This window comes from Ferroplasma acidiphilum, assembly GCF_002078355.1.
In the GTDB taxonomy this organism is placed as follows: Archaea; Thermoplasmatota; Thermoplasmata; order Thermoplasmatales; family Thermoplasmataceae; genus Ferroplasma; species Ferroplasma acidiphilum.
Genome location: NZ_CP015363.1, coordinates 345,667 through 402,664 on the forward strand (window position 1 = coordinate 345,667; position 56,998 = coordinate 402,664).

65 protein-coding genes and 6 tRNA genes (2 of these 71 running past the window's edge) are annotated in these 56,998 nt (G+C 37.3%); 38 read left to right on the forward strand and 33 right to left on the reverse strand.

Going from position 1 to position 56,998, the window contains the following annotated elements; all coding sequences use genetic code 11:
- A protein-coding gene (locus fad_RS01865) for a homoserine dehydrogenase (protein WP_009887399.1) crosses the window boundary here: on the forward strand, positions 1-684 show its 3' portion. 300 nt of this gene lie to the left of the window's left edge; only the last 684 of its 984 coding nucleotides appear in the window; its start codon lies beyond the left edge, outside the window; its stop codon occupies positions 682-684.
- A 109-nt stretch (positions 685-793) separates the two neighbouring features.
- Here fad_RS01865 and fad_RS01870 read toward each other — a convergent pair whose 3' ends face one another.
- Complete coding sequence (locus fad_RS01870; protein WP_081141554.1) at positions 794-1,165, reverse strand: hypothetical protein; 372 nt, start codon at positions 1,163-1,165, stop codon at positions 794-796.
- A 79-nt stretch (positions 1,166-1,244) separates the two neighbouring features.
- On the opposite strand from fad_RS01870, the gene proC reads away from it, so the two are divergent.
- Both proC and fad_RS01880 read left to right on the forward strand, forming a co-directional pair.
- Positions 1,245-2,030, forward strand: a complete 786-nt coding sequence (gene proC / locus fad_RS01875; protein WP_081141556.1) for a pyrroline-5-carboxylate reductase — start codon at positions 1,245-1,247, stop codon at positions 2,028-2,030.
- 44 nt (positions 2,031-2,074) lie between these two features.
- The gene (locus fad_RS01880) at positions 2,075-3,016 is read left to right on the forward strand and encodes a CoA transferase (protein ID WP_081141557.1); all 942 of its coding nucleotides are present in this window, start codon (positions 2,075-2,077) and stop codon (positions 3,014-3,016) included.
- On the opposite strand, the gene fad_RS01885 is transcribed toward fad_RS01880, so the two are convergent.
- The 5 genes from fad_RS01885 to fad_RS01900 are packed head-to-tail and all read right to left on the reverse strand — an operon-like array spanning position 3,017 to position 6,038.
- Positions 3,017-3,241, reverse strand: coding sequence for a hypothetical protein (locus fad_RS01885; protein WP_009887403.1), 225 nt, complete (start codon positions 3,239-3,241; stop codon positions 3,017-3,019).
- Positions 3,238-3,576, reverse strand: coding sequence for a hypothetical protein (locus fad_RS01890; protein WP_009887404.1), 339 nt, complete (start codon positions 3,574-3,576; stop codon positions 3,238-3,240). The genes fad_RS01885 and fad_RS01890 overlap by 4 nt, the downstream gene beginning before the upstream one ends.
- A 1-nt stretch (position 3,577) precedes the next feature.
- Positions 3,578-3,772, reverse strand: a complete 195-nt coding sequence (locus fad_RS09215; protein ID WP_009887405.1) for a hypothetical protein — start codon at positions 3,770-3,772, stop codon at positions 3,578-3,580.
- Entirely contained in the window at positions 3,759-4,952 is a 1,194-nt protein-coding gene (locus fad_RS01895; protein WP_081141558.1) for a cytochrome b, read from the reverse strand. The genes fad_RS09215 and fad_RS01895 overlap by 14 nt, the downstream gene beginning before the upstream one ends.
- A 9-nt stretch (positions 4,953-4,961) precedes the next feature.
- Positions 4,962-6,038 (reverse strand): Rieske (2Fe-2S) protein, encoded by a 1,077-nt coding sequence (locus fad_RS01900; protein WP_196795611.1) that lies wholly within the window; start codon positions 6,036-6,038, stop codon positions 4,962-4,964.
- 108 nt (positions 6,039-6,146) lie between these two features.
- On the opposite strand from fad_RS01900, the gene fad_RS01905 reads away from it, so the two are divergent.
- On the forward strand, positions 6,147-6,485 hold the full coding sequence (locus fad_RS01905; RefSeq protein ID WP_081141559.1) for a Sec-independent protein translocase subunit TatA/TatB: 339 nt from the start codon (positions 6,147-6,149) through the stop codon (positions 6,483-6,485).
- 1 nt (position 6,486) lies between these two features.
- Entirely contained in the window at positions 6,487-7,311 is an 825-nt protein-coding gene (tatC, locus tag fad_RS01910; protein ID WP_081141560.1) for a twin-arginine translocase subunit TatC, read from the forward strand.
- Here tatC and fad_RS01915 read toward each other — a convergent pair.
- On the reverse strand, positions 7,291-7,614 hold the full coding sequence (locus tag fad_RS01915) for a hypothetical protein (protein ID WP_009887410.1): 324 nt from the start codon (positions 7,612-7,614) through the stop codon (positions 7,291-7,293). The two genes, tatC and fad_RS01915, sit on opposite strands and share 21 nt — an antisense overlap.
- Before the next feature lie 118 nt (positions 7,615-7,732).
- Between fad_RS01915 and fad_RS01920 the strand changes: the two genes are divergently transcribed.
- From fad_RS01920 to fad_RS01935, 4 genes are read left to right on the forward strand one after another with little or no spacing between them, the layout of a single operon-like run.
- Positions 7,733-8,227, forward strand: a complete 495-nt coding sequence (locus tag fad_RS01920) for a TRASH domain-containing protein (protein ID WP_171481593.1) — start codon at positions 7,733-7,735, stop codon at positions 8,225-8,227.
- Between the two features lie 60 nt (positions 8,228-8,287).
- Positions 8,288-8,422 carry a YHS domain-containing protein gene (locus fad_RS01925; protein WP_009887412.1) on the forward strand — a complete coding sequence of 45 codons (135 nt, stop codon included), beginning with the start codon at positions 8,288-8,290 and terminating at the stop codon, positions 8,420-8,422.
- A 4-nt stretch (positions 8,423-8,426) separates the two neighbouring features.
- On the forward strand, positions 8,427-10,457 hold the full coding sequence (locus tag fad_RS01930) for a heavy metal translocating P-type ATPase (protein WP_081141563.1): 2,031 nt from the start codon (positions 8,427-8,429) through the stop codon (positions 10,455-10,457).
- Between the two features lie 38 nt (positions 10,458-10,495).
- Positions 10,496-10,948 (forward strand): YbhB/YbcL family Raf kinase inhibitor-like protein, encoded by a 453-nt coding sequence (locus fad_RS01935; RefSeq protein ID WP_019841659.1) that lies wholly within the window; start codon positions 10,496-10,498, stop codon positions 10,946-10,948.
- A 6-nt stretch (positions 10,949-10,954) separates the two neighbouring features.
- Here fad_RS01935 and fad_RS01940 read toward each other — a convergent pair whose 3' ends face one another.
- Together fad_RS01940 and fad_RS01945 are read right to left on the reverse strand one after the other, a co-directional pair.
- Positions 10,955-11,890, reverse strand: coding sequence for a pyridoxal phosphate-dependent aminotransferase (locus fad_RS01940; RefSeq protein WP_081141565.1), 936 nt, complete (start codon positions 11,888-11,890; stop codon positions 10,955-10,957).
- 96 nt (positions 11,891-11,986) lie between these two features.
- A complete protein-coding gene (locus fad_RS01945) occupies positions 11,987-13,147 on the reverse strand; it encodes an IS256 family transposase (RefSeq protein WP_009887601.1) in 1,161 nt (386 codons plus the stop codon).
- A 152-nt stretch (positions 13,148-13,299) separates the two neighbouring features.
- Here fad_RS01945 and fad_RS01950 point away from each other — a divergent pair, with 152 nt between their 5' ends.
- Positions 13,300-13,776: a hypothetical protein gene (locus fad_RS01950; protein ID WP_236940590.1), complete on the forward strand. Its 477-nt coding sequence runs from the start codon at positions 13,300-13,302 to the stop codon at positions 13,774-13,776.
- A 67-nt stretch (positions 13,777-13,843) separates the two neighbouring features.
- Positions 13,844-14,461 carry a helix-turn-helix domain-containing protein gene (locus fad_RS01955; RefSeq protein WP_236940591.1) on the forward strand — a complete coding sequence of 206 codons (618 nt, stop codon included), beginning with the start codon at positions 13,844-13,846 and terminating at the stop codon, positions 14,459-14,461.
- Between the two features lie 47 nt (positions 14,462-14,508).
- Here the strand turns inward: fad_RS01955 and ftsY are convergent, their stop codons facing one another.
- The 3 genes from ftsY to fad_RS01970 are packed head-to-tail and all read right to left on the reverse strand — an operon-like array spanning position 14,509 to position 17,084.
- Positions 14,509-15,444, reverse strand: a complete 936-nt coding sequence (gene ftsY, locus fad_RS01960) for a signal recognition particle-docking protein FtsY (protein ID WP_081141568.1) — start codon at positions 15,442-15,444, stop codon at positions 14,509-14,511.
- Positions 15,444-15,845, reverse strand: coding sequence for a prefoldin subunit alpha (gene pfdA, locus fad_RS01965; RefSeq protein WP_009887419.1), 402 nt, complete (start codon positions 15,843-15,845; stop codon positions 15,444-15,446). The genes ftsY and pfdA overlap by 1 nt, the downstream gene beginning before the upstream one ends.
- Complete coding sequence (locus fad_RS01970) at positions 15,846-17,084, reverse strand: phosphoglycerate kinase (protein WP_081141569.1); 1,239 nt, start codon at positions 17,082-17,084, stop codon at positions 15,846-15,848.
- Between the two features lie 133 nt (positions 17,085-17,217).
- Between fad_RS01970 and fad_RS01975 the strand changes: the two genes are divergently transcribed.
- Positions 17,218-17,823: an FMN-binding negative transcriptional regulator gene (locus fad_RS01975; protein ID WP_196795612.1), complete on the forward strand. Its 606-nt coding sequence runs from the start codon at positions 17,218-17,220 to the stop codon at positions 17,821-17,823.
- A 31-nt stretch (positions 17,824-17,854) separates the two neighbouring features.
- Positions 17,855-17,927, forward strand: a tRNA-Pro gene (locus fad_RS01980).
- A 71-nt stretch (positions 17,928-17,998) separates the two neighbouring features.
- Here the strand turns inward: fad_RS01980 and fad_RS01985 are convergent.
- Positions 17,999-18,083 (reverse strand) — tRNA-Leu (locus tag fad_RS01985).
- Positions 18,065-18,976: an endonuclease V gene (locus tag fad_RS01990; RefSeq protein ID WP_081141572.1), complete on the reverse strand. Its 912-nt coding sequence runs from the start codon at positions 18,974-18,976 to the stop codon at positions 18,065-18,067. Before fad_RS01990 ends, fad_RS01985 begins: the two co-directional genes overlap by 19 nt.
- Before the next feature lie 105 nt (positions 18,977-19,081).
- Here fad_RS01990 and fad_RS01995 point away from each other — a divergent pair, with 105 nt between their 5' ends.
- On the forward strand, positions 19,082-21,817 hold the full coding sequence (locus fad_RS01995) for an MMPL family transporter (protein ID WP_081141574.1): 2,736 nt from the start codon (positions 19,082-19,084) through the stop codon (positions 21,815-21,817).
- Positions 21,818-21,842: 25 nt separating this feature from the next.
- Positions 21,843-22,067 carry a hypothetical protein gene (locus fad_RS02000; protein ID WP_009887437.1) on the forward strand — a complete coding sequence of 75 codons (225 nt, stop codon included), beginning with the start codon at positions 21,843-21,845 and terminating at the stop codon, positions 22,065-22,067.
- Between the two features lie 15 nt (positions 22,068-22,082).
- Here the strand turns inward: fad_RS02000 and fad_RS02005 are convergent, their stop codons facing one another.
- Positions 22,083-22,364, reverse strand: coding sequence for a ribonuclease P protein component 4 (locus fad_RS02005; protein ID WP_009887438.1), 282 nt, complete (start codon positions 22,362-22,364; stop codon positions 22,083-22,085).
- Positions 22,365-22,403: 39 nt separating this feature from the next.
- On the opposite strand from fad_RS02005, the gene fad_RS02010 reads away from it, so the two are divergent.
- Positions 22,404-23,075, forward strand: a complete 672-nt coding sequence (locus tag fad_RS02010; RefSeq protein WP_009887439.1) for a phosphoglycolate phosphatase — start codon at positions 22,404-22,406, stop codon at positions 23,073-23,075.
- Between the two features lie 75 nt (positions 23,076-23,150).
- Here fad_RS02010 and fad_RS02015 read toward each other — a convergent pair whose 3' ends face one another.
- Positions 23,151-24,389 carry a dihydroorotase gene (locus fad_RS02015; protein ID WP_081141575.1) on the reverse strand — a complete coding sequence of 413 codons (1,239 nt, stop codon included), beginning with the start codon at positions 24,387-24,389 and terminating at the stop codon, positions 23,151-23,153.
- Positions 24,390-24,467: 78 nt separating this feature from the next.
- Here fad_RS02015 and fad_RS02020 point away from each other — a divergent pair, with 78 nt between their 5' ends.
- Together fad_RS02020 and fad_RS02025 are read left to right on the forward strand one after the other, a co-directional pair.
- A complete protein-coding gene (locus tag fad_RS02020) occupies positions 24,468-25,541 on the forward strand; it encodes an aminopeptidase P family protein (protein WP_009887441.1) in 1,074 nt (357 codons plus the stop codon).
- Between the two features lies 1 nt (position 25,542).
- On the forward strand, positions 25,543-26,556 hold the full coding sequence (locus tag fad_RS02025; protein WP_081141577.1) for a hypothetical protein: 1,014 nt from the start codon (positions 25,543-25,545) through the stop codon (positions 26,554-26,556).
- Between the two features lies 1 nt (position 26,557).
- On the opposite strand, the gene fad_RS02030 is transcribed toward fad_RS02025, so the two are convergent.
- Both fad_RS02030 and fad_RS02035 read right to left on the reverse strand, forming a co-directional pair.
- On the reverse strand, positions 26,558-26,806 hold the full coding sequence (locus tag fad_RS02030) for a signal recognition particle subunit SRP19/SEC65 family protein (RefSeq protein WP_009887443.1): 249 nt from the start codon (positions 26,804-26,806) through the stop codon (positions 26,558-26,560).
- Positions 26,803-27,183, reverse strand: coding sequence for a 30S ribosomal protein S8e (locus fad_RS02035; RefSeq protein WP_009887444.1), 381 nt, complete (start codon positions 27,181-27,183; stop codon positions 26,803-26,805). Before fad_RS02035 ends, fad_RS02030 begins: the two co-directional genes overlap by 4 nt.
- A gap of 151 nt (positions 27,184-27,334) precedes the next feature.
- On the opposite strand from fad_RS02035, the gene fad_RS02040 reads away from it, so the two are divergent.
- Both fad_RS02040 and fad_RS02045 read left to right on the forward strand, forming a co-directional pair.
- On the forward strand, positions 27,335-29,047 hold the full coding sequence (locus tag fad_RS02040) for an ABC transporter ATP-binding protein (protein WP_081141578.1): 1,713 nt from the start codon (positions 27,335-27,337) through the stop codon (positions 29,045-29,047).
- Entirely contained in the window at positions 29,034-30,749 is a 1,716-nt protein-coding gene (locus tag fad_RS02045) for an ABC transporter ATP-binding protein (protein WP_373693789.1), read from the forward strand. The genes fad_RS02040 and fad_RS02045 overlap by 14 nt, the downstream gene beginning before the upstream one ends.
- Here fad_RS02045 and fad_RS02050 read toward each other — a convergent pair.
- Together fad_RS02050 and fad_RS02055 are read right to left on the reverse strand one after the other, a co-directional pair.
- The gene (locus tag fad_RS02050; RefSeq protein ID WP_081141580.1) at positions 30,746-31,123 is read right to left on the reverse strand and encodes a MazG-like family protein; all 378 of its coding nucleotides are present in this window, start codon (positions 31,121-31,123) and stop codon (positions 30,746-30,748) included. The genes fad_RS02045 and fad_RS02050 overlap by 4 nt on opposite strands.
- A 238-nt stretch (positions 31,124-31,361) precedes the next feature.
- Positions 31,362-31,446: transfer RNA gene (locus fad_RS02055), tRNA-Leu, on the reverse strand.
- Positions 31,447-31,505: 59 nt separating this feature from the next.
- Here fad_RS02055 and fad_RS02060 point away from each other — a divergent pair.
- Positions 31,506-31,712: a KEOPS complex subunit Pcc1 gene (locus fad_RS02060; RefSeq protein WP_009887473.1), complete on the forward strand. Its 207-nt coding sequence runs from the start codon at positions 31,506-31,508 to the stop codon at positions 31,710-31,712.
- A gap of 3 nt (positions 31,713-31,715) precedes the next feature.
- On the opposite strand, the gene fad_RS02065 is transcribed toward fad_RS02060, so the two are convergent.
- Both fad_RS02065 and fad_RS02070 read right to left on the reverse strand, forming a co-directional pair.
- Positions 31,716-32,651 (reverse strand): transcription initiation factor IIB, encoded by a 936-nt coding sequence (locus fad_RS02065; RefSeq protein ID WP_009887474.1) that lies wholly within the window; start codon positions 32,649-32,651, stop codon positions 31,716-31,718.
- Positions 32,652-32,660: 9 nt separating this feature from the next.
- On the reverse strand, positions 32,661-32,873 hold the full coding sequence (locus tag fad_RS02070; protein ID WP_009887475.1) for an H/ACA ribonucleoprotein complex subunit GAR1: 213 nt from the start codon (positions 32,871-32,873) through the stop codon (positions 32,661-32,663).
- Positions 32,874-33,091: 218 nt separating this feature from the next.
- Between fad_RS02070 and fad_RS02075 the strand changes: the two genes are divergently transcribed.
- The gene (locus tag fad_RS02075; protein ID WP_009887476.1) at positions 33,092-34,009 is read left to right on the forward strand and encodes a transcription initiation factor IIB; all 918 of its coding nucleotides are present in this window, start codon (positions 33,092-33,094) and stop codon (positions 34,007-34,009) included.
- A gap of 32 nt (positions 34,010-34,041) precedes the next feature.
- On the opposite strand, the gene fad_RS02080 is transcribed toward fad_RS02075, so the two are convergent.
- Positions 34,042-34,782, reverse strand: coding sequence for a tRNA (adenine-N1)-methyltransferase (locus fad_RS02080; protein ID WP_081141581.1), 741 nt, complete (start codon positions 34,780-34,782; stop codon positions 34,042-34,044).
- Between the two features lie 10 nt (positions 34,783-34,792).
- A complete protein-coding gene (locus tag fad_RS02085) occupies positions 34,793-35,359 on the reverse strand; it encodes a GMP synthase subunit A (RefSeq protein WP_236940592.1) in 567 nt (188 codons plus the stop codon).
- A 107-nt stretch (positions 35,360-35,466) separates the two neighbouring features.
- Between fad_RS02085 and fad_RS02090 the strand changes: the two genes are divergently transcribed.
- Together fad_RS02090 and fad_RS02095 are read left to right on the forward strand one after the other, a co-directional pair.
- On the forward strand, positions 35,467-36,081 hold the full coding sequence (locus fad_RS02090; RefSeq protein WP_081141584.1) for a hypothetical protein: 615 nt from the start codon (positions 35,467-35,469) through the stop codon (positions 36,079-36,081).
- 45 nt (positions 36,082-36,126) lie between these two features.
- Complete coding sequence (locus tag fad_RS02095) at positions 36,127-36,525, forward strand: metal-dependent transcriptional regulator (protein WP_081141586.1); 399 nt, start codon at positions 36,127-36,129, stop codon at positions 36,523-36,525.
- On the opposite strand, the gene fad_RS02100 is transcribed toward fad_RS02095, so the two are convergent.
- The gene (locus fad_RS02100; RefSeq protein ID WP_009887481.1) at positions 36,526-37,095 is read right to left on the reverse strand and encodes a 2,3-diphosphoglycerate-dependent phosphoglycerate mutase; all 570 of its coding nucleotides are present in this window, start codon (positions 37,093-37,095) and stop codon (positions 36,526-36,528) included. It abuts the gene before it with no gap.
- A 362-nt stretch (positions 37,096-37,457) separates the two neighbouring features.
- Here fad_RS02100 and fad_RS02105 point away from each other — a divergent pair, with 362 nt between their 5' ends.
- The 5 genes from fad_RS02105 to fad_RS02125 all read left to right on the forward strand — a co-directional run bounded on the left by fad_RS02105 (position 37,458) and on the right by fad_RS02125 (position 42,548).
- A complete protein-coding gene (locus fad_RS02105) occupies positions 37,458-39,374 on the forward strand; it encodes a thioredoxin domain-containing protein (protein ID WP_009887482.1) in 1,917 nt (638 codons plus the stop codon).
- 25 nt (positions 39,375-39,399) lie between these two features.
- A complete protein-coding gene (locus fad_RS02110) occupies positions 39,400-40,392 on the forward strand; it encodes a 60S ribosomal export protein NMD3 (RefSeq protein WP_081141587.1) in 993 nt (330 codons plus the stop codon).
- On the forward strand, positions 40,389-41,672 hold the full coding sequence (locus fad_RS02115) for an arginine deiminase family protein (protein WP_236940593.1): 1,284 nt from the start codon (positions 40,389-40,391) through the stop codon (positions 41,670-41,672). Before fad_RS02110 ends, fad_RS02115 begins: the two co-directional genes overlap by 4 nt.
- A 146-nt stretch (positions 41,673-41,818) precedes the next feature.
- Complete coding sequence (locus fad_RS02120; RefSeq protein WP_009887485.1) at positions 41,819-42,448, forward strand: 30S ribosomal protein S3ae; 630 nt, start codon at positions 41,819-41,821, stop codon at positions 42,446-42,448.
- An 11-nt stretch (positions 42,449-42,459) separates the two neighbouring features.
- Positions 42,460-42,548, forward strand: a tRNA-Met gene (locus tag fad_RS02125).
- Between the two features lie 367 nt (positions 42,549-42,915).
- Here the strand turns inward: fad_RS02125 and fad_RS02130 are convergent.
- From fad_RS02130 to fad_RS02140, 3 genes are all read right to left on the reverse strand, one after another.
- Positions 42,916-44,811 carry an ice-binding family protein gene (locus fad_RS02130; RefSeq protein ID WP_009887486.1) on the reverse strand — a complete coding sequence of 632 codons (1,896 nt, stop codon included), beginning with the start codon at positions 44,809-44,811 and terminating at the stop codon, positions 42,916-42,918.
- Between the two features lie 441 nt (positions 44,812-45,252).
- Positions 45,253-45,325, reverse strand: a tRNA-Gly gene (locus fad_RS02135).
- A 31-nt stretch (positions 45,326-45,356) separates the two neighbouring features.
- The gene (locus fad_RS02140; protein WP_081141590.1) at positions 45,357-45,848 is read right to left on the reverse strand and encodes a DUF2250 domain-containing protein; all 492 of its coding nucleotides are present in this window, start codon (positions 45,846-45,848) and stop codon (positions 45,357-45,359) included.
- Positions 45,849-45,975: 127 nt separating this feature from the next.
- On the opposite strand from fad_RS02140, the gene fad_RS02145 reads away from it, so the two are divergent.
- Positions 45,976-47,226 (forward strand): Glu/Leu/Phe/Val family dehydrogenase, encoded by a 1,251-nt coding sequence (locus fad_RS02145; RefSeq protein WP_009887488.1) that lies wholly within the window; start codon positions 45,976-45,978, stop codon positions 47,224-47,226.
- Between the two features lie 61 nt (positions 47,227-47,287).
- Positions 47,288-48,028: a DNA polymerase sliding clamp gene (locus tag fad_RS02150; protein WP_019841680.1), complete on the forward strand. Its 741-nt coding sequence runs from the start codon at positions 47,288-47,290 to the stop codon at positions 48,026-48,028.
- Positions 48,029-48,030: 2 nt separating this feature from the next.
- On the opposite strand, the gene fad_RS02155 is transcribed toward fad_RS02150, so the two are convergent.
- Positions 48,031-48,105: transfer RNA gene (locus tag fad_RS02155), tRNA-Arg, on the reverse strand.
- Positions 48,106-48,393: 288 nt separating this feature from the next.
- On the opposite strand from fad_RS02155, the gene fad_RS02160 reads away from it, so the two are divergent.
- From fad_RS02160 to fad_RS02175, 4 genes are read left to right on the forward strand one after another with little or no spacing between them, the layout of a single operon-like run.
- On the forward strand, positions 48,394-49,686 hold the full coding sequence (locus tag fad_RS02160; protein WP_019841681.1) for an adenosylhomocysteinase: 1,293 nt from the start codon (positions 48,394-48,396) through the stop codon (positions 49,684-49,686).
- A gap of 29 nt (positions 49,687-49,715) precedes the next feature.
- Entirely contained in the window at positions 49,716-50,540 is an 825-nt protein-coding gene (locus fad_RS02165; RefSeq protein WP_081141592.1) for a fumarylacetoacetate hydrolase family protein, read from the forward strand.
- A 1-nt stretch (position 50,541) separates the two neighbouring features.
- Positions 50,542-51,081, forward strand: coding sequence for a 2'-5' RNA ligase family protein (locus fad_RS02170; protein WP_081141593.1), 540 nt, complete (start codon positions 50,542-50,544; stop codon positions 51,079-51,081).
- A gap of 22 nt (positions 51,082-51,103) precedes the next feature.
- Positions 51,104-52,312 carry a 2,3-bisphosphoglycerate-independent phosphoglycerate mutase gene (locus fad_RS02175; RefSeq protein ID WP_081141595.1) on the forward strand — a complete coding sequence of 403 codons (1,209 nt, stop codon included), beginning with the start codon at positions 51,104-51,106 and terminating at the stop codon, positions 52,310-52,312.
- A gap of 5 nt (positions 52,313-52,317) precedes the next feature.
- Here fad_RS02175 and rnz read toward each other — a convergent pair whose 3' ends face one another.
- The gene (gene rnz, locus fad_RS02180; protein ID WP_236940594.1) at positions 52,318-53,250 is read right to left on the reverse strand and encodes a ribonuclease Z; all 933 of its coding nucleotides are present in this window, start codon (positions 53,248-53,250) and stop codon (positions 52,318-52,320) included.
- 67 nt (positions 53,251-53,317) lie between these two features.
- Here rnz and fad_RS02185 point away from each other — a divergent pair, with 67 nt between their 5' ends.
- Both fad_RS02185 and fad_RS02190 read left to right on the forward strand, forming a co-directional pair.
- A complete protein-coding gene (locus fad_RS02185) occupies positions 53,318-53,605 on the forward strand; it encodes a YunC family protein (protein ID WP_009887495.1) in 288 nt (95 codons plus the stop codon).
- Positions 53,606-53,654: 49 nt separating this feature from the next.
- On the forward strand, positions 53,655-54,125 hold the full coding sequence (locus fad_RS02190; protein WP_081141598.1) for a hypothetical protein: 471 nt from the start codon (positions 53,655-53,657) through the stop codon (positions 54,123-54,125).
- Between the two features lie 17 nt (positions 54,126-54,142).
- Here fad_RS02190 and fad_RS02195 read toward each other — a convergent pair whose 3' ends face one another.
- Entirely contained in the window at positions 54,143-54,688 is a 546-nt protein-coding gene (locus fad_RS02195) for a hypothetical protein (protein WP_081141599.1), read from the reverse strand.
- A gap of 455 nt (positions 54,689-55,143) precedes the next feature.
- Between fad_RS02195 and fad_RS02205 the strand changes: the two genes are divergently transcribed.
- Positions 55,144-55,701 carry a hypothetical protein gene (locus tag fad_RS02205; RefSeq protein WP_081141602.1) on the forward strand — a complete coding sequence of 186 codons (558 nt, stop codon included), beginning with the start codon at positions 55,144-55,146 and terminating at the stop codon, positions 55,699-55,701.
- 31 nt (positions 55,702-55,732) lie between these two features.
- On the opposite strand, the gene fad_RS02210 is transcribed toward fad_RS02205, so the two are convergent.
- Together fad_RS02210 and fad_RS02215 are read right to left on the reverse strand one after the other, a co-directional pair.
- A complete protein-coding gene (locus fad_RS02210; protein WP_081141604.1) occupies positions 55,733-56,656 on the reverse strand; it encodes an IS5 family transposase in 924 nt (307 codons plus the stop codon).
- A gap of 104 nt (positions 56,657-56,760) precedes the next feature.
- Positions 56,761-56,998, reverse strand: partial view of an NUDIX hydrolase gene (locus fad_RS02215; protein WP_081141605.1) — the 3' portion only. Its footprint extends 188 nt past the window's final position; 238 of the gene's 426 nt are visible here — the last part of the coding sequence; the start codon falls outside the window, past its right edge — the gene reads right to left on this strand; its stop codon occupies positions 56,761-56,763.

The window sequence follows — 56,998 nt, forward strand, 5'->3', positions numbered from 1 at the left end:
CGTATGTATAAAAATGCTTTCGATAGTGGGAAACAGGTAGTAACCTGCAATAAGGCTCCGCTGGCTCTGCACTGGAAGGAGATCATGGAATCATCCAGAAAGCAGAAAAAGAATATACTCTATGAATCAGCTGTTGGAGGCGGTGTTCCCTTATTCAATCTTAACAGGTATTCACTAAAATCATCAAAACTTTTGGAATTCAAGGGGCAGGTAAGCTCAACAATTAATTTTGTTCTGAACCACCTGATGGGAAATGTGGATTTCCATGAAGCAATAAAAACTGCCCAGAGCATGGGCATAGCCGAAACGGATTACCATGACGATACCAATGGGCTGGATGGAGCTAGAAAGACCGTTATTATAGCCAATGCACTCCTCGGGCTTGATTACACATTAAAGGATGTGGAATATGATGGTATAGAAAACCTGGATAATATTGAATACATGAGGAATTCCGGTGAAGTATACCGTGTCCTTTCACATATTACTGCGGGAACAAATCCTATCATTGAATCTAAAATATTCAGCATAAAGCCAGGTGATTCTATGGCCGCTATGGATTCACTATCAATGGGATACCTTGAGAAAACAGATAATAATGACGACCTCATGGTATTTGAAAAGCACGATGGGCCACTGGAAACTGCTGCACAGGTTGTAAATGATATTCTTTTATTAGCCTGAATTATATATTTATTTATTCTTTTTTCCAGGAAATAACAGGAAAAAGTGAACCCCTATTGAAGCAAAATATAACAACATGCATTAATCAGAACCCGGGTATCAGTATTGTTCAAATTAAGGCAAAGAAAGCACCCAGTATGCCTGTGAACAGGAAGAATAAGAACCACATGATAATTTCCATTACTGCCAGGATAAAGCTCCGTCCCAGGCTAATATCATATATAGCGCTATATGTGTAGAGTAAAATAAACAGTGTAATCAGAAAAGCTATAATACTTCCTGCAACTGCAAGTGGTGCAAAGAGAACATGCAGGCCCAGGGACAAAAATACCAGTATGATCACTGTTAAAATTGTTGCTGCTATTGCCTTACCAAAGCTGGAATTTCTACCGGAAACTACAATTTTTGATGCAACATACATAGGAATAGAGAGTATAACTATTGCAATTAACAATGCAATTAAATCGAATAATATTATCATAGTATTATATATAACATATCCTATTAAACCTATGGTATCTAAATCAACAAAGTAATATAATATACTTCGATTATAAATTATGAAAGCAGCTATTATAGGAGCAGGTACAGTAGGAAGGTCAATAGGTGAAGGCATAAAAAATGATTTTGAAGTTTCATTCAGTTCCGGTTCATTTGAAAAGCTGGAAAAATGGAGTAAGGGGGAGTTCAAGGTTTTCGATAACAACGTTGAAAATGCGAAATACGGGGATGTAATACTTCTAGCAATCAAACCAGGAATATCAGATTCCGTTATGGAGGAAATAAGAAGTGCAGCAAAGGGCAAACTTGTAATATCCTTTATGGCAGGGATTACATTATCACACATGCAGGAGATGTTAAAAGATTCAATGGTCGCCCGTGGAATGCCCAGCATACCCATGCTTGTCCAGAAATCAGTCACAGCATATAGTTACAAAAATCTGGATAAGGAACATAAGGATGTACTGGAGAAAGTTTTGAAAGGCTTTGGTTCTGCTGTGCATATAGATGAATCATATATGGATGCTGTAACAGGATTAAGTGGCAGCGGACCCGCATTCGTTGCTATAATGGCAGATTCAATGATTAATGCAGGAATACTGGCCGGAATACCAAAAATCCAGGCACGTGAGCTGGTCATTGATACTTTCATCAATACTATGTCCCTTATGAGAGAGAAAGGGCTTTCGGCATCCGATCTGAGGGATGAAGTTATGACTCCAGGAGGCACCACAGTAGCCGGCATATATGAAATGGAAAAGGCAAATGCCAGGACAGCAATAGCGAATGCAGTTTTAGGCTCATACAGAAGAGCAAAGGAAATAAGCAAAAATTCACGGGATTAATTCCCTGATGAATATATTATATATTTCAAAGGTATACTTTTTTGATGGAAACAGTGATTGATGCCACAAGGTTAATCCCCGGTGCTATAACAACAAGAATTTTATCTGACAGGGGCTACAATGTCATAAAATTTGAGGATACCGGCAAAGGGGATTACATGGATGAACTCTCCCCCGGAGCCAATGATTTCCTTAACCATGGAAAGAAGAGCATATGTGTTGACCTGAAAACCAGCGAGGGCAAGAAGATATTCTACAGATTAATTAAAAATGCTTCAGTTTTTATTGAGAATTTCAGTGAAGGGGTGACTGAAAGGTTGGGTATAGATTATTTAACATTGCACAGGCTTAATCCACAGCTGGTATACTGCTCCATCAAGGGATACAGGGAAAATCCAGAGCTGCCTGCCCACGATATAAATTTTACGGCATTCTCTGGAATAGGTATCACACTACCTGTGCAGATCGCCGATGCCGGTTCCGGTATCTATGCTGCTATGGAGATAATTAATCATTTAAAGAACAGAGATTATTCAAAAGTTACTGTAAATATGTCAGATATTCCACTATATTTTAATGCATATAACCTGTTTACAGAAAACAACGTACTGAACGGAAAATTCCCCTGTTACAGAATTTATCAGGTTTCTGATGGCAAAGTTGCTCTGGGGTGCCTGGAACAGAAATTCTGGGCAAATTTTACAGAAGCAATACAGAGAAAGGATCTGGAAAATTCCCGGTTAAATCTGAATATTAATAAAGAAATTGAGAATATCTTTCTGCAATACAATTCCATGGAAATACTTGAACTTGGCAGAAAATATAATTTTCCGGTCTCGGCTGTCAGGGCAAAAGAAGAAATAATTTCAGGGCTGAATAGTGAGCATGCACCCGGGCATGGGGAAAATACAGATGAAATTTTAAAAAATAATGATTATAAAAACGATGAAATTGATAATTTGAAAAATAAAAAGATAGTAAAATAATTATATATCTTCCTCTCCAAAACCTACAACGAGGAGTACAAATCCTACGAAAGAAAAGAAAAATGATATCCAGCTAGATAGCTGATGTGGGCCTATATTCGAATTGATTGTTGGGAACATATTATAATCCAGGAAAGTTGGAAGTGAAATTATCAGAAATACTATTCCTGTTACAATCATATACCTAGAGCTTTTTTTCATTTTTTCCCATGTTTGACTTATCATATCACAGCCACCCCTATTACAGCGAAAGTAAATATATACAGCAATATTGGAGCTATTATCGTTCTCGACGATATCTTGCCATGCCTCCCCCTATTGTGCATCAATGATATGGCATAGAGAATTATTGACAGTATTACCATCACAAGTGTAATAACCAGTAATCCCTCTTCGTAAACGCCAAAGTTCCCGAATACCGGTGAAACCATCTGGAACGGGTGTTCATGGTACATGGCACCGATTGGTTTTATCAGTACCGCATATAAAATAAACGGTACACTGCCGAACAGGTAAATTATCATGGAATAATAGTATAGATATATAGATTTTTTATCCATTTTAAACCCTCGCTTTTATTGTTCTCTGTAGCATGAGAAATATTATCGCAGCAAACAGAAACAGATTTATAACAAGCGTTATCGCCCATAGGCTCTCATACCTGAATGGATGAACCTGGGTAAAGTACCACATTATAGGATCAACCACAACAAGCTGAATTATGCCTATTAAATAAATTATATTAGTTGTTTTCACTTAACTCACCATCCCTTTTTGCAAATCTCATAGCGTATACTGTTATGAACGATATGAAGGTTATACTCCACCATAGATACATGGTCATCAGCCTTGTCTGTGTTAATCCTGGTTGTGAATATCCCCAGACAGTCATGACCGCAAGCCCTATAAGCATGAATATGCCAAAAGCAGTAATCCATGGCCTTTCCAGGACACCTTTATTATGATACCTGTCAATGAAGGGCAGTAACAGTATGAATACCAGCATACCTATGATTAATGGCACACCTCCAGTACTTAATCCATAACCTGCTACATCCATCAACTTATAAACGGGAGTAATGTACCAGTCAGGCACCGGAAAAGTTCCGTAAGCAAGAGACCCATAAGCCAGTGTCAACTGCTGCGGAAATGCTGCTGATATTATGAGTATTACACCAACCATAACTATGCCTGAAAATACAGCGTAGAGTAAGTTAGTGGGGAACCATGGTATCATTTCGCCCTTTTTGGGTTTCTCGCTTGCCAGTCCTGATCTTTCAAACAGCATGAAATGTATCGCAAATATTGCAAGCATTAATGTTGAAAATACCGCCACATGCAGGGCAAGCAGGTGAGAGAATAGCGCAGGAGTTGTATAATTTCCCACCAGTATAGCTTCCAGCCAGTTAATTAATGCACCTGGAAGTATCCTTCCAAGTACGCTCCTCTGCATGAATAATATGCCTATATGAACAGCAGCCATTGCTATTGCGGTATTTGCAAGCATGTATCCGAGTATTGCTGTGAATATTGTAAGCAAAAACAGTACAACTCCAAGTATCCACTGGAGCCATCTCCACTTTCCCCTATAAGAACCTACGAACCACTGTCTCATCATATGGAAATATACAAGACCTATCATGGCGTATGCCATGTAAAGATGCGATGTAAGTATGATATGCCCAAAGGGGACATCTGATATAATGTACTGTGTGGAATGATATGGGTCAACCTGACTGTAATAGAAAAATAATACTATTCCAGAAACAATCTGGTATATCAGTGCTGTTGCAACCCATGACCCTGTCCACTCATCAATTCTATAGCCGCGGCTTGTGACTGATTTAAATCCTATTTTATAAGAACCTTCAGGCAAATCCTTTTCTTCCTTCACCAAATCGGTTATATTATAATTATTAGTTTCTGCTTTTTCCATTTATTTCACCTATAAAGTATTAGTTGATGTGCTGCCTGAAAAACTCCCTTTCCAGTTTTGAGTGTTGCTAGCTTCGTTGCTAACCACAGTTGTCCTGTATAATATAACTCCTGAACTATTAGAATTCAATCCCAGTGCCGATACACTCAACTTTGGTGGGGTTGACGATGTGGTATTCCCCGTGTAAAGCGTAGAAACGGTCTTAGACGCGACTGAATCGCTAGCTGTTCTTATAGCAGTTCCGCCTGTTAAATCTTCACTTTTTACCTGTGAACCATATGTTTCGCCGCCCGGGAATTGCAAATGCGTTCTGATAACAGCGTTTGAAGAATTAATTCCATATGCGTAAATCTTACCACTTCCACTTGAATCGTAAGAATCGGTAGCCAACATAATCTGCGGTAATGAATGGTTTGCAGGGCTTGATGCTGGGCCATTGTTGTAAAGGTTCCTTCCGCCCCATAATGGATTGTACTGGCTTCCATGGCATTTACAGTATATTAATCCATAATCTGGCCATTGTGCTGGTGTGCCGGGGGCATCACTCTTGTAACCTATTAGTTTTGATTCGAAGGGTATACTTTGCCCGGGATGGTAATCAAGGAAAGGCGGTACACAACCAAGGTGCTGGCATATGCCACTCAATGCCATAATTGAATAATTGTGACCACCATAACTTATGTATATTATTCCATCCATAGGCGCTTTGTTTGATGGTGATATAGGAGAATACCCTGAAGTTGGAACAATGCTCTTGTCCGGTGTTGTTACTTGTACATCTTTAAGAACCAGGAGGAAATTTGGTTCATCCTGAAGCGGGTAATCGAATACCAGCATCGGAGTAGATGTGCTTGATTTGCTAGCAGCAGCATATTCAATAACATCTTTAATAGTTATTCTGCTTCCACTCGGGTCCTCGAGAACAGCCAGTGGAAAATTATCCATTACCGGCACACCCCGGTCCTTAGGCACAACATACCTTTCAACAGATATTCCACCGATTAAAAGAGCAGCAATAGAGAGCCCGGCTCCTTTCAGGAACGCCCTCTTCTCTGGCTCTGGAATATAATTTTTATCGTTCGCCATAAAAGGGCATATTTTTTAAGTCTAAATGTTTATTCAATTTTGTGAATATATTCAATAAAAAGGCAATGTATTTTTAACAATATTATAATTATGAATCAGTGATGTATAATGTTTGATTCATACATGGACATATTGATTATAGCGGTAGTAGCCCTGATTATCTTCGGCGGTACTAAAAAGATTCCTGAAATGGCCAGAAACCTTGGAAAAGCGACAGGTGAATTTAAGAGAGGGCAGATGGAAATAGAGAACGAGTTGAAAAATGGAGCCAGTACAGCATCTAATGTAAATAAGGATCAGATTAACTATATGAAAATAGCTGAAGACCTTAATATCGAGACAAAGGACAAGACCATAGACCAGATTATAGGCGAAATAAACCAGAAATTGGGAAAAGTACCTGCTAAAGAATCAAGTGAAACAACAATAGAAGCAAAGCAAAATTAATATGGAAAACCAGCTTCTTAATTACCTGGTAAAATATTCGGATGAAATCAGGGCAAGATTAATAAAGATACTGGAAGTTTTTGGAATTCTTTTCGGTATTTTCGTCATTTTCAGGCTTCAATATATCTCTCTTTTAGGTTATAGATTTATGTTTCTTTATCCGGATCCATATGACAATATAGGTGCTCAGATACTCTTTCTGCTCAAAGCCCATACATTGACCACCGATACGACCCTTCTGGTTCTTAAGCCGGTTGATGGGGTAATGGCAGATTTTTACACCTGTATGGCAATTGCACTGATAATCTCAATGCCTGTTATTATATATGAGGTTTCTAAATTCATAGACCCTGCACTGAAAACCAGTGAAAAAGAAATGTTAAGATCAATAATATTGCCAGCTTCACTTCTGTTTTTTGCCGGTGCATTTGTTGGCATTTACTTCATAGCGCCGATCCTATTCAAAATTTTTGCCAGTTTTGACATTGGCGTAGGTGCTGATGTTACAATGGGAATATCCAGTTTTGTATCCTTTATGTTTATGTATACAATTGCATTCGGGCTCTCATTTGAAATTCCAGTATTTATGGTTGGCCTGAGCAGATTTGGGATTGTTACAGCGGATACCTGGAAAAAGAACTGGAGATACGCAGTTATAGGCTCACTTGTATACGGCATGATATTTTCACCTGGCGTAACTGGCTTTACAATGGTTGTTATCGCTATACCTATGATAGCACTTTATTTTGCTGGAATACACTTTGCAATAAACGCAGAGAAAAAATTTGAAGAAGATCAGGCATACTCAAACAGCGCTGACCAGTGAAAACCCTTTAATTTCTGGTTTTCCCTTCAAAGAAATTTTTAGTTTTATGTGTTGTCTCTCCCTGTCAATGGAGTTATACACTTCCTGTGGCATTTCTATTTTAACAGGATTCTGAATTTTATACAGTGTGCCTGTGCTAAAATTATCTTTTATCTCGCATACCGCCGTTTTTATAAGCGGGCACATTTCATCAGTGCAGGCACCCTGCGTGGTTAAAATAGATATTGATAAAACCCTGTTCCCTATTAATTTAACGGCCTTATCCCCAATATCTATGCTTCCCTTGCCTATTTGAATATCCATATTAAGATAATATGCTATTATTATTAAAGCATTACTATAAATTTTATATCAGTTTTTCTTTTGTATATATACAAAATGCTTATAATATACAGAATAATTAGATATTATGCATAGCAATATGAATAGGAATGAATCTAGAGTATTAAAGCTTCTATTTGAAAATTCAAAAATGCCAATATCCGAAATATCTGACAGGCTGCTTCTTAACAGGAATACGGTTTCAAAAATTATAACCAAGCTTAATAGGGAATACATAGAACGGTATACAATTACCCTCAAAGAAAGGGAAAACAGTTTGTATATAATAGCAGAAATGGAAAATATTGATGGGTTGGATGATGATATAATAGAATATTATAAGATGGCCAATGGTAATTATCTCGTAGTAATGAATAAGGATAGCCTTTCCGGTAATTTACAATATAAAAATCTGAATATCGCATATAAAAGGGTATTAAACAATGATATGGAAAAAGTTGACCTGTATTGCGATTATTGTGATAGCATCATCAGTGGAAAACCACATGTTCTTGATGTTAACCATAATAAACTGTATTTTTGCTGTGATACCTGTAAATCAGAATACATTCAGAATCATAATGCTACAATATAGCCATGAATACATGCATTGTGAACGGTAAATTTATAAATACCCCTTATTAATAATATAATTATGGCAACAGATCCAGTATGTGGAATGAAAGGAAAAAAAGAGATTGAGAGCGAGTATGATGGAAAGAAATATTATTTCTGTAATGATAATTGCAAAAAGGAATTTGACGCAAACCCTCTAAAATATATCCGGTAAGTTTATGGCAGTAGACCCTGTTTGCGGGATGTATGTATCCCAAGATTCTAAAATATACTCTGATCGTGATGGAACCAGATACTACTTCTGTTCTCAGGGTTGCAAAGACAAGTTTGACAAACCAGATTCAGAAAGCAAGGGCCTGAAAATCAAATTAATAGTTGCATGGCCATTTTCCATTGCCATCATAGTTATTAATTACCTTTTTAGTTTCCCTTTGAAAAATTATGTGTTGCTTTTGCTTGTCCTTCCTGTGCAGTTTTATGTAGGACTCGATTTTTACAAGGGAGCATATGCTGCAATTAAAAACAAAATGGGCAATATGGACCTGCTTATAAGCCTTGGCACACTTACCGCATTTTTCTTTTCTTTAATAATAACACTTGTACCTGGATTATTCCCGGTAAAATATACCTATTTTGACGCATCCGCGTTTATTATAACATTGTTAATGACCGGCGGCTACATAGAAGATTTGACAAAAAAACGTGCAAATTCCTCTGCCAATGCCCTCCTATCGCTGATACCTGATAGGGTACATATTTTGAAAGAGGGGATTGCAAAAGATATCCCGATGGAAAACCTTGTGGCAGGGGATATTATACAGATAAAGCCCGGGGAAAACATCCCTGCCGATGGAACTGTGGTAGATGGAACATCAGAGATAGATGAATCAATGCTTACCGGTGAAGCCGAATCCGTTTTAAAAGCTCCAGGGTCGCCTGTAACCTCAGGCACATTAAACCTCAATGGTGTGTTATCGGTCAAAGTTACAGCCACCGGGAAAAATTCTACTGTAAATAAGCTATATTCAATGATACAGATGGCATCAATGGGCAGGGCAAAGATACAGAAAATATCTGATATATTTTCATCATATTTCGTGCCAATTGTCCTGGCTGCAGCTTTTTCTTCCGCACTATTCTGGTACTTTTACCTGAGGTCTGTATCAAACCCCTTATACTCTATAATTGCAATACTGGTATTCGTATCAGTTGTGGTAATCGCCTGCCCATGCGCCATAGGGCTCGCAGCACCTATTACACTCTTAATTTCTTCCAATGAATCATCAAGAAATGGCATATTAATTAAAAATTCAAGCTCAATGGATAGGTTATCAAAAATAGATACTGTTATATTTGACAAAACAGGTACTATTACAGATAACGAACCGGAGATTACAGCGTTTACAACTACCGGCGATAAGCATCTGGCTGTTTCTCTCCTGTATTCTATTGAATCAGGTTCCAACCATCCCGTAGCACATGCAATTGTTAACTACTTAAAGGATATGAACCCTGAAAAACTTGATATTTCTGAATTCAGGGAGATTCCCGGTTCAGGCGTTTATGGCAAATATGACGGCAAGAATGTAGAGGCAAGCCGTGCGGGAGATCATACATCCCTTACTATGGATGGAATAGAACTGGCTTCAATCAATCTGAAACACAAACTTCGCAGTGGAATAGAGAACGATATTAAAAATCTCCAGAAAAATCATATTCGGGTATTGATAGTAACAGGGGATTCCCTGGAAAATACAAAAGACGTAGCCGAATATCTACATGTAGACAAATATTATTATTCAATAAAGCCCGAAGGAAAGGCCGAAATAGTTAAAGAAGAGCAGAAAACAGGGAAATATGTGATGTTTGTTGGTGATGGAATAAATGATACAGTTGCTATGCAAACAGCAGATGTAGGGGTCGCCATGGCTTCAGGATCAGATATTGCAACTGCAACCGGGGATATAATTTTACTCAACAACGATTTGAAAAATATACTCAGTACACTTATAATAGGAAAATACACAATAAAAAAGATCAAACAAAATGTGGGATGGGCAATAGGGTACAACTCTGCACTTATACCTGTAGCTGCTGGGATTTTGACTCCGCTCCTCGGTTTAGGAATATATTATGTATTGCCAATATTTGCTGCTCTGGCTATGGGATTAAGTTCCACAACCGTAGTATTGAATTCCATGCAATTGAGAAAACATATGGAGCGGAAAATTGCCCTGGCTTCCATGTGATTCAGTTAAATTTATAAGTATTTTATGTATTGTTGTGTATGGAATTGAGAGTTATAGGGATGTCTGAAGGGCGCAGGATTCCTGACAAATTTACCTGCAGCGGGAAAAACCACTCCCCGAAGATTGAGATACATGATCGCAATGAAACAGGATATTATTTTATAGTTATGAATGACCCGGATGCGCCTTCAGGTTTATTCACGCACTGGATCATATACAATATTCCGGCGGGAATAGTAACACTTGAAGAAAATATCGGGAATAAAGAAATTACAGAAGAGGGATATTATCAGGGATTGAATGATTTTGGGGAGCTAGGATATGGTGGCCCATGCCCTCCAAGAGGTGATGGAGACCACAGATATTTCATTAAAATATACAGGACCGATGAAGCAGTAAGCAGAAAGAAAATTGATGCAGAACACGCATATGAAATTCTGGATAAATTGAGCCCGGAAGCCGAATTTTACGCTCTTTTCAGTAGGGAATAATTTTTATTATTCCATACCTTCCAGTGCATTCAAAAGGGCTCTATATGCCTCAGGGAAATCTTTTCCGGTAATACAGACTCTTAAGTATGGTCCTGTAATTCCAAAATACTTTGCAGGAAGTGCTATAATCCCTTTCTTTGCAAGCTTTTCACTTACACTTTCCGATCCCTCTGCAGTATATCCTGAATAATCAACAAAGGATACGGGCATTGCAAGCGGGTCTTTGCCACTATAAAATTTCAGTTTTCCCTTTTCATGGATCAGGACTTTATGGTTGCTGTTTATAATTTCCTTCACATTTGCAAGCAGCTCATCGTGTTTTTTCAGAATCTCATATCCAGCAGAAACGTTTATCCAGGACACATCTTCAGTAATGAGCCCTTTGAAGCCTTCAAGTTTCGCAGCTTCATCCTTATCAGGTGCTATAATATATCCAAGCCTCAGGTCTCCACCACCATATACCTTTGTAAATGTGTTGACTATGTATCCATTGGTATACCTGTATTTATCAAGTTTTTCAACAAATTCCATAAATGTTTCATCTATTAAGCATGAAGAATACTTATCAGGAAATTTAATCAAAGTACCTGTGGGGTTATTTGGATTGCTTGCAACAAACAATTCATTTCCTTCTTTATAACCAAATATTTCAGGAGTTTTGTATATCATCTCATATTCAGGCTTATTTACAATGAATGTGTTATATTTTGCATGCAGGTGATAAAGCACCATTGAAAAAGCTTCTGTGGCACCATGTGTTAAAACAACATTCTTTGCATCCACGCCATGAAGATCGCCTATCTGCTCTTTAAGGTCTGTTTCATGCCCCGGTGTAGATTTATTAAAATATTCCTTTAAGTCAAAAACCCCTGACATGCCACTATGGCTAAGTTCGTATTTTCCGCTGTGTTTGTTGAGCCAGTCTATTGTTTCGCAATTCATAGTTGTATATTATCAGGTTATTATATAAATTTGATGTTTTATTTTCCATATTTTATGCGAATAAAATGGAACGATTGTGTCCATAATTTTGTGTATTTATAAAGGATACCGCTTATTGAACATTTCCTTTATTTCATCCTTGCATTTATAGTATCCGTTCATCTTCCTGAATGCATGCTTTGAATTGTATTCTATTGACTTATAATAGAATACCTTCATTGCTGAATCCTCATCAGGGAATGATGATATTGTTTTTACCCTTCTCCTTACCTCTCCATTTAACCGTTCTATAGCATTGGTAGATTTCAATGATCTCCATATACTGGAAGGATAATTATAGAACCTTAATAGCTTTCCCAGATTCTTTTCAGTATTGTATATTACCTTAGGATACTTACTCTCCCATTTATATTTAAAGTCATTGAATTTTATTATACCCTCTTCTTTACTGTCACATTTAAACATTTTATTTGCGTCTATAGATATTTCCTCAATATCTCTCTCCCTTACATTGGATTTTAATCCCCTGGTATAGTGTATTGTACATAGCTGGAATTCTGATCTGGGATATATTTCCATTACTTCCTCATCTAAGTTCTTTATTCCATCTGCTACAATCAATAATGGCTCCTTTAATCCCCTGCTATAAAGGTCTTCTAATACTTCCTTATAACTATTATGTGATTCTTTAACTGTTAAATAGAATCCCAGTACTTCGTATTCTCCAGTTTCTTTAATTCCTAAAGCAAATATAACTGGCTCTTTATCCACATTTCCCCTTCTTAAATAGAAGAATAATCCATCCAGGAATATTGCTATATACCGTTTATCTAAAGGCCTGTTAACAAACTTATAAACCTCTTCTATGGTTAAATCTGTTATTCTTGATATAGTAGATTTAGAATATTTATTTCCTAAAATATCCTCCATTATACCTGCTATTCTCCTTGTAGATATTCCATTGGAATACATTGATACTATAAGATCCTCTATTCCTATTGATCTGTTATAGGGCTCTATTACCTTTGTATGGAAATTGCTATCCCTGTCTCTGGGGATATTTAACTGTTTTATTTCACCATACTTTGTCTTTAAATCTCTTTTATATTTTCCATTCTTTATTCCTGGATTTTCCTCTAGATATGCATTTAATTCTGTTTCCATTAATTTCTCTATTTTCTCTTTTATTGCTTCCTTTAATATTCTATCTATATCTACATTCTCAAGAGCCGATATGTTTATATCTGTATTTTCCATATTTTATTACCTCCTTGTGTTCAAAAGAGGTATACTTTCCTGTTATTTAATGATTAAATTCATTAGTAACAGGAGAGTTTATATTTACACATAATTACATACACAACCATGGAACCACAATGATTTATGTATTTATTGGCAATTATATATGCATGGAATCCGGTAAATATCTTTATTATGGCCCGGTTGCAGGCTTTATTTCAGCAATATTCGAAGCTATCATGTTCTACCTATTTGATATAGCTGCATCGCTTCCTCCGGGATACCAGTTCACGGCAATAGGATCCCGGCTTCTGCATATATCCGGATTTTATGGAACTTTATATGGAATGTTGTTGCATTTCGTGGTAGGTACAGTTGTAGGCATAGTGGCAGCGTTAATTTCCTATTATGTTATTGCTTTGAGAATAAAAACAGTTAAATCAGGGCTTTTTATAGGAATTCTTGCAGGATTCCTGGTTCTGCTGGTATTCAGCCTTCCGGTAAACATATTATTGCTGCATCTTTATGTATACGAAAAATATTATCTTCCATCCACAGCTTTTTATTATTCAATGCACATATTTTACGGTGCTGTATGGGGAATATTTCTGGGGTATTTTATATCAAGGCAAAGGAAATTATCATAAATTTGTGAAGTCTACTTCTATTATAATCGAATAGATATATTTTTATTTAATATTGCCATGATGTCGCATGGATATAAGCGAAAAGATAGCAGGGGAAATAACAATATCCGATACACCCGGTGTAACAATTAAAAAATGGCGGGAAGAGTTTGGCATATCACAGATGGAATTGTCAAAGTTTATGGATGTTTCACCATCAGTAATAAGCGATTATGAATCGGGAAGAAGAAAATCTCCCGGTGCAAATTCTATAAAAAAAATTGTTGATGCGCTGGTAAAAATAGACGAGTCCAGGGGAGGGCATCTTGTTCGCAGGTATAACAGCGGAATACCTTCGGATGCCCTGCTCGACATAAAGGATTATGACCATGACATAGAATTGCGGTATATTTTAACAAAAATCCGCGGGACACCATGTTCAACTGCAAATTTGAAACGCAACATACGTGGTTATACCATGATAGATGGAATTAAGGCAGTACTGAAATTTTCCTACGCAGAATATACAAAGCTTTATGGATGGTCCAGCCAGAGGATAATATTCATTACAGATGTTTCAATTGGAAGGAGCCCGATGATAGCAATAAGGGCACATCCATTGAAGCCTGCAGCTGTGGTTTATGTAAAGCCCGACAATGTGGATGAACTTGCAATAAAACTTCTGAAATTGAAAATATACCACTGATAAAGACAGATATGGACCATAAATCCATATCAGCTGTTATGAACAGCTTAAGATGAAAATATCTTTTTCAGATACCATTCCACATCAAATGGGATAATATCATCCATTTCCTGCCCTATCCCTACAAAGAGAATAGGTTTCTTGATTCCAGCTGAAATACTTATTATTGATCCGCCTTTTGCATCCGTGTCAAGCTTTGTTACTATCACACCGTCATAGTTTATTTCACTTGAAAATGTCAGGGCCTGGTTTATTACATCCTGGCCTATCATGGCATCCAGTACGAGGATTGTCATGTCCGGTTTTGCAACACGCTTAATTTTTTTCATTTCATCCAGGAGATTTTTGTTTGTCTGCATCCTTCCTGCTGAATCTATTAAAACATAGTCCATTTTTCTTGCTTTAGCATGTTCTATGGCGTCAAATGCAACGGACGCAGGGTCGCTCCTGAAATCATGTTTAATGATTTCCACCCCAACATTGCCAGCAAGAATGTTTAGCTGGTCAATAGCTCCAGCCCTGAAAGTATCGGACGCAGATAATACTACACTTTTATTATTGCTCTTAAGATAGTACGCCAGTTTCCCTATGGTTGTTGTTTTTCCGGTTCCGTTTATGCCAAGAAACAGTATTACAAATGGTTTTTTCTCGACGGTGAGAAGGTTAACAGCATCCTTATTATTGTGCTGGATAACATCACGAACCACACTCTTTAATTCTTCTTCAACTGCAGGATAATCAATTTTTCTCTTTAATTTGCCGAGATTCGCCTTTAATTTTTCAATAATTTCCTCTGTGGCATCATAGCTTACATCTGCCTCAAGGAGAGTTTCCTCTATGGTGCTTTCAAGTTCATCCCGCCTTATTGTTTTTTCCTTCTGTGGAGCCACAGAATCCCGGGTTGCTGTTAACGAATCTTTTGGCCCATTTTCCCTATTTCCGGAAAATATATCCGAAAATTTCTTTTTTAATTTGTCAAACATTACCTGTTTCCTTCCTGGGCCCTCTGGACAGAATACATGAGGGCATCGTAATTATTCTGAGCTGACTGTTTCTGCTTTAACAGGTTGTTGTATGTATCCTGCAGGCTCTGTATATTTTCTTCCATCCTCTTTATAGTTTTTTCTTTTTCCTCCTCTATAAAAACACCGGAGCCTACCGGCACAATAATTTTTGATGTATCCAGTGCAGCCTTGGAAAATAGGCCAGATCCGATGGATATTTTTACATCCTTTGATTTCTCATAATCTGTATCCTTTAACAAAGCAAGTGTATCATTCGATTCTTCAAGTGTCTTCAATAATAAATTCATTCTTGAATCTATAGTTTCCAGTAAGTTTTTTAAATATTCAATCTGTTCTACCAGTTCATTTTCTCCTGCCATTTAATTACCTCCAAATTTTTTCCTGTTATAAACAAGTGAGTCTATTACAGGTATAGGCTCACCGGATAAATAATTTATCAGGGCGCCACCCCCGGTTGATATATATCCCATGGAATCTGAAAGCCCGAATTCATTAATTGCATTTATTGTGTGCCCTCCCCCGACTATTTTTGATGCAGGGCTCTGGGAAACTGCATTAAATATTTCCCTGGTTCCAAGTGAGTATTCATTTATTTCATACATTCCCATCGGGCCATTGAGAAATATATTTTTTGCTTTTTCTATAATGCTGCTAAAAGTTTTAATGGACTCAAATCCGATATCTGCCAGCAACTGGTCATCTTGAACCTTCTCACCTGTTTTTATTTCTGTCTGTAAGGGATTAAGCATGAAATCTTCAGGGAGGTATATGCGATCGGAGAATCGGGATAACAACGATTTGCATTCCTCCAGCAATTTCTTATAATTTTTATCCTGTTTTTCGATGAATTCCATGTTCCTTTTCCCTATGTCTATCCCGGAAGCCCACAGGAATATGTTTGCTGCCACACCACCAAAAATTATATTGTCCACTATCCCTTTCTCCAGGAATGGGCCTGTTACCTTTATAGCATCCCTTATTTTGGCTCCACCCATTATAGCCAGTTTCGGATGTGATTTAGAATTCATGAACCTGTCTATGCTCTTAATTTCAGTTTCCATAAGCCTGCCAGCTATATTGGGCTTTATATCCTTGAATCCGGTAAGTGTTGTCTGATCCCTGTGTATCGCAGGAAAAGCATCGATTATAAAGTAATCAAATAATTTTGATAAATTTCTGACAATAAATGTGTTTTTCTGGGCAGTCCCATCATCTTTTATAAGTATTTCTTCGCTATAGAATCTGGAGTTCTCCAGCATGATAATATCTCCATTTTTCATGTTCCTTATAGCTGTTTCCACTGCAGACCCTATCAATGAATCAACGAATAAAACATCTCTGCCTAACAGCCTGCCAAGATGCCCTGCATGTTGCCGCAAACTTACAAAATCACTGTCGCCCGGCCTTCCCTGGTGGGCAATAATAACAACCTTTGAGTTTTTAAGTTCGTTAATTGTCCTCAAATAATGAATGAATCTTGTATCATCCACTACTTCTCCGGTTATAGGATTAATTGGGGAATTTATATCTATTCTAAGATACACTCTCTTGCCATTGAAATCAAAATCGTCCATAGTGTAAAACGGGGACCTATCCATAGTTCATAATATGTAAGTTGTATATGATTATTTTTTAATCCACCATTGAAAGATGTGGTATGCCAGTTTTAAATCCAGGGAGACATATTATTCCATGTGGGAATATTTTAATAATACCGGTATATATTATTACATGTATGTTCCACGGGAATTCAAAATTGATGATATGGAAAAAATTGTAGATTTTGTGAAAAATTATAGCTTTGGCATAATTCTAAGCATATACAATGGAGAGATATATAACACTCAAATCCCGCTGATGCTTGATGCTTCAGGCAATAATATAGTATTGAAGGGGCATATGGCCCGTGCAAACATGCAATGGTATCATTCAAAAAACAATAAGGTGGCAGTTCTTTTTACTGGGCCACATCATTATATATCGCCAGAATGGTATAAGGAGAAAGATTCAGTTCCAACATGGGATTATATGACAGTACGTTTTGATGGCATACTGGAAACTATGGATGATATAGAAACTAAAAAATTCCTGGTTGATCTCTCTAAATCTTATGATCCAGAATGGACAAATAAAGGATACGATAAAAAGGAGTATTATGCGAAAATGGTTTTGCAAATCGCTGCATTTACCATTAAGGTTAATAAAATAACTGCTAAATTTAAACTTACCCAGAACCACCAGGAAGATATGGAAAATGTTGCAATTAATCTGGATAAGGTTGGAGACGAAGACGCACGCTTAATAGCCAGGTATATAAGAAGGGAAGCAGGAAAATAACTTTTTATACGGTTAATCTATTATGACATCAGGGTTTGTGGGGTAGCCTGGCATCCTTCCAGCTTCGGGAGTTGGAGACTCCGGTCCAAATCCGGACAGACCCATTTATAAACTTAATATATACACAATAGAAAGTTCTGGTGATTTTTAACAGGAGCATTAAATCAGAATAGAATGCGGAGAGTGGGATTTGAACCCACGAATCCCTGCGGAAATGGACCCTGAATCCATCGCCTTTGTCCTAGCTCGGCAATCTCCGCTTCCTCATAGCCACAGTTTCATTATGGACCATTTTCAGGATAGCTGGATATTTATTTTTTCCTAATAACTTTATCTTTTTTATGCTTGATTCGAGGCTTATCATATTGCCCGGACTTACTATTGTATGCTTATTTATTGCATACCCTAGTTTTTCATTATTGTAAACTACATATCCCGTATCATCAATTTTTCCCATCAGAAGCGATTTTGCTACCCCAATTGTAGCCCTGCCAAGCACAACGCCGGCAAATGTTGCCAATCCACACTTTCTGGGGTGTAGCAATCCATTTGCATCAATCAACAGCAATCCATCAACATTCACGGAAAGCTTTTCAATAAACGGGCTTTCTCTGTATCCCAGATAACCGGGTATGTATGGGAAATTAACCTTCATTTCCAGATTTTTTACCATGTATTCACCGGAATTATAGTATACAAGTGCACCGTAACCTGTACGCCCTTCATATGATACGTCTATAGCAGCATAATTTTCTTCATCCCGATCCCCGGCAAAATCGGCCATTGAAGCTATTTTTTCCTGCTCTTCCTGTAATTTTGCCAGCGGGTAATCTGTTTTAAAATCTGAAAAAAACCGTTCATTAAAATTTTCAACCATTCCATTGGAAATTATAATTCCATCCTTTCTCAAACGCCTGGCTTTTTCTTCTACCCCCAAAGCATATTTTCCCATTCTTCTGTCTGTGTGTACAACCTTGTAGCATGGTATCCTATCAGGGTCTTCATTTATTGACAGCATATATCCAACTGCCCTTGCCGCCCTGATATCTCCAAGAGCTTTTGCAAGTTCCCCATAGGTCGTTATATAACCTTCAGGTATCTGCTTAACAAGGCTATAGAAATAATCATAGAGGTTAATATGTGTATAATTCATCAAAAACTATACGCAATTACCATATATTATTATTCAGAATAATTTTATTCATTTTATGAATCATTTACTCATAAACTTTAAATTTTATCATTTAATACACCACCAATGTTCGAGTCATTCTTTTATAAGGTTGGCAGATATGTCAAGAAAAATAAGAAAAAAGTACTGGTATTCTGGATAATATTGTTCCTGCTTATGGCATATCCGGCAACCCTTATATTCAGTGATACTTCATATAACCTTACCAATTCCCTGGTTACAAAAAATTCCCAGTCAAGTAAGGCAAATGATATACTGAGTGCACAATTTAATGGTAGTTCGTCCGATCCATCCATAATTATTGTTTCAAATAATACTCCCATAGATAACCTTACAATAAGCAGAGATATGATGGCATTCCAGCATTCTATGGATTCATATTTAAAAAGCATAAATGTGGGGTATAATAGTACTACAAGTATTTTTACAGTTGAAAATAAGACGCTAATGGGTTATTCAAATAGTACGTATAAGCTGGAAAATGGTACCAGTGGACTGATTGAATACACATTACTTTTGAAGGAACAGGGTTATAACGAGTCATATGCTATAACGAATATTACGAGAACCTCACCAGAACATTCTACTTTTGATGACCTTCTGGGAGAACTTAATTTAACACACGGAAATGGAGTCCCAGATTTTGTAAGTTATGTTTATAATGACATTTCAGCGCCTAACAATTACACAGGAATAGAGAATTATGTTGTAAGCCTCGTAAATAGTTCCCAGATATATTTAATAAACAACGCGAAACCTTTAGCAAACCCGCTTATACAGATCAACACACCATATTATAGTAATTATTTGTACTCCCTATACAACAATTCAGGAAAGAAGTACAGTGCATTTGTTAGCAATATCATCAACAATACAACATACAACAAGTTTCCTGTATTGCCGTCCAGCTATGGCTCCTCATCTCTGATGAACCAGAAAAATTCAACACTGATAATGATATTTTCCTATAAGACCAATATTACAGCCGCACAGCAGTCACACATAAATTCAATTGAAAAGACATATAGTTCCAAAATATCATCGAGTTCATTTTACCTTGCAGGATCTACAGTAGCCAATAACCAGCTGGCCACTGAATCATTGCATGGCATGATTGTGGCTTTGATAATAGGAATAATTGTTTCAATAATAATTGTAGGATTATTCTTCAGGTCTCCTGTTACCGCCTTCCTTCCATTCCTTATATTCGTTTTCTCAGCTGTTATATCAGCTGGAATTAACGGGTTGCTATATAAATATATTTTCCACACAACTATATCCTTTATAACACCCACTTTGCTTTTAATACTAATCCTGGGTATAGCTTCAGATTATTCCGTGTATATTCTTTCCAGATTTCGATCAGAATTGAGGGCAAAAAACAAAGATGCAATACCTGAATCTGCAAAATGGGCCGGGCATGCAGTATTTACTTCGGGCACAACTGTTGCACTTTCGTACATTATATTATGGATATCAAATATACCGATATTCAGTGATGCAGGGCTTACCAATGCCATAGCTGCTGTGGTTACGATAATTATTGCAAACACATTGTTAATTGCAATACTTGCACAGTGGGGAAAGAAAACTTACTGGCCTGCAAAAATTAAAGAAAACCAGAAACTTCCATTTGAAAAATCAATGGAAAAAGTTGCACATGTTGCTTTAAATAACAGGAAAAAAATCATAGTAATATTTGTTATAGTGGCACTTGGAGCACTGTTCCTGTATTCCACAACACCAACAAATATGGATGTTTTTGAACTGATTCCTGCAAGCAGTGGTGTCCAGGCAACAAGCGTAATTAACAGTTCTCTGGGATATGACCTGTTTGACCCTGCATACGTAATGGTAAATTTCACATCACCAATTATGACTGTAAATAATACAACCGGGGCTATTACTTTTAATAGTACAGAGTATAATCAAACCCTTGCAATGGAGGATAAACTTGCGGCTTCGCCTTATGTCCACAGCATTTCAGGGCCCGGATATCCATATGAAAAGAAGGTCAATTACACGGATCTTGTATCTTCACTAGTTTATAGCAGTCAGTATCTAAATCAAACTGCCACATATATAGGGCATAACCACAAATCTGTTGAAATTGTAGTGTACCTTTCAAACGTGGCCTGGAGCAATCCTTCAACGAACTATGTAAATAAAATGCCCTCAATAGTCAACGGTTCAGGCAACTATACTGCTTATGTTGGCGGAACTACAGAATATCTGAACAATGCATATTCTTTCACATCCCATTCTTTCAATAATATGGTTCCATTGCTTGGAATTACAATATTTATCATTCTGCTGATACAGCTTGCATCTGCATTGACTCCAGTAAGGCTTATCCTTATGGTTATGGCTGCTGTTATGCTGGCACTGTCGCTTACATACATTATCTTCTATTACCTGCTTCACCTGCCTGTTATTATATTCCTTCCGTTATTTGTATTCATCACCCTGTTAGCCGTAGGGCTGGATTATGATATTTTCATGATCACCAAAGTTCAGGAAAACATCTCAAAGGGGATGAATACAGCAGAGGCTGTTAAGGATTCCATAGTGGAAAATGGCGGTGTCATAATTACACTGGGCTTACTGTTATTTGCAACATTCGGTGCATTATATTTCAGTGGATTGGGCATAATAGAAGAAATAGGAGTCGGGCTTGCCCTGGGTGTTCTGATAGATACCTTCGTAAGCTGGATGTTTTTTGTCCCTGCGATTATGACAGTAATGGATAAATATAACTGGTGGCCATCAAGGATCGGAAAGGACCTGCCTAAGGAAAAATAATTATACGTTGCGGCACTAAGGTGATATGAAGACATTCCTTAAGGTGATATTCAACAGTGAGGGTACAAAGCCCAGTGAAATAGTAGGTAGATTAAGGTCTCTTGGTTTCTCGCTTATAAAAGGTGAACAGGATATGGTTTACGAGTGGCCTGATTCAGCAACAGCCGACGATGCAATATGGTTTGCGGACAAAATACAGGCAACACTGCAGGGCTTTAACGTTTACTTTGAAATCGAAACTCTGGATTAAAAATTCTGCATCTTTCTATTTCTTAAACGGAATCCTCCTTATTTCACCACAGTAGGGGCAGCGGACCTGTACCATTTTATTTTTCAATTTGATTCCAGGGTTCTTATATGGCGTTTTGCAATGCTTGCAGTAAGAATGTTTTATGGAAGTATTTACCGAAATATTCATTCTCATCCCTATTTTCTCCATTAATCTTATATATCTTCTTGCCAGTGCAATGTTTTCTGTATTCTCTGCTTCATTGAAAAGTGTCTGCATCCGTTCCTTTGATATGTTTATAAGTACCCGGTCTTTCATTTCTATAAATATTTATTAATCTTATAAATATTGCCGTTTATGATTAAAATTATGGCGCTTGATGTGGATGGGACTATAACGGACCAGAACCGCATTATATGCCCGGAAGCGATAACCAGCATAAAGAAGGGCATAGAAAGCGGATTGCAAATATCACTGATCAGTGGCAATGTTATACCGGTAATGTACGGATTGAAAACATTTCTTGGCATCAACGCCCCGGTATTCGGTGAAAATGGCGGCATAATGTATTATAATGGTTCAATAGAGAAATTTTTTGACAAAACAAAGCCATTAGAATTCCTTGAATACATATCCAGCAGGTCATTAGCCACTCCATATTTCACAAACCAGTGGCGGGAAACATCTGCTGCATTTTCAATGGACCCGGGAAATGAAGCCATTGTATCTAAAGAAGCAGAAAAATGGAATCTGGAAATTGTAAATAGCAAGTTTACCTGGCATATAATGAATCCCGGTCAGAACAAAGGGTATGCAGTGGAAATTTTAAAGAAAATGTTTAACGCTAACTGGGATGAAATTCTGGTTGTCGGTGATTCTGATAATGATAATGCCATGTTCACCCTTCCTGTTAAAAAGGCATGCCCGGATAATGCAACAGATTCTTTAAAATCTATTAGCGATTATGTATCCCCCGAATCATATGGGTATGAAATAGGCGATGTAATGGCAAAATTCAATATTATCTGATATGGAATAAAAGGCGTTTAACCCATTATCTATGCTGCATTCAACCAGACAGGAAATATTTATATAAATCCAGCCTTAGGATTTGTCCACGGCAGGTTTTATATATTTTCCCATCCTATCCGCTACCAGTTCACCATTATCTATAACTGTTTCACCACGCATAACTACAGTTGACGGGAAAATGCCATTAAATCCATTAAATGGCGACCCCGGATTTTTTGAGTGGAGCCTGTAATCATTTATCCTTTCCATGCTAGAAAAATCAATTGACATGAAATCAGCATAATTGCCCTTTTTTATTTCTCCCTTTTTGAGATTAAACAGCAGGGCCGGATTCAATATGCATGTTTTATAAAATATATCGAATGGCAGTATCTTTTTCTGTACAAGGGCTAGCATAAGCGGAATCCTGGTTTCAACACCGATTATCCCGGCTTTAGAATATTCAAAATCAACCTTGTCATTCTGTATGTGCGGTGCATGGTCTGAGGAAACAATGTTAAATTTTCCAGAGATTAAGCCATTCAGGAGTTCTTTCTGTGTTTCCCTTGATCTCAGCGGCGGATTTACCTTCCCATATGCCCCTAGAGGCATATCATAATTGAGAAGAAGGTGGTGTGGTGTTACTTCCTTAACATAAGCTGTGGTGAAATCATGGGTCAGATGTGTAATAACGCCCTTAGAAAATTTCATGTTCCCTGCTTTGTCTATTGCAAGGTCTTCACATTCTGGGGGCCTTGTGGCTGAATATTCTTTCAGGTTCTTTGCTATCCCGGAATGTTTTTCCAGGCATTTTCCATCTTCAGCATGAAACAGCACTGGAATATTCATATTATTTATCTTCTGTATTCCTTTCTCCGTAAAATCAACAGTACCGTGGGCATTTGTTGTTTCGCCCATGTAGATTTTTATCCCTGAAGATTCACTGCTTATAATATCTGCATTGGTGCCCGTAAACATGGAATACAATCCAAAGTCGCAGAAGGCCTTTCTTCTTACTATGGCAAGCTTGTCACTGTAAGCTGCATAATTATCTATTTTCCTTCTGTTGTTTGGCATATCAAAAATAGTGGTTGTCCCACCAAATAAAGCTGAAATGCTTCCGGTCGAAAAGTCTTCCTTTTCTGTTTCCCCGGGGTCTCTGAAATGTACATGCGTATCTGTTCCGGCAGGAATAATAGCATTCTTCAGAATCTTTCTTTCATGGTTTATATGTTTTTTAATATCTGTTATTATTCCACTCTCAACACCAATGTCCAGTTCCTGAAAGGAACCCTGGAAAAAAAATTTGCCGGAAAATACATTATCATACATAGGAAGGTATAATTGGCAAATTAAAATAGATTGCCATTTTAATCGAAATTGTTATATTAATAAATAAAATGGGCAACAATGAAAGAAAGAAAGATATTTGATTATGTGAGGAACGTTGATTCTGTACTCATAATGAATGGCGGAGAAAATCAGGTCGATAAAACATTTTTTTACCTTACGGGAGCCAAATCAGGGATATTCGAAGGTTCATTACTTCACGTAAAGCCAGAAAAAGTTACGATAATAACATCAGCCCTTGAGGAAGAAGCCGCAAAGGAGACCGGATTTGAAGTGCTTATCTATAATACAACAGCAGAAAAAAATGAAATAATCAAAAATGCATTTAAAAATGATGTCAATGTGGGGCTTAATTATTCTGCACTTACCTTAGACCTCTATAAGCAATTAATGAAAATTATACCCGACAAGGAATTTATAGATGTTTCACAATCTATTGCTGAGTCAAGAAAAATTAAGGACGAATCAGAATTAAAGGATCTCAGGGAGGCAGCAAAAATAGCCAGTGATTCATTTGAAGACTTTACAAAGACACTGAAGGAAGGCATGACAGAGTCTGAGCTTGCAGCGAATATAGTTTATGCAATGATGAAAAACGGTGCCTCAGGGGAATCATTTAGCACTATTGTGGCTTTCGGGAAAAATTCCGCTATACCGCACTATATGCCAGGCAATGCAAAATTAAAGAAAAATGATTTTGTTTTAACCGATTACGGGGCATTGTACCACAGGTATTGCTCGGATACAACAAGGACAGTGGTTTTTGGAAGGGCTGATGAAAAGCAGAAGGATATTTACGAAACGGTAAAAAGAGCCCAGCAGGAGAGCAAAAATGCATTGAAGGCAGGAGTAAATGGAAAGGATATAGACATGATTGCAAGAAAAATAATAGACGAAAAATATCCTGGCAGATTTATACATGGCCTCGGGCACGGTGTAGGCATGGATGTCCACGACCACCCTGCACTATCCCCATCATCCGATTTCATACTGAAAGCAAATATGGTTATTACAGACGAGCCTGGAATTTATATACCGGGATTCGGCGGCGTAAGGATTGAAGATGACCTGATAATAAAGGATGGCGGCCATGAGGAAATAACAACTGCACCCAGGGAACTGCTGGAATTATAAAATGATAACATCAAATTTTTTTGTTGATTTTAAACTCATCGAAAATGTTGATGCAATAGATGGCATAGTAAACTCCCTCGTTCCTGAGAACCGCAGTTCGGTAAGGGAAGCATTTGAGTACCTGAATGGGGTCGTACGGAAATACGCGGATAATGAGGGCTATAATATTACAATGGGGAAGAATGCATTTGCCATTGCAATGTGGATGCTCCGTTACATAAATGAACCTGGAATGACATCAAGATTCGCCATTACCCAGAGGGATGTATTTGAAAGGGAACTCAACAGGATTTCAAAGGAAGACAATGAAAATATTATATTTTACTGTGACAGTGCAGGGATAGAAGCAACGGTGGATGGAAATACATTTCATATCCCATTCGATTTCTTTATTAAAAACAACAAAAAAATTTCAGGATTTAAATACAGGTTAGTATATCAGAAGCTAAGCAGGGGGACTATCTATTTAAGCAAAAATCAGTTTATACACCTTCTAAGGGAAGATTTTGTACAGAAACTGATGGATGTTTATAGCAGGATGGGCCCGGGTGATTCCCAGAATATCTTCCGGAAGTTCATAGGGGACCTTGAGAAAATAAAGAAGGATTTCCTGGAAATAAAGTCTAAAAACACAATATCACTGGGAGAAGTTGATTTTACAATGTTCCCTCCATGCATAAAAACATATATTACGCAGATGCGGGACGGAGAAAACCTCGCCCATCTTGCCAGGTTTACACTTGCCAGCTTCCTCCACAGCGCGGGGATGAGCAATGAAAATATGTTAAATTTATTTAAATTTGCCCCTGATTATAAGGAGGATCTCGCAACATACCAGGTTAACCATATTACAGGTGTAATATCAGGTACAGAGTATTCGCCGCCCAAGTGTTCCACCCTGAGGTCTAACCATCTCTGCTACATGGGCGATGATCCATTGTGTGCAAGAATAAAGCATCCCATGCAGTATTATGAAGCCAAAAAGAAAAGTTCAGGAAACTATAGAAAAAAATAATCTACAATTTCTCATTGATAATTTTTATTATTGTTGATTTTTTAATATCAGCGTCAATTACAAACATTTTTGAATCCTCATATGGAATTCTTGAATAATGGGCATCTCTCACTTCATATTTGAGATTCATAGTTCTTAATATCTGCTCCAGCTTATCATCGGAATAATTTTTTGCCCTTTCCCTGCTGATCCTCCGCCCGTATTTTCTTGATATGGCGGGGTTAAAATACTGTGAATAAAGTGTTATCATTTTACTAATACTGCATTGATAATTCCACTCTGCCCGGGCCTTGATGTAATTCTGGCATTTCCTTCTTCTGTAGATATTATCGTGCCTTTATTCATTATATTTCTCTGTACATAATGGGGATCAGCATTGTTTTCTTTTACAGTTAATATTTTCAGCTTCTTTGTGGTTTTGTCTTCCGGGTTGTATATGTTTGCAAACTGCTCTTTCAGCAATAGCAATTTCCTGTTGCCGCCCATTGTCCTGAGGCTCCTGCGTTCTGTCTCACCGATTCTGGTGAATGAGGGTTCCCTGCCGAGTTCATACCTTCTCTTTGAATGCTCCCTCCTTAACTTTCCTCCTGTAAACTTCTTTGTACTTTTACCCTGATAAATTGTCATATCATCCCTTATTTATTGTAATTATATAAGTTTATTTATGTATTATACGGCTCAACCAATCATTAACCGTTTATCATCTACAGAAGCAGGAATATTATAATTCCATGGATATACAAAAAATAAAAATAAACAGACGTAATTATATTTTACTGTGAACAGATATTCAATTATATTTAAAAACATCAAAAGTGTATGGTATCTTATCATTGTTGTAATAGGAGCATCACTTGCATATGCCTATCTCCGGCTGCTTGTTCCACTATATATTGGAGATGCTGTCAACAACCTGGTTGGAAAAAACTATATTATTATCCTCCATTTTGCCCTTCTTATTTTTGGTGTAACGGTGGCATCATCTATATTTGATTTTGCCATTGATTACTATGCAAATAAGGCAAGCCAGAAATTTGTTTACAATCTCAGAAAAAATGAATTTTCACATTTGCTGGCAAAAAATTATGAATATTTTAATAGCAATTCTACAGGCAATATACTTTCAAAATTTACCATGGATATAGAGACACTTAGAAGGCTTGTAAATATGTCACTTTCTAACCTTTTCAGTGTAACATTCCTTATTATAATAGCAGGCATTGACCTTACCAGGTTATATTACGGATTTACAGTAATATTTTTCGTGGTTATAGCACCAATAATTTATTTTACCCTTGTTATGCAGAGGAAGCAAAGAAAGTACTGGCGTGCCCTGAGGGACAAATACGGGACAATGAACAACCTGATCAACCAGAATATTATCGGAAACAGGGTTGTCAGAAGCTTCACTGCGGAAGAGGAGGAAATTAAAAGATTTAACAACTCTACAGACTCATATTTCGATGATTATAAGGGAATAGCAGGCGTAAGGTCTCTGTATAACCCACTTCTTGCACTCTTTTTAAGCCTTGCAATAGGATTTGTTTTAATATATGGCGGAATAGAAAGCATTGATTCCATCATCTCAGTTGGGAGTGTCATTGCAGCGGTAAATATATTTACACTGGTTCTCCGCCCTGTGAGGTTTTATGGGCGTTATATTTCATTCTATGAAAATGGCATGGCAAGCCTCGATAGAATTAACGCAATAAACAATGATAACTCTGACTATAAAGGTACACTGTTGCCGGAGGTGTATGGAAGAATAAGCCTGGAAAATCTCGGCTATAAGAGCAATAATTCAACTATTTTAACCGGTATTAATATGGATATAGCTCCAGGCGAAAGGGTAGCCATTGTTGGAGAGACCGGTGCTGGAAAAACCACACTGGTAAATATCATTTCGGGGTTATACAAGAACTATACAGGCCACGCATACCTGGACGGAACAGAGTTAAAGGAAATAGATGATAAGCTGATAAGGGAAAAAATTGGCATAGTATCACAGGATGCAATACTGTTTTCAGGGACTATCAGGTATAATATAACAATGGGAAAGGATTATACTGATGACCAGGTAAGGAATGCAGCAAAACTTTCCATGCTTGATGATTTCATTGACAGCCTTCCGTCAGGTTATGATACGCCGGTTGGTGAGAGGGGAATAACACTCTCCGGAGGGCAAAAACAGAGGATGGCTATTGCCAGGATAATAATCAGGAATCCACAGATTATTATATTTGACGATTCCACATCAAATCTGGATGCGGACACAGAGACAAGGTTTTTGAATACAATTCAAGGATTCATCGCAGGAAAAACCACCATAATAATAAGCCATAAAATCTCATCTGTAATGCTGGCTGAAAGGGCATATGTTATTGAAAAGGGAAGGGTTACTGAATATGGCTATATTAAGGACTTGATAAAGAGCAATGGCTCTTTCTCCGATATATTTGCCGGTAAGTTCAGGGGTGATGCGATTGAATAATTATTTTATCAGGCTTTTAAAAGAGATACTTGCATATAAAAGGAATTCCACAATAATTATTTCCGCCATACTGGCGTCATCTGTAATAGCAATGATCGGGCCTTACATAATAGGTATAGCTACAGATTCTATTATAGCCCTGAAATTTAAAATACTTATAATTCTGGCGGTACTATATCTTGGCATTTATATAATAAATTATATAGCAGAAAACAGGCGGACTAAATACATGATGAATACATCCCAGGCCGTAATAAAGGGGCTCAGAGACAGGGCATTCAGGAATCTTCAGTACGTACCATTAAAATACTATGCAGGCAAGAATGCCGGGCAGATTATAAGCAGGATAACCAATGATGCTGAAACACTTTCAGATTTTCTTACATTCCAGCTTCCACAGGTAGTTGCAGGCATAGCTGGAATTATAGCTTCCATATTTATTATGATCTACCTTGACCCACTACTTACAGTATACGCTGTTATTATTATCCCGATGCTGCTTGCAACTGTATTTCTTATGAATAAAAGAATTAAATTCAATTACATGAATGTGAGGAGAAGGATAGCAGAGCTTACAGGCAATGTAGGAGAATCTATTAACGGGGTAAAAGCAATAAAAAGCTCCGGAACAGAAGATGTTTTCAATGATAATTTTGAAACTGTCAACTCAAATAATTATGAAGCCAATATACGCGCAGTGCGGCTTACCTCACTGTTTTCAAGCATAGTCCAGATTATAGAAGGGCTTGGTATAATGATAGTACTCTATGAAGGTGGTGCAGAGGTTTTTGGCAGGGTTATAAGTATTGGAATCCTTGTATCCTTTATTGTCTATGTCCAGAGCTTTTTCAACCCTATTGTCCAGCTGTCCCAGTTCTATAATTCATACCAGTCTTCCTCCATAGCAATAGAGAGAATTTACCGCATAATAGATGAAGAAAATGATTATACAACCAACGGTTCTAACATACCTGCATTCACGGACAAGCTCAAATTCAACAATGTCACATTTTCCTATGGGAAAGAGAGGATAATAGACAATCTTTCCATGGTTATTGAAAAAGGCAAGAGGATAGCAATAATAGGAAAAACAGGCGCAGGAAAAACCACCATATCAAATCTTATATTGAATTTTTACAAACCTGACACCGGAACAATAACCATGGATGGGGTGGATATAAATAACTTTAATACCATGGAATACAGAAAGCTTTTTGGGGTAATTTTGCAGGATCCGTTCCTATTCGATGGAACTATACTTGAAAATATAAGATTTGCAGATTATTCCATTCCGGAAGAGGAAATAAAAGAAAAAATCTCCAGCCTCGGGCTTGACAGCATTATCGGGCCTCTGGGGTTATATGCTAATGTAGGTGAACGTGGGTCCAATCTTTCCGAAGGGCAAAGGCAGGCAGTTTCAATATTAAGGGCAGCTGTTAATAACCCGCAGATCATAATAATGGATGAGGCCACATCACAGCTGGATATGAAAAATGAATCTATAATTCAGAGTGCAATATTCAAATTTATGGAGGGAAAAACTATAATTATCATAGCACACCATCTCCAGACTATAATACATTCTGATTATATATATTACATAGACAGGGGCAAAACGCTGGAAGAGGGCGAACCTGACATGTTAATGGGTGAAGGGACGAGATTCTATGATCTTTACATAAAAAATAAATTACTGATTTAATCCTCCTTTTTATGATCCGGGGAGGGTATTTTTACCAGCTTTCCTTTTACCTTATCCGGATCATACCGTTTATCCAGTTCTTTCATTTTCTGCCTGTAGGCACCCTCAAGGTTAAAATGCAGGTGATCTGCAATGGCAAAGCATGAAAACAATATATCCGAGACTTCATTTTTTATCATTTCCAGTGATTTATTGTCCTTGCCATTCAATATGTTATTTTCAAATTCCTTATCCCTCCATAATAAAATTTCCAAAAGTTCATTGGATTCTACAGAGCAATTCATTGCAAGGTCTTTTATTGTGTGGAACTTCCTCCAGTCTCTTTTATCTATAAATTCAGAAGCTATGCCTTCCAATTCTTTAATATCTGACATGTTATGGTATTTAATAAATTAATAAATAGTTGACTGGAATGTTGGAATATTCCTTATCATTTTTTAAACTCTGAAATGATAATTTTGAACTTATTGTAAACTCTGGTTGTGCAGTAACTTTTTATAAAGCTGTAAAATGAAAGTTTTATCCTAATTTTATAAAAATCCGGTCTGTAGTGTATAAAGAAACTGATAAATTATGGATTTTTAAAAAAGCAGTATTAAGAGAAAACAATAGTGCGGAGGGTCGGATTTGAACCGGCGAACCCCTTTGGGAATAGATTTTGAGTCTATCACCTTTAGCCTGACTCGGTAACCTCCGCTTGCACTGATATTGCATCATATATTATAAATTTTATAATGAATGTTATTATTACTGTTTATGGAGCTATGCATTTCAATAGATGAAGATAACTGTAATGCACTGTATAATTCATTAATTCAGGACAATAATCAGGATATAGAAATGGAATGCACTAACAATAAACTTATAATAAAAATAATAAATGTAAAATTAAGTTCCATCTACAATCTTGTAGATGATATTATAAGGGACTATGAGACATATAAAAAAGTCGGTGAATTATAAAATTCACTCCTCAATTGTTAAATTGAGTTTTTCTGTCAGTTCCTTATATCTGTTTCTAATAGTTACCTCAGTAACACCGGCTACTTCAGCAATTGCCCTCTGGGTTCTTCTTTCCCCTGTGATGAGAGATGCTATATATATTGCAGCTGCTGCAACTCCTGTAGGCCCTTTTCCAGATGTCAGGTCATTGTCTATTGCCATTTTTAATATTTCCTCAGCCCTCTTCCTGGCTTCCATTGATAATCTAAGCTTGGAACAGAATCTGTTCACGTAGTCATCGGGTTTTGATGGGAGTATATTCAGTTTCAGGTATCTGGCCATAATTCTGTATGTCCTGCCTATTTCTTTCTTCTTTACCCTTGTAACAGATGCAATTTCATCCAGTGTCCTTGGAACATTTGTAATTCTGCATGCTGCATAAATTGATCCGGCTACGACTCCCTCTATGGACCTGCCCCTGATCATATTCTGCTTAACTGCTTTTCTGTAGATAACTGCAGATGTTTCACGGACATCATTGGGTATGCTCAGGTTTGAAGCCATTCTTTCCAGTTCTTGCAATGCCTGTGAAAGATTCCGCTCTGCTGCATTTGATACCTTTATTCTCTTCTGCCACTTCCTGAGCCTGTACAGCTGTGCCCTGTTTCTTGTTGGTATTGATTTCCCATATGAATCTTTGTTTTTCCATGAAATATCTGTGGATAATCCCTTGTCATGGATCGTGTATGTCATTGGAGAACCTGTCCTGGCCCTGCTTTCACTCTGTTCTGAGTCGAAAGCCCTCCATTCCGGCCCTTCATCAATATAACTGTCATCTATGACAAGGCCACAGTTGGAGCAAACTAATTCACCACGTTCATAATCTCTTACTAACTGTGAAGAACCGCACTCAGGACACTTGTCTATCTCATAAATATTTTTTTTCTTTTCTGTTGCCATTTTATCACCTTAACATTTAATATATACCTTCTGGATATTATCATCCTTGCTGGCTATATATGCGAGTGCATATGGACCTGATACAGGGCCTAATATTTTTGTTACTTTTCCTATAACGGCATCATATTCATTAACCAGTTTGTTATGGAGTCCGATACAGTCATTCACCCTCAATAATACCTCATTATTGAATTTATGTACTATTGTGCACTCAGTTTTCATATACACCTCTATATGCAAATTGAGTATATAAGCATTACGTAATATTATTAAAACTACCTGTTATGATATTAAAATATTCGTGTATAAACATGTATATTACGGCATTTACTTAATTGTTATACAGTTTATCAGTAAATTTTTATAGCCAATTTTAGCTCCAAAATATAATAAAACTTTAATACTTAATGTAATATCTATTTTAATATTTGGGTGTGTCTATGAAAACAGATGAAGTTAAGAATTGTCCTGAATGCGGGTCAATTCATTTGGTTAAGGATTATGACAGGGGTGAATTGACATGCTATGATTGTGGGATTGTTATAGAAGATTCCCTGATAGATCAGGGGCCTGAATGGCGTGCATTTGATTCTGAACAGGATGGGAAGAGGTCAAGAACCGGGTCACCTATGAGTTTTTTAAGCCACGACAAGGGGCTTGCTACAGAAATATCATGGTCAAATAAGGACTATTATGGAAAGCGGATTCCGCATAAAAACAGGTCGCAGATATACCGTGTAAGGAAATGGCATCAGAGGATAAGGGTTAGCAATGCTGCCGAAAGAAACCTGGCACTGGCGCTCCAGGTTTTAAATGAGGACGGGGCAAAACTTGGAATTCCGAAAGATATCAAAGAAAGTGCTGCACTGATTTATAGAAAGGCTGTTGAAAAAAACCTTATCAGGGGAAGGAGCATAGAAAGCATTGTATGTGCTTCTATTTACGCATCCTGCAGGATGATCAATATACCCAGAACACTTGATGAAATTTCAAAGGTTTCCGAGGTCAATAAGAAAAAAATTGGAAAAGCTTACCGCCATCTTGCCAAGGAACTGGCACTTAATCTACAGCCAACAACTCCATATTCATATGTATCACAGTTTTGCAATAAACTGGACCTGGACAAGCAGGTTATAATGGACAGCGAGCATATAATCAGGCTTGCCGGAGAATCAGGTCTATCTACTGGAAAGGGGCCAACTGGCATAGCTGCTGCAGCCATATACATCGCAGCCATGAAAAACGGTAAACAGCGTACGCAGAAGGATGTTGCCCGTGTGTCCGGAGTTACCGAGGTAACCATCAGAAACCGTTATAAGGAAATTAGCAAAAAGCTAGGAATAGATGATGTAGATTAAAATCCCGGTACATCAACTTAAACTTTATTGTTTTATATTGAAGAAGTCCGGACTCCTATGGATATAAAAGCTGTATGGTCTATTATATTGTTATCGGGCCTGGTCGCATTTTCCCGAACAATAATGTTGCGTTTTATCAGTTCCACTGTTTCCAGCACATAAAAATTTAGCTTCTTCATGGCTATAACATTCTTTTCTGCCTGATTAAAATTGGGAGAGTAAGTAACAAGGTATCCTCCCGGCACGATATATTTCTTCATATTTTCAACTACATCCCATGGATCAGGTATATCAAGTATAGCAGCATCATATTTGCCAGGCAAATTATCTGACCGGATATCTCCATGAATGGTCTCCCAGTTACCCGGTTCCATAAATCTCTCCACGTTGCCCCTCGCAATATCTATAGTGCTTTTGTTTATATCCATTGTAACCAGTTTGCCTCCATTTCCTATCGCTTTCAGGATTGAGTAGCTTAAAGACCCTGTGCCAGCGCCAGCTTCAAGGATGCATGTACCGGGGAGTATTCCTGCAGCATGTATTATGTAAGATGTATCCAGTGGCAATACTGCCTGGGTATTCCTTCCAGAAATTTCATTAAAAAATTGAGGGTCTGGCTTCAATGCTATAAATTCCCTGTTTTTTAACCTTACAATGTCTCCAGGTTCTATAAATGAATTCTTTGGAAGGTTTATCCGTTCCTTTCCGAAATAGGCTATAAGGTTCTTTTCATCCAGAATTCCGGAAATTTCCTCTGATTTTAATATTAACATTTATTATCACTTATTTCCTGCAAACATCAATAAAATTCTTGAAAATTTCAGTTCCATGCTCAGTATTATTTACCTCAGGATGGAACTGGACAGCAAAAATATCTTTTGTTTTATGGTAGAAAGCCTGCACCTTGCATGTATCTGATGAGGCACAGAGAACATATTCATCGGATAAGTTCTTAATTTCGTCGTTATGGCTTTCCCAGGCGTTAATGGTTTCAGGCATGCCGGCAAATATTGATTCACTTTTAATAAATGTAACCTTCTTTTTCCCATATTCTGGGTGAATTGCCTTGCTTACAGTTGCGCCGGAATTAAGGGCGATAAATTGTGCTCCAACACATATGCCAAGGATGGGATAACTATGGGTTTCTATATATTGTTTTATATATCCAAGTTTCCCCACCTCAGAGTCAATACTTGCAGGGCCTCCAGAAAGTACAAGCCCATCAAGCCCGTCCAGGCTTGTGTTTTCAACTGTGTTAGGGTATATTTCGGAATCCACGCCAAATGATCTGATAACTCTCCACTCCCTATGGGTCCACTGGCCACCATTATCAATAACGCCTATCTTCATTTCTTGATAATACATTTCCAATATTTAAATTGCTGGCTACACTTTTTTCATTTAAAAACCATCCGGTATAACGATAATATTAAATATTCCCTTTGATTTATTATATCGTGATTGGCATGAATGGGGAGCGTTATTTTTATTATATTAAACTTATAAACAACCCGCCTGATAATTCTGTGGTAGAATATTACGTAGATCTATCTGCCCAGCTGGAAAATGATTATGAATTATCTGTAAGCCAGATTACAGAGCTGGAGTCACTGATTGGGAACTATATAAAAATGAAAGCCAATCCGCATATAAAGGTTATAAACGCAGTTACAGGCATAGAAGAGGATCCGCCAAGGACTAAAATAGACGATTTTGGTGGAAATGCAGTTTTCATAGGGAAAGAAATAAGGCATGGAATAGAATGGGATGTGTACGAGCCCAGGGCCAGCAACAATCTTTTCTTTAAAAAATGGTATTACAATGAGAGAATAGCATCCATACTTGACAAAACCCTTGAAAAGGCAATTCCACACAGAATACCGAATTATTTCGATATACCTCCATGGATATTCGGCAATTTTTCATACAGGGGCATAAGGTATGTGCCCTTAGCTGAAATAATCAACAATGCAATTGAACTGGAAATAATACCCAATAAATATTACCTGGTACAGAAAGGCATAAGCAGGGAATTCATAGATAACATAAATGACAGCAATATGTGGCTGTAAGTGCTTAAAGTTAAGTTTAAATATTTTAGTATTATACTAATAATCATGGAATATAATATTACCAGGAAAGAAAGGGATTGTATAGTAGCCATCCACGACAGTTCTGGCTTTCCATTAAGGTTATTCAATATAGCTGAAATATTAAATATCAAACGTCCTACAGCATACGAACTGATTAAGCGGTTAGAATCAAAGGAAATTATAGAGAGAAAAAACGGGGTTATATATCTAACACCATACGGCAACACAATTTACAGTGAAATAATTATGGCACACAGGACACTGGAAGTAATGCTTACCAAAAGTGGGGTAAATTCCGAGAGGGCATGTGAGCAGATAGAAAAAATAGATTACCTTATGGATGACACATCAATACAGAAGCTTTTCATAAGTCTTGGAAACCCACAGACGTGCCCTCACGGGAAACCGGTAAAATCTAACTGATCATTTAAAAATCTTCCTGATTTCAGGTGATAAAAGAAGAGACCCTATAGCGAGAATTTTTTCTTTCTCTACATTGATGACAGACATGGACGCGTGCCTTATGTCCAGGCCAAAGCTTTCTATCTCCCCCAGTTTCAGGTAATTTGCCAGCACGCATCTTATAGGAAAAGAATGGCTTACCACTATGTAGTTTCCAGTATACGAATTTATAAGGTCAATCATTCTGCTGGTCTGGGATTCGAAGGATTCCATACCAAGTTCATCGCGGGATTTGTCAGGTATGTCCACTATCCTTTTGCCATTATACTCCCCAAAATCTGATTCAATGGCCCTGTTATCGGTCTTAATTTCAAGATTCAGGTATTGATTAATTATATTGGCTGTTTCTACCGCACGCAAAATAGGGCTTGATATTATTCCATCAAACTTTAGCCCATTAAGCTGCTCTCCAGTAAATCTGGCCTGTTCAATACCTTCTTCTGTTAATCTATACCTATTAAGCTCACTGGAAAGTATCCCGTTTCTATTTGTATAGCTTTCCCCGTGTCTTATAAGTATAACATACTTCATAGCCAATATATTATTAAATGGTTTATAATTCTATTGAAATTTTGATATATAATCCGGTTCATATATGTATAATGATGGCCTGAAAAATCCTTTTTGCTATCAAATTAAAACTACTGGAAACTAAAATATGGCGGGCTATCAGTTCCAAACTGAGAGACAATACATGGTATTGAATTCCCATAACTCCGATTTTAATGTTTGCCAGGCTTACATATAATATTCAGTATTAGAACCTAAATAGCCGTAGGCGCATATAGAAACATAAATTAATGAATAAGTTTTTATCTTCTGGAGCTACATATTCATAAAATATTGTAATTTTAAAATCGATAGATTGATTTATAAAAATGCCATGACAGATTATGAATAAACTTGCAAATGAAAATAGCCCATACCTGCTGGAACATTCAAATAATCCTGTTGACTGGAATCCATGGTCTGATGAAGCCTTTAACCTGGCTAAAAAAGAGGATAAGCCTGTATTTCTCAGTATAGGTTATTCCAGCTGCCACTGGTGCCATGTTATGGAGCAGGAGAGCTTCACTGACCCTGAAGTCGCTAAAAGGATGAACAGTACATTTGTATGCATAAAGGTCGACCGGGAGGAAATGCCCGATGTGGATAGCCTCTATATGACATTTAGCCAGGTAATGACAGGGACAGGCGGATGGCCACTGAATGTGATACTCACTCCTGATAGAAAACCAATTTTTGCATTTACCTATATACCGAGGGTTTCCAGAAATAACATGATAGGCATAATGGAATTAGCAGAAAATATTGACTATCTGTGGAAGAATAAGAGGGGCGAAATGGAAAAAAATGGCGATGAAGCCATATCAAGGTTAAGGAACATGGAGAGGAAAGAAGAAAACAATTCTCCTGTGGATTATAAAAAAGCCATAGAAGCTACCTATGAGTCACTTAAAAGAAATTATGACAGTGAATACGGAGGATTCGGGAACGCACCGAAGTTTCCTTCATTCCATAATATTATTTTCCTGCTGAACTATTATAAAGCACATGGAAAAGAGGAAGCCCTGGAAATGGTGAAACATTCACTGCGCATGATGTATATAGGGGGCATGTATGACCATGTTGGAGGTGGATTCCATAGATATTCAACCGATCCATTCTTCCGAATCCCGCACTTCGAAAAGATGACATATGACCAGGCAATGGCAATAATTGCATATTCATATGCATATGATGTTACCGGTGATACTTTCTACAAAAATGTTGTCTATGAAATATATAAATTCCTGAAACAGGAAATGTTTTCAAGGGGATTTTATACAGCTATGGATGCGGATTCTGAAGGCCAGGAAGGAAAGTATTATACATGGACATATGAAGAGCTGGTAGAAAATGCAGGAAAGAAATTTGTTTATGACTTCAATATACTGCCAGAAGGCAATTTCTACGATGCAAATTCCCGCCAGACAGGGCGAAATATACTGTATATGGGCAGGGATATACAGGGTGATCCAACAACACTCTATAAAAACGAGCTTGAAGCATTGAAGAAAAGCAGGGAAAAAAGGATAAAACCATTAACAGATGATAAAATTCTAACCGATATAAACGGCCTTGTGATAAAAGCACTTTCCATAGCTTCCATGATTTTTAATGATAAAGACATGCTCAACACTGCTGAAGGGTCAGCCGATTTTATCATGAACGATATGTATACAGATAAAAAGCTGATGCACTCCTACCGGAATGGAAAATCATCTATTAATGGCATGCTTGATGACTATTCATTTATGGTTTCTGGCCTCCTATCATTATACGAAGCATCCTTAAATGACATATATCTTGACTATGCCCGCGATCTCCAGAAAACAATTATGGATACATTTTATGATAAAACCTCTGGTGGTTTCTATAACGGCATGGGAAACCTGCTTGTAAGGCTTAAGGAATCCTATGACAATGCCATACCATCCGGTTTTTCCTTTGAGATCGGCAACATGATTGTTTTTAACTATATTGATGATAAATATAGGGTGGAACTGGAGAAATCAATCAATGCCGTATCAAAGGACATAGAAATGCAACCCATGTTCTTTACATATACAATTTCGAATTTCTTTAATATGGTTGATTTCTATAAGGTTTCTACTTCATCTCCAGAAGTTATGGAATACCTGCAACAGCACTATCCCTATAACTACTTCTTCCTGAAAGACGGCAGTAATGAAATCTCCGTATGCGATACCAATAAATGTTATATCGTTAAGAATATGGATGAACTGAAAAAGCTAATCAAGTGTTAAATAGCCTGTAGTAATATGAAATATTATGAAATGTATCCTATGCGGTGAAAATGAGGCGTATAAACTTGGACTATGCAGGAGTTGCCTTTCCGATAAAATCCACCTTAAATCAGATAATATGGACCTTACTGTGTGCCCTAAATGTGGTGCAGTGAGGCTTAATAAAAAATGGCATTACGACAATGCTGATAAATACATAATTAAAAGTGCCACTTCACATGTAATTATGGATAAGGAAGATAAGATATCCAGTGTAACATCATACAATATAGGTGAAAATGAGATATCCATGGAGTTAGTAGTGGAAGACAGGAATCTCGGTGACGTGGAGAAGGAAATATCTATAAACCTTAAAACTTATAAGGAAAGCTGCCCGGTTTGCAACAAGGTTACAGGATCCTATTACGAATCTGTGATACAGTTAAGGACTTATACAACTGCATACGGGAAGATACTTGAAGAGGCAAAGGATACGATAGTTAAATTTATGAAAAACCTCAACAAACAGGATCCAAACTCCTTTATCTCCAGAATTGACACATTAAAAGAAGGTCTTGATATATACCTCGGTAAAAAAGAGGATGCTGTAAAGATTGACAAGCTGATGGAACTTGATTATTTTTGCAATATGAAAATAACAAAATCACTTGCCGGGCGAAAGGATAGCAAAGACCTATTCCGGTACACTCATCTTGTACGTATACTGGACCTTCAGAAAGGTTCTGTGGTATATAATAAAGCATATTATATGGTCAAGAATATCAAGCCAAATACAATAGAGCTTCTGGATATACACAATGGCAGTACTTTAACAGTAAGTTCAAAGGAATTCTTCCGGGCTACATACAGAATAGTAATGAAAGAACCGGAAGCAACTAAATTTATAGTTTTATCGAGTACAGATAATGAATCACAGCTTATGAATTCCAGAACATTTGAAATTATTACATTCCGCAGCCCTTTTAAGCAGAAAGAAGTAAACCTCTACAAATACGAAGGCGTATTCTATCCCCTGTGAAAAACATTTTAAAGCTCTTGCGATACGCTTCCATGGAAATAAAATCAGAATGGGGGCACTTAAACAGGGTTATAATGCACAGGCCAGGAACAGAAATAACATATGCAATGCTGGCACCTAAACCATTTTTATTTGAGCGACCGTTTAACTATTCCATTGCAAATAAAGAACACCAGAATCTTGAAGATACTCTGAGGGAAAATGGTGTAAAAGTTGACCTTCTTGAAAATTTAATCGTTGACGAAGCAGAAAAAAAAGCGTCATTCCGCCAAAAACTGGAAGAAAAAATAATGGCGCTGGTAAATTTTTACGGTACAATGGAATCAGTAGAGGAGGCAAAAAAAGACATGGAAAAGAATATAAAATATGTTGACCCGCTTTCCCTGTTCCAGGCATTAATAATGGAACCATCAATAGACCTTAAAGAGTACGTTCCCGGGATACAGTATCCAAGGGTTTACTCTAACCTCCCACTGGCCAATCTTTATTTCATGCGTGATCAGCAGGCTGTATCATCCGGAGTGCTTTTAGGAAAAATGAAAATGCAGCAGAGGAGAAAAGAAACTGATATTACATCATTCGTGTTCAGTGAAATTCTGGGGGCGAAAACCAAAAAAATTACGGAAGGATTTTTTGAAGGAGGGGATTTCATACCCTGCGGAGATTTTTGCCTTATAGGTACGGGAAACAGGACAGATGAAACAGGTGCAATGGAAGCAATCAATTCAGGGATTTTCAATTTTCCCCGGGTAGCAATTATTACCAATCCTTTATATGATTTCATGGACGGGCATGATGTAATGGTCAATATGCATCTGGATACCTATTTCAATATACCTGCAAAGGGAATGGCTATCACATCCGTTGAGCTTGCCAGGGTAGCCCGGGCAAAGATATATACAAGGGATAGGGAAGGGCATTATGCACAGGAAACAGAAACAACGCTTTATGATTTCCTGAAAGGGGAAGGCTATGAATTTATTAATCTTGGTATAAGTGAGCAGCTTTCATACTCTTCCAATTTTTTGACGCTGTCTGATAGGAAAATAGTGGCAATTGACTCTTCAAAAGTAATAAAAAAGCTCCTTGCAGAGAATGTTTTTGACACTGATACACGCCAGAAAATAATAAAAGATATGGAATTGAAAAGTGGAAAAATGTTCCCGGACAGCGATGCAATGGCAAAAAGCGGGATAGATGTGATAAAAATAGACCTAAGTGAAATAACAGGCGGCTATGGCGGAGCCCATTGCATGACCTCAGCAATTGATAGAACATAATTTTAATTTATAATTTTATGGCTTCAATTCCGGGAAATGTATCTATTCCTGCAATAATGTTTATCCCATATTTAGAAAACATTATAAATTTATAAGCAATAAAGTATTTCACTAGTAGATTAAGCTCAATTAATAAGAGGGATTTAATGGCAGATAGAAGAAGGTCAACTACAAAGGATAAATGGAAGGAGAAATCGTGGTACACAATCGTCGCTCCATCATATTTTGGAGAAAAGGAAATCGGGTTAAGCCCCAGTGCTGACCCTAAGTATATGATAAATAGGACTATAGCGGTTCCTGTATCAACTTTTACCGGAAATTTTAAGAAAGCTAGCTCTATGGTTTTATTCCAGATAGACAACTGTGAAGGCAAAAGATGCACTACTAAATTCATAGGGCACGAAGTCAGCGATGATACGATAAGAAGAATGGTAAGGAGAAGGAGAGAAAGGCTTGACATAGTCACAGATGTAAAAACCAGTGATCTTTACAACGTGGCAGTTAAGCTGGTTCTTGTTGCTGACCAGAAACTTACAGGTACAAAGAGGTCTGAAATCAGGTCTACAGCAGTAGATTATATACTTAACAAGGCTAAGGAAATGGATCTAGGGACATTTGCAAATTATGTCATAGGAGATGCTGTCTACGGTGATTTTGTCAATTCATTGAAGGATGTTTATCCTATTAAAAAAATAGAAGTAAGGAAAACCGAGATTGGAAAGCGCGATGAAGTACCGGATAAGGAACAGGAACCTGTAGAAGCTGTTCCAAATTGATATTTTCATAAGCCGGGGTGGCTCAGTTGGTAGAGCGTCGGACTCATAAGTGAAAAACTGAGATATCCGAAGGCCTCGGGTTCAATCCCCGACCCCGGCATGTTAATAAAAATTGAATTCGTTTTCTATAATAACATTAAAAAATTTCTGGACATGAAATAGTTTGAATAATATATTTGTACTTTTAAAATCCAGATGCATTGTTAAATTACCATAGTTTTGCGATTTAATTGTTTATTGTATCCGGTTATTATCCTTTCAAGAAATTCATTTTCTGTTTTATTCGGCCTTGGTGTCAATAATACATAAAATTTTCGTGGTTTTATAGCACTTCTGTGCAGATATTCATAGGGAACTAGCTGTAATCATTATACGGGAGAAAAATGTGTTAATCTGCTATTTTAGTTAAATTAAAAATTTGTAGTTAAAAAAATATTATTCAATTGGATTAAAAAATATCTGGAGGATTATTTGGACCCTCCCTTTCTCAACATTATTGCTACTGCTGTACCAATAACTGCCAGTGCCACAACAATACCGACTATTATGTATATGTCTGTGTTTGAAATGGATGTTGAAACTTTTGAGAATTTAGCAGTCTCAGAAGTTGAATGCCCACTTACAGTGAAAGTTCCCTTGACTGCATGATATGCACTGTCCGTTGAGCTAGCAGTGTACGCGTAAGATCCATTCAACAGGCTCACCGTGTAGGTTGTTCCTGTCAATGGCCCTGATGAAGCCATGGAGGTTATGTTCAGATACCAGGTTGTTCCAGATGGCAATCCCGTTTCCTTGAATGTTACCGGATACACTATGAGCACGGCTGTAACCAACACGGTTATGTTATTTCCATTAACTGTTTCAGTTCCCGTAGATGGAGTGGCACTGTAGTCAGCTGGAACTATTATAGAGAATGGATACGATGCATTTGTCATAGTAAAATTGACAGATGATGAGATGGTTGTTGTGGTTATCCCATCCAGTGTAACACCCCATTGTGTTCCAGATGCAAGCCCTGATTCATTGAATGCCACGGTGTAGGTAGCCTGATTTGGTGCTGCAAATGTAATTCCCTGGTATGCAATTTCCCCGTTAACTATTATACTTCCGGTTGATGGAAATATCTTGTCAGCAGTGCTGGAAGCAACTGAGAAGGCATAGGTGCCATTTGGTTCAGAGAACGAGATAGTAGGAACGGTAGATGATAGTAATACGCCATTCAGTGTGACATTCCATTGTGTTCCAGATGGCAGCCCTGCTTCTGTAAATGTAACTCCATACATCGCAGCAGTTATGGACTGTGGCTCGAGAGGTGCAGTTATTGTATCAGACTGAAGGGTAACGGCGGTTTGAGCCAGTGCGAGTCCGGTCATGCTGGAACCGGTAGCAATTGTAATTGCTGTCTGTGAAAGTATTGTTCCATAAAATGTTGCACCTGTTCCTATTGTCGCTCCGCTTGCAACCTGCCAGAATATGTTCTGGGGCTGTGCTCCACCACTTAGAATAATATGTGCTCCGTTACCGAATGTAAGTCCGCCTGATATCTGGAAAATCCAGACTGAGCTTGAGTTCCCGGTGAGTGTTATACTTGTTGATATGGATACTCCAGTTCCCCATTTATATAATCCAGGTACAAGTGTCATACCGTTTAAATCCCCTGCTCCGAGGTTTACATAATTTGGATTGGTTCTTCCAGCTGCATTAGTATACGCTGTCTGCATATCGCCCACAGCAGTTGTTAGTGTTGAAGGAGTAGGCGATGCATATGTGGCTGCGTATACATTTCCGGTAACCATTGAGGACGTGGAAAACTGCCCTGATGAATTCATTGTTAATGATAAACCTGTTATGTAAGTGCTACTCGCGGGGCTAACACCTATGTTACCTACAATAGAAGTTGTTCCTGTGTTAGATATTCCAGTTTTTGCCAGAATTGCGTAATTGCCTGCTGTCCCGAGGTTCACTGGAGATATAGATACAGGGGCCAGTTTTGTAAATGATACGTTAACTGTAATTGCTGCTCCGTTGACAGTTACCGGGCTTGCAGGCGACACTGATTTCACACTAAATCCTGATACGTTCCCGATTGTGTAGGAATATATGTTATTTACTTCTGAGAAAACGATTGAGCTTGATGTCGATGTTCTTGATGTGCCATTCAATACTACGTTCCATTGTGTTCCTGATGTCAATCCTGTTTCATTGAATGAAACATTGTATGAACCGGATAAAAAAGGTGCTGCAGAAACGCCTGAATTGCCAGAATTTTGTGACTGACCCAGGAATAGCATACTTGATGACAAAATTAGTATAATTGATATAAGAATAACCAGAGTTATTTTTATTGTATGTTTTTTATACATATTACTATAATATATACATCTATATAAATGCAATAGGCTGGTTTTTTATACAGTTAGCTTAAATAACGGGGTGTATTGCCCATAAAAACACTCAATTAAAATGGTTAGGCATTACATTGGAGACGATATCTTTTGCTAATCCCTACATAACTTTTTAATCAAGAATTAGTATTAAAAAATGGAACAAAACATGGTAAAAACACTCAATGAAATGTTTTAGTGGTAGTTTATTTACAGGTACCTGTAAATTAAAATAAGCTTTTCTGGTGCTATTATAACAGATAAATTTCACGGGCAGCGTAGAAGATGGACTATGAATAGGAATACCTATATTTTATATTAACTGTATCATTTCATCCTTATATTGCAAAAAGCGGATCTGAAGTATTCAAATATGGAGATAATTTTCTGTTTTTTAAGTTAAGTAAACCTTTGCAGGAATGCGATTGCCGGGATTTGGACCCGGGTTAGTGGCTTGGGAAGCCACTGTGATACCAGGCTACACCACAATCGCTCCAGTGTGTATTGTTTAACAATATATAAATTTATAATATTTTAATCTGCCTTCTTCTAGCCAGGTCTACCACAGCAAGCCCCATAGAAGTTGGCTCATAGTTTTTGTCCATTAACCCCATGTCGTATAATTTTGCGCATTTTTCACGGTTTTCTTTTCTTAGCCGTTTTAATACCAGGAGTTTCAGGCATTCCACCTGCAAATATTTTATATATTCCCTTTCTGTCATATCCTTAAGGATGTAATGCCCCTTATTTGTTAATTCATAATAGGTATGGTGTTTATGCACTTCATTTGTTTTCTTTAGTTTAGCCTGCGTTCTCTTTACAGATGAACCGCTATACTTTTCCAGCAATTCCATAGAATAAAGCCTTTCTATATATATCTCAACATTTTCCTGGGGTATGCTGGTATAAATTTTTACATTTTTTGCATAATCAAGTTTTGCCAGCTGGAAATGCTCCAGAACCATAAGCATCTGATGGTCCATTGCCAGTTTTTTCTTAATCTCTGCATCCTCCATATATTTTTTATAATGTTATCATAATATAAAAATTAAATCGTTACAGGATACGTGTTATCAATACTCATTGTATAGGTATCGAAGCAAACATTAAACTACATCCTAGTGATTTCAATCTGGTGTTTATATGGAAAATTTAGATCCGTTTGATATTGCGCTGGAACAGCTTAACAAGGCTGCTAAAGTTATGAAGCTTGATAAGGCAAGCATCGATGTTTTGAGTTCTCCCAGGGAGATCCTTCAGGTGAGCATACCTGTGAAGATGGATAATGGAACAACTGAAGTTTTTACCGGGTTCAGGGTACATTATAATAATGCCAGGGGACCTATGAAAGGAGGAATCAGATATTATATTAAAGAAAACCTTTCTGAAGTAAAGGCTCTATCAGCATGGATGACATGGAAAACAGCACTTCTCGGGCTTCCATTCGGTGGTGCAAAGGGCGGTATAATATGCGACCCGAAGAAAATGAGCAAGATGGAACTGGAAAGATTGAGCAGAGGGTATATCGATGCCATAGCAAACTTCATCGGCCCTGAAATAGATGTTCCGGCTCCAGATGTTTATACAACACCCCAGATAATGGGCTGGATGATGGATGAGTACGAAAAAATAGTCAGGCATTCAGCTCCAGGAGTTATCACAGGAAAACCATTGACAATAGGCGGGTCTCTTGGAAGAGGAGATGCCACAGCCAAAGGTGGAATGTATGTATTAAGAGAAGGTGCAAAATACAAGGGCATAGACCTTACAAAGGCAAAATTTGCCGTGCAGGGTTTCGGAAATGCAGGCCAATTTGCTGTTAAATTCGTAAAGGAAATGTTTGGCGCAAAGGTTGTTGCAGTTTCTGACTCAAGTGGCGGAATTTACAAGGAAAGTGGCATAGACTATGCAGAACTTCTTGCACATAAAGAAAAACACGGATCAGTAGAAAACTTCCCCGGATCAAAGAACATATCAAATGAAGAATTATTAGAATCTGATGTTGATGTATTGATACCCTCAGCAATAGAAGACCAGCTAACCGGCGCGAATGCATCGAAAGTTAAGGCAAAAATTGTGCTGGAACTTGCAAATGGGCCATCTACACCGGAAGCTGATGAAATATTCTACAAAAACAATGTGCTGCTGTTACCGGATTTCCTATCAAATGCAGGCGGTGTTACAGTATCATATTTCGAATGGGTTCAGAATATAACCGGAGACTACTGGACGGAGGATGTTGTATACAGCAAGCTGGATGAGAAGATGACATTTGCAACAAAAGATGTACTGGCAACCCATGAAAAATACCAGACCGACCCCAGGACAGCTGCATATATAATAGCCATACAGAGAGTACTCGACGCTATGAAAGCCAGAGGACTCTTAAACTAATTTTTTATTTTTGTTTTTTCAAAAAGAATATTTATAACATACTAATCAATGTCATGATTATATGACTAGAATGAACATTTCTGTAAAGAATCTCAGGGACGTAGTAGATATGCTCGGTACCGTTGTAACTGAAGCTAAATTTAAAATAGGCCAGCAGGGCATATCTGTAAATGCTGTGGATCCTGCACATGTAGCTATGGTTTCACTGGAAATTCCAAAGGGCATTCTCCTGGAATATGATGTGGAAAGTGAGGAGGAATTATCACTTGACCTTGAAAAGGTAAAAGGTATTTTAAAACTTGCATCGGGCAATGATTCTTTCATAATAACAAAAGATAAGGAAAAATTAAGATTTGAGATAGGCAATATAATTAAAAGCATATCACTTCTTGACAACAGCCAGATAAGTACACCAAGAGTTCCGCAAATTGTTGCAGAGGATTATATTGTAATAAACAAAGGAGACCTTGAAAAGGGGTTAAAGGCTGCTGAAGATGTATCGGACGCCATAAGGTTTACAATGAACCCTGATAGCTTTTCCGCCAAATCAATGTCAGATGCAGATGAGAGTGAAATGATATTGCCCGGTGACAAGCTGAAAGAAATACAGTGCCACGAGTCTATAAAATCATCGTATCCCCTGGAATACCTCCTGAAGTTTATGAGATCAATATCTCCAAATGAGGAAGTAAAACTTTCCTTCAAAAGTGATTATCCACTTACAATTGAATTCAATCTGGGTTCAGAATCGGCGGACAGAATAAAAGGAAGATTTTTGCTTGCCCCAAGAATGGAATCATAAAGCGGGCACGAGGGGATTTGGACCCCTGATTTACAGCTTAGGAGGCTGTTGCCCTATCCATGCTAGGCCACGTGCCCATTTCATAGGTAATTAAACAAAAGCATTTAATTTTTTTTAATTGTCATGATGAAATAAATATTTTCATATCCTGATTTTCGAACTTTCTGGAATAACATCAGGATAATTATCCGGTATTGTTATTTTTACAAATTAAAACATTAATTTTCATTGAAGCCGCAGCAAATCTTAATGGGAAAGACCTTCTGCAATCTATGACCCATGAAACGCACAAATATCAATAATTTCCGGGCAGTTAGAAAAGAATAATAATATTCTGAATCATAATATTAAATAAAGCCCGTTGAATGCATCGTTATCCATTTCAGCATAGGAATTTTTTTAAGGCTAAATACTATATACACATTATAATGACAGATAATAATGGATTTTTAAGGTTAAAGTGGGCAAGAGACCATATGCCAGTTTGTGCTAATATACGTGAAAGATTTCTTAAGGAAAAACCATTCAAGGGAATAAAAATTGCGATGGCACTGCATGTGGAAGCGAAAACAGGGATATTTGCACTTTTGCTTACAGAAGGTGGTGCTGAAGTCCGTTTAGCCTCATGCAATCCCCTCAGTTCAGATGACAGTGTTGTCCAATCATTAAGCAAAGATTATAATTATATGGTTTATGCTAAAAAGGGAGAATCTGAAAAAGAATACTATGAAAATATTAATAAAACTATTGAAGCTGCACCTGATATTATCATAGATGATGGTGGAGACCTTACAAACCTTGTTGCCTCAAAACCGGAACTGGTAAAAAAAGTGATTGGTGGCAATGAAGAGACAACTACCGGTGTGGTAAGGCTTAAGGCTATGGAAAAAGCAGGGGCTTTGAAATTCCCGATGTTTGACGTCAATGATGCGCAGATGAAACACTTTTTCGACAACAGATACGGTTCGGGGCAGAGTGCACTGGATGGATTTATGAATGCAACAAATATCCTCATAGCTGGAAAAAATGCACTTGTAGCCGGATATGGGTATGTAGGCAAGGGAGTAGCCATGAGGTTAAAGGGCATGGGTGCGAGGGTTACTGTAACAGAAGTGGACCCTGTGAAAGCAATTGAAGCTGTTATGGATGGATTTACAGTAGATACAATGAACAGCGCTATAAGATACTGTGATCTCATATTCACAGCTACGGGCATGAAAAATGTGGTGAGCTATGATGATATGCTGGTTGCAAAGAAAGGCATAATAATGGGAAATGTAGGGCATTTTAACAATGAAATAGATTACTCCTCACTTGAAAAGAAAAATATAGGAAAAACACCTGTGAGAAATCTTGTTACAGAATATAAACTTGAAAATGGCAATACAGTGAATTTAATATCTGATGGAAGATTGCTTAACCTTGCAGCAGGGCAGGGGCATCCAGTTGAAATTATGGATTTAAGCTTTGCACTTCAGGCTCTGACAGCTGAATATATTGTGAAAAATAAGGGAAAACTATCAAACAAAGTTTATCCTGTGCCGGCGGAAATAGATACAGAGGTTGCAAAAATAGCACTGGAATCACTTAATTTTAAAATAGATACATACACAGAGGAGCAGCTAAAATACCTGGACAGCTACCAGGAAGGCACATAAATTTTTATATAATTTACTTATCAATAAACATGAAAATAGCGTCCGTAACTATAGATAATAAAAACCATCTTGCACTGTACAGAGAAGGAAAGTTAGCACTTCTGGATGATTATGGCATAAAGGCAACATCAGTTGCCGAACTTTCACATGATGATTTTGCAAAATTAAAAGATATAAACAGGTTTCAAGATTATACATTTTCATATAATTCTATTATTGATCAGAAATCAAGTCTGTTATGCATTGGCCTTAACTATAAAAGCCATGTATCGGAGCACGCTGGAGGGAAAATACCTGAAACGCCAGTGGTATTCTCAAAAGCAAATAATGCATTTACCGGAAATCATTCTATTGTTCAAACAGGGAATGGAATGCATGTGGATTATGAGGGAGAACTCTGCGTAATGATCGGAAAAACAGCCAGGAATGTTGGCGAAGCAAATGCCCTTAACTATGTGCTGGGTTATTTCATAGGCAACGATGTCAGTTCACGGCTAATGCAGTACAAAACAACGCAGTTCTTCCTTGGCAAGAGCTTTGATAATTTTTATCCCAATGGGCCATATATTTCAATAGGAGAAATAAACGACCCGCAGAACTTAACAATTCAAACAAGAGTAAACGGTGAGTTGAGGCAGGATTCAAATACAGGGCTTATGATATTCCCTGTAAATAAGCTGATAAGCTATATTTCACAATTTATGACCCTGAGACCAGGAGACTGCATTTCTACGGGAACACCGGCTGGAGTAATAATGGGAATGCCTGAATCTAACCAAAAATGGCTTGGAAAGGGCGATAAGGTGGAAGTTCAGATTACTGGATTGGGGAAACTGGAAACTACATTTGAATAAGATGCAGTATACACTTATACTTAAGCCATCTTTGAGTGCGAGGCGTAAAATTACAGCAAAGAAAAAGCGCCTGGAGAAATTATATGGCTATACAGGGTCACTGAGCAACAAGGGTGTACATATAACAATGGCATATCTAAGAAACTCCAGATTTCTTGATGTAAACCCCATAATAACACTTTGTGGAAAAACAGCACCATTTACATATGAGATAGGGGAAGTTGGTTATTTCGAAAAGGTCAGGAAGGGAAAAATTTCCTATATTGTTTTTTTAAATGTAATACCATCCCCGGAAATGTATGAATTCCATGAAGGACTTATAAAAGCACTGGGGGATAATACCACAGAAGTCGGGAAATTCATTCCCCACATTACACTTATCAGAAAAAATGTAAATGAAAATAATCTTAATGAAATAGTAAAATTCTGTGAAAACTTAAAAATTGACTGTAAATTTTTATCCACCTATTTGATTCTTGGAAAGCGTTCATCAGAATATTCCCGGTGGCATTTTGAGCACATTGATTTCCACAAAATTTAAAAGGAATTTACAATAACAACCTATGAAAAAAATTATTCTCATAATAATGGATGGGTTAGGAGACCGACCCAATAAGGAACTGGATGGCCTGACAGCACTTCAGGCGGCTAACAGGCCAAATTTAAACTATTTATCTTCACATGGAACTACCGGGTTGATGTCTCCTGTAGCATCAGGCATCAGAGCCGGTTCGGATACTTCCCACCTCTCAATTCTGGGATATGACCCCCATAAATATTACACTGGCCGTGGGCCATTTGAAGCCCTTGGTGTTGGATTGGAATTGAAACCGGGAGATATAGCATTCAGGGCAAATTATGCATCAATTATAGATGGAAAAATTGTTGACAGGCGTGCAGGAAGAATCCAGAACACTGCAGAACTTTCCAGCGCACTTGAAACAGAAATAGATGGGGTAAAATTCATCGTAAAATCCGGGGTTGAGCACAGGGCAGCAGTAGTTATGAGGGGCCCGAAACTCTCCGATAAAGTTTCAGAAACCGATCCCCATTCAGTAGATTCTTCACCAATGGATACAGAACCGCTCGCACCGGAAGCTAATTTTACATCGGCAGTAATAAATAAATTTCTGGAAAGGTCAAGAAAAATACTTGCTAGCCATCCATTAAACCGGAAATTAATATCCGAAGGCAAACTGCCTGCAAATGAAATTATGCTCAGGGGAGTTGGAAAAATGCCGGCTATACCATCGTTCCACGAAAAATATGGCATGAAAGCTGCATGTATCTCCGGGACTCCATTGATCAGGGGAATTGCGGGGCTTGCAGGTTTTGATGTATTAAGTGTTGAGGGAATGAACGGGAGGGTCGACACAAACTATGAAAATATCATCTCTTCTGCTATTAAATCTCTGGAAAAATATGATTTTATACTTATTAACTTCAAGGGAACGGACATAGCCGGGCATGACAGGAAACCATGGCTCAAGAAGCAGGTGATAGAAAGCGTTGATTCTGTGATAGCTCCTTTGCTTAAACTGTTGCAGGATACGCTGATCGTTGTGACCGGAGATCATTCCACCCCATGCTCCTTCGGCGACCATACAGGCGACCCTGTACCTATAATGTTTGCCACCGATGGAATTATCAATGACAACGTAAGAACCTTTGATGAGCTAAGCGTTTCAGATGGCTATTACAAAATAACCAGTGGAGATATAATGCCTATAATACTATCATATTCAGACAGGTCAGAAAAGTATGGCGCATAGGATTTCTAGGATATGCTAATTAACCTGTCATTTTTTTCTATATCATACTGTTCCAGTTCATGACTCAGATAGGATTCCGGAAAGACCTTCTTTGCATCTTTTAAAAGTATATCAAGGTCGTTGTACCTGGAACTATAGTGAAAGAGAAATAATTTCTTAACACCGCCTTTCAGGGCACTCTCGGCAGCCTGCCTTGCAGATGAATGGCCATATTCATTCACCATTGGCTCCATGGAAGAATCCATGGTGGTATCATGTATGAGTACATCCGCATTTTTAGCAAACTCTGGCATTTCCGGAACTGGCCTGGTATCTCCGGTATATACAATCTTCCTGCCCTTCTTTATCCCCATTGCCACATCATTTAACAGGTACTCTTTTCCATTTAATTCAACCTTTCCATTTTTTCTCAACTCTTCAAGCCTGTATACTGGAAATCCAATTTCATCAACTTTTTTTCTATCGATTTTTGTCAGGTCTTTTTCTTCCAGTGAATATGAAATAGATGGGACTGTATGGTTATTAGCCAGTGTCCTGATAGTAAATTTGCCGAGATTATAGGAAGTGCCAGGAATAACCTCAACCACATTTATATTATAGCTAATTCTTCCATAGCCAAGGGTTATAGCATTGCGTATAAAGTTGACAGCACCAACCGGCCCGAATATATTTAGGTCTTCTGTCCTGCCCATGAATGAAAGAGAGTTTAGAAGCCCCGGCAATCCAAGAAAATGGTCAGCGTGAAAATGTGATATAAATATGTTTGAAAGGGACATGAAGGAAACCCCGCTCTTCATAAATTGTTTCTGTGTGCCCTCTCCACAGTCGAACAGATTCAGGATATCATCAACCTGAATAGCAACTGCCGGCAAACTCCTCCCCGGTTTTGGCATTGACCCTCCGGTACCGAGGAAGGTTATTCTAATATTTGAAGCCATATTCATGTATTACCGGATAATATATTATTTTTGATAAATTAATTATACAGAATAGGCATTTAACGTTATGATAAATCAGGAGATTGAAATAAAAGGCAGAAAATACCAGTATATAAATGAAAAGATCGGCAAAAAGGCACCACTTATAATTGTAAAGGGTGAAAACGGATACATAATGTGCGGGTATCTTAACATAGATGCAGCCAATTCTCTGGGAGATGTTGCTGTCCGTGTATCCGGTGTAAACGACATAAATGACGTTTTAAATACTTCAGTAAATGCATGCACTGATAAGGCCAAGGAACTGGGAATAAAGCCAGGCGATAGCATTATGGATATTGTTCAGAAATTATAGAAATCCGGTAAACCGGTAATCCTTATATACTAGATTACAATATATAATTATGGCAGAAGAAAATAAAGAAACTGAAACAACAGAAGATGAGAATGTCGTAAGGAAAACCATATCAATTAAGGGTGTTAGTGCAGACCTGTACAGAAGAATCCAGAAAATATCCAATGATACTGGAAAAACAATAGGGCAGGTAACCGATGACGCATATAAATCGTTTATGGGCACTGTTGAAAATGCAAAGCATTTATCAGATGGCTTTATGAAAGGAATGAAAGAAGGATCATCCCAGTTTATAGAGAACATAAAAGAACTTGAAATCACGGGAAATGACCTTAAAGAAATAGGACGAAAAATTATATTCAAAAACATAGAAAGCCTTACCTTCAAAGATATTGACAACGAAACATTTGATAAATACGTCAATGCTATTATAATGGTAAAAACCGTTACAATTCCCAAGGGGCTCAGCAAAGCCAAGATTCTCCTGAAGGGTAATTTTATAGATAAGATAGTACAATAATTTTTTTGTTTCCTATCTTATAATTTTTCCTCTTTATAAAAAAATGCGCTTTCCACATCTGAAATAACAGCATCATAATTACTTTTGTTTTTTTCAATATAATTGTAAACATCCGTATGGAATGGTAACCAGTATTTTTCAATATATTCTGGATTTACTGACTGGATAAATTTATTTTTCACCCTATAGATACTATCGGTAACTTCTGAATTAACGGTTTCAGGACTCTTCCAGTACCCTTTCAAATAAGAATTAATGACCGTTTCTATTATGTCTACAATGTTTTTCTTTGTAACCTCTTCCGCATTATGGGTCTCTAAGGAATACCTGGTTAATAATTCATTATATTTATCATAATCAATTTCCGGGAAAAAAACATTGAATGAATTTTCAAGCAATTTTATTTCCCTGAATTCATCCTGTTTCATATTATAATTATGCCGGGATGTGTATGTAATTATTAGATTTTTTACTTTCAGTTCACCCAGATATGTGATCAGGTCTTCATATCCATATCCAATGGTATTTTCATGCATTTTGCCTAGAGTAGAAATTATTATCATAGTTATATGTATTTCATGGTTGCATTTAAAACTAATTTAAATTGGCCATATGTAAATAATAGGTAGCTGAAAATTTATCTATACGGGTTAGATGAATACCGGGCAACAATTACATTCAAGATACGGTATACAGCAGTGGAAAAAAGATATTGCAATTCAGAAAGTTTAGAAAGTAAATACAACACATTACAGTAGATGTTTTCTAAAGTCTCCTATAAAAGGCTACAGGTATAGAATGTACCCTGATTCTACTGGCAATTATATAATACAATTGCTCTACGTTCTAGATTTACCGAAACACCGGTTAATGGGGGTATACCTCAATAAAAAGGGGAAGTATGGAATAAAATTCCCTGCTGCATTTATGGAAATTCTGTATCTTTTATCATTAAAAATTATTCATATGGATGAAAGATAAGTATTTATACATTTAATTATTGTTATAATTGATAAATATGTCAGTGTTAGGAAAAAATACAGAGGCCGGGTTAAAAGAACTTTTAACAGCCAACGCAGAGGACCATATGAGACTGAATGCCGCATCGAACTACTTTGAAAAAATAGGTGATCTGGAAACAGCCAGAGAATTGAAAGACAAAGCCAATGTAGAACTGGGGCATTTCAATGCAATATTCGCTACACTTGTAAAATATGAAGGGCTCAAAGGTCTGGTAAACGACATGGCAAAGGAAGAAACTGAACAGCATGTATCAGAATATACAAACGTTGCCAATGCTGCAAAGGCTGAAGGGCATGATGACATTGAAGCAATGTTATGTGCATTCTCCGAGCAGGAAAAAGGCATAGCTGAAACCCTTAACAGAGCCGGAATGAAGAAAATAATATCCGACATGGCAAAGGAAGAAACTGAACAGCATGTATCAGAATATACAAACGTTGCCAATGCTGCAAAGGCTGAAGGGCATGATGACATTGAAGCAATGTTATGTGCATTCTCCGAGCAGGAAAAAGGCATAGCTGAAACTTTGAAAAGAACAAGAAATGCCTTTTAAGCATTTTTTATTAATCTAGTGTGTTGCATAATTAATAGGCATGTGTCATCTCCCTCATAATATTGTAATTAACTACCTTAAGAGCTAATTCCTGTATAATATACTCTATTTTCTTAGCTTTAATAACCTCTGTCATTACTCTTTTTAATCCTGAAAAATATATTTCCACAATCCATCTTTTGCCATAGCTATTATTCTCCTTCCACTGTTCCATGGAATTCTTTTTAATATATCTCACAATCTTAGCCCTTGCAGATGAACCTCTGGATTTGGTAGAAGCATTCTTCCTGGGTGGTATTACTGCATTATATCCGAACATATTATAGATATACTTTGAATCGTATCCCTTATCCCCAAATATTCTTAGAATATTATTTTTCATCTTACTCAATAGTTTTCTAGCAGCCTTAGAGTCATGTGTATGCTCATCTGTTATAGTGAATGATAATACAGTAACATCTTTTAATGATATTATTACATGTAATTTTATCCATCCCTTCCTTTTCTTATGCCATTTATGGCCTAAATAATCTCCCCTTATTGTTATCTTATATCCAGTAGAATCTATAATGCAATCCAGCTTACTGTTAGTATTATTTATTTCAGGCTTGATTCTCCTTATCCTCCTGAATATTTCACTGTATGATATTGATTTTATTCCGGTTATAATTGCTAAGGACCTTAGCATGCCTTCAAGTGACCTGAACGGTATATTGAATATAGATCGCAATCTTGCTAAATACATTATCAATGCATCAGGCACTTTGTATGGATGGCCTATTTTACCATTATTCTTTTCCTCCAATAAAGTATCATAATCTTTAATGAATGATAAATCTGTAAGGTATTGTATTCTATCTACAAGTGATTCATTATACTTTTCCCATCTCCTGTTCGAGCCGATCCAGTACCTTTTTATACTTCTATTTATTTTATTATTGATTTGTGGTGTCAAAGCAAATCGCCCCTATATTTCACTATATAGGGGTTTACCTTTTAAGTTTTAAATTTATTATGGGATAATTATTAAATTAGAATGAATTATGCAACACACTATTATTAATCAATATCTTTTTTTATAATATGGATAAAGTTTGTTGATTTTTTCATCTCTTTTATAAATTCCATTGTGCTTTCATTGATACTATTGTCCAGTGATTCCATATCAAAATATTTGAGCTTCAACGCATCCGATCCAGCCTGTTCTATCCCTTTTACAGGCCTGCATTTATAATCCAGGATAACATAATGAAAATCCTTTCTAATTATCTCTGAGATACCCAGAAGGCTTTCTACT

Bases quoted from the DNA above. Each gene is read 5' to 3' on its own strand.
- fad_RS01995 (WP_081141574.1), top strand. From the start codon at position 19,082: ATGTTCGAGTCATTCTTTTATAAGGTTGGCAGATATGTCAAGAAAAAT.
- fad_RS01915 (WP_009887410.1), bottom strand. From the start codon at position 7,614: ATGGATATTCAAATAGGCAAGGGAAGCATAGATATTGGGGATAAGGCC.
- proC (WP_081141556.1), top strand. From the start codon at position 1,245: ATGAAAGCAGCTATTATAGGAGCAGGTACAGTAGGAAGGTCAATAGGT.
- fad_RS01870 (WP_081141554.1), bottom strand. From the start codon at position 1,165: ATGATAATATTATTCGATTTAATTGCATTGTTAATTGCAATAGTTATA.
- fad_RS02195 (WP_081141599.1), bottom strand. From the start codon at position 54,688: ATGATAATAATTTCTACTCTAGGCAAAATGCATGAAAATACCATTGGA.
- fad_RS02075 (WP_009887476.1), top strand. From the start codon at position 33,092: ATGAAAACAGATGAAGTTAAGAATTGTCCTGAATGCGGGTCAATTCAT.
- fad_RS02100 (WP_009887481.1), bottom strand. From the start codon at position 37,095: ATGAAGTATGTTATACTTATAAGACACGGGGAAAGCTATACAAATAGA.
- fad_RS02020 (WP_009887441.1), top strand. From the start codon at position 24,468: ATGAAAGAAAGAAAGATATTTGATTATGTGAGGAACGTTGATTCTGTA.
- fad_RS01880 (WP_081141557.1), top strand. From the start codon at position 2,075: ATGGAAACAGTGATTGATGCCACAAGGTTAATCCCCGGTGCTATAACA.
- fad_RS02035 (WP_009887444.1), bottom strand. From the start codon at position 27,183: ATGACAATTTATCAGGGTAAAAGTACAAAGAAGTTTACAGGAGGAAAG.
- fad_RS02140 (WP_081141590.1), bottom strand. From the start codon at position 45,848: ATGGAGGATGCAGAGATTAAGAAAAAACTGGCAATGGACCATCAGATG.
- fad_RS01940 (WP_081141565.1), bottom strand. From the start codon at position 11,890: ATGAATTGCGAAACAATAGACTGGCTCAACAAACACAGCGGAAAATAC.
- fad_RS02060 (WP_009887473.1), top strand. From the start codon at position 31,506: ATGGAGCTATGCATTTCAATAGATGAAGATAACTGTAATGCACTGTAT.
- fad_RS02030 (WP_009887443.1), bottom strand. From the start codon at position 26,806: ATGATAACACTTTATTCACAGTATTTTAACCCCGCCATATCAAGAAAA.
- fad_RS02205 (WP_081141602.1), top strand. From the start codon at position 55,144: ATGTCAGTGTTAGGAAAAAATACAGAGGCCGGGTTAAAAGAACTTTTA.
- fad_RS01935 (WP_019841659.1), top strand. From the start codon at position 10,496: ATGGAATTGAGAGTTATAGGGATGTCTGAAGGGCGCAGGATTCCTGAC.
- fad_RS01920 (WP_171481593.1), top strand. From the start codon at position 7,733: ATGAATAGGAATGAATCTAGAGTATTAAAGCTTCTATTTGAAAATTCA.
- fad_RS02145 (WP_009887488.1), top strand. From the start codon at position 45,976: ATGGAAAATTTAGATCCGTTTGATATTGCGCTGGAACAGCTTAACAAG.
- fad_RS01975 (WP_196795612.1), top strand. From the start codon at position 17,218: ATGTATGTTCCACGGGAATTCAAAATTGATGATATGGAAAAAATTGTA.
- fad_RS02095 (WP_081141586.1), top strand. From the start codon at position 36,127: ATGGAATATAATATTACCAGGAAAGAAAGGGATTGTATAGTAGCCATC.
- ftsY (WP_081141568.1), bottom strand. From the start codon at position 15,444: ATGTTTGACAAATTAAAAAAGAAATTTTCGGATATATTTTCCGGAAAT.
- fad_RS01990 (WP_081141572.1), bottom strand. From the start codon at position 18,976: ATGAATTATACACATATTAACCTCTATGATTATTTCTATAGCCTTGTT.
- fad_RS02070 (WP_009887475.1), bottom strand. From the start codon at position 32,873: ATGAAAACTGAGTGCACAATAGTACATAAATTCAATAATGAGGTATTA.
- fad_RS01950 (WP_236940590.1), top strand. From the start codon at position 13,300: ATGGAATCCGGTAAATATCTTTATTATGGCCCGGTTGCAGGCTTTATT.
- fad_RS02150 (WP_019841680.1), top strand. From the start codon at position 47,288: ATGACTAGAATGAACATTTCTGTAAAGAATCTCAGGGACGTAGTAGAT.
- fad_RS01955 (WP_236940591.1), top strand. From the start codon at position 13,844: ATGGATATAAGCGAAAAGATAGCAGGGGAAATAACAATATCCGATACA.
- fad_RS02165 (WP_081141592.1), top strand. From the start codon at position 49,716: ATGAAAATAGCGTCCGTAACTATAGATAATAAAAACCATCTTGCACTG.
- fad_RS02080 (WP_081141581.1), bottom strand. From the start codon at position 34,782: ATGTTAATATTAAAATCAGAGGAAATTTCCGGAATTCTGGATGAAAAG.
- fad_RS01970 (WP_081141569.1), bottom strand. From the start codon at position 17,084: ATGGATAGGTCCCCGTTTTACACTATGGACGATTTTGATTTCAATGGC.
- fad_RS02160 (WP_019841681.1), top strand. From the start codon at position 48,394: ATGCATCGTTATCCATTTCAGCATAGGAATTTTTTTAAGGCTAAATAC.
- fad_RS02085 (WP_236940592.1), bottom strand. From the start codon at position 35,359: ATGAAGATAGGCGTTATTGATAATGGTGGCCAGTGGACCCATAGGGAG.
- fad_RS02170 (WP_081141593.1), top strand. From the start codon at position 50,542: ATGCAGTATACACTTATACTTAAGCCATCTTTGAGTGCGAGGCGTAAA.
- pfdA (WP_009887419.1), bottom strand. From the start codon at position 15,845: ATGGCAGGAGAAAATGAACTGGTAGAACAGATTGAATATTTAAAAAAC.
- fad_RS02015 (WP_081141575.1), bottom strand. From the start codon at position 24,389: ATGTATGATAATGTATTTTCCGGCAAATTTTTTTTCCAGGGTTCCTTT.
- fad_RS01925 (WP_009887412.1), top strand. From the start codon at position 8,288: ATGGCAACAGATCCAGTATGTGGAATGAAAGGAAAAAAAGAGATTGAG.
- fad_RS02025 (WP_081141577.1), top strand. From the start codon at position 25,543: ATGATAACATCAAATTTTTTTGTTGATTTTAAACTCATCGAAAATGTT.
- fad_RS02065 (WP_009887474.1), bottom strand. From the start codon at position 32,651: ATGGCAACAGAAAAGAAAAAAAATATTTATGAGATAGACAAGTGTCCT.
- fad_RS01885 (WP_009887403.1), bottom strand. From the start codon at position 3,241: ATGATAAGTCAAACATGGGAAAAAATGAAAAAAAGCTCTAGGTATATG.
- fad_RS02120 (WP_009887485.1), top strand. From the start codon at position 41,819: ATGGCAGATAGAAGAAGGTCAACTACAAAGGATAAATGGAAGGAGAAA.
- fad_RS02050 (WP_081141580.1), bottom strand. From the start codon at position 31,123: ATGTCAGATATTAAAGAATTGGAAGGCATAGCTTCTGAATTTATAGAT.
- fad_RS01945 (WP_009887601.1), bottom strand. From the start codon at position 13,147: ATGGAAAATACAGATATAAACATATCGGCTCTTGAGAATGTAGATATA.
- fad_RS01890 (WP_009887404.1), bottom strand. From the start codon at position 3,576: ATGGATAAAAAATCTATATATCTATACTATTATTCCATGATAATTTAC.
- fad_RS01930 (WP_081141563.1), top strand. From the start codon at position 8,427: ATGGCAGTAGACCCTGTTTGCGGGATGTATGTATCCCAAGATTCTAAA.
- fad_RS01895 (WP_081141558.1), bottom strand. From the start codon at position 4,952: ATGGAAAAAGCAGAAACTAATAATTATAATATAACCGATTTGGTGAAG.
- rnz (WP_236940594.1), bottom strand. From the start codon at position 53,250: ATGGCTTCAAATATTAGAATAACCTTCCTCGGTACCGGAGGGTCAATG.
- fad_RS02130 (WP_009887486.1), bottom strand. From the start codon at position 44,811: ATGTATAAAAAACATACAATAAAAATAACTCTGGTTATTCTTATATCA.
- fad_RS02190 (WP_081141598.1), top strand. From the start codon at position 53,655: ATGGCAGAAGAAAATAAAGAAACTGAAACAACAGAAGATGAGAATGTC.
- fad_RS02185 (WP_009887495.1), top strand. From the start codon at position 53,318: ATGATAAATCAGGAGATTGAAATAAAAGGCAGAAAATACCAGTATATA.
- fad_RS01900 (WP_196795611.1), bottom strand. From the start codon at position 6,038: ATGGCGAACGATAAAAATTATATTCCAGAGCCAGAGAAGAGGGCGTTC.
- fad_RS02105 (WP_009887482.1), top strand. From the start codon at position 37,458: ATGAATAAACTTGCAAATGAAAATAGCCCATACCTGCTGGAACATTCA.
- tatC (WP_081141560.1), top strand. From the start codon at position 6,487: ATGGAAAACCAGCTTCTTAATTACCTGGTAAAATATTCGGATGAAATC.
- fad_RS02010 (WP_009887439.1), top strand. From the start codon at position 22,404: ATGATTAAAATTATGGCGCTTGATGTGGATGGGACTATAACGGACCAG.
- fad_RS01905 (WP_081141559.1), top strand. From the start codon at position 6,147: ATGTTTGATTCATACATGGACATATTGATTATAGCGGTAGTAGCCCTG.
- fad_RS02045 (WP_373693789.1), top strand. From the start codon at position 29,034: ATGCGATTGAATAATTATTTTATCAGGCTTTTAAAAGAGATACTTGCA.
- fad_RS02005 (WP_009887438.1), bottom strand. From the start codon at position 22,364: ATGAAAGACCGGGTACTTATAAACATATCAAAGGAACGGATGCAGACA.
- fad_RS02000 (WP_009887437.1), top strand. From the start codon at position 21,843: ATGAAGACATTCCTTAAGGTGATATTCAACAGTGAGGGTACAAAGCCC.
- fad_RS02175 (WP_081141595.1), top strand. From the start codon at position 51,104: ATGAAAAAAATTATTCTCATAATAATGGATGGGTTAGGAGACCGACCC.
- fad_RS02110 (WP_081141587.1), top strand. From the start codon at position 39,400: ATGAAATGTATCCTATGCGGTGAAAATGAGGCGTATAAACTTGGACTA.